Origin of the sequence: Streptomyces albireticuli (genome assembly GCF_002192455.1) — a bacterium.
GTDB lineage: Bacteria > Actinomycetota > Actinomycetes > Streptomycetales > Streptomycetaceae > Streptomyces > Streptomyces albireticuli_B.
This window is the reverse complement of record NZ_CP021744.1, coordinates 1,656,348-1,712,978: the sequence shown is the minus strand read 5'-3', so window position 1 is coordinate 1,712,978 and position 56,631 is coordinate 1,656,348. Positions and strand designations below refer to the sequence as shown.

Annotated in this window: 50 protein-coding genes (2 of these 50 running past the window's edge); 27 read left to right on the top strand and 23 right to left on the bottom strand. The window is 74.6% G+C overall.

Annotated elements, in window-relative coordinates; translation table 11 throughout:
* On the bottom strand, positions 1-529 hold the 5' portion of the coding sequence (locus SMD11_RS07455) for a DUF3000 domain-containing protein (RefSeq protein WP_087925686.1). It extends 272 nt beyond the left edge of the window; only the first 529 of its 801 coding nucleotides appear in the window; it begins with the start codon at positions 527-529; its stop codon lies beyond the left edge, outside the window.
* 91 nt (positions 530-620) lie between these two features.
* Between SMD11_RS07455 and hemE the strand changes: the two genes are divergently transcribed.
* From hemE to SMD11_RS07440, 3 genes are all read left to right on the top strand, one after another.
* On the top strand, positions 621-1,694 hold the full coding sequence (gene hemE / locus SMD11_RS07450; RefSeq protein WP_087925685.1) for a uroporphyrinogen decarboxylase: 1,074 nt from the start codon (positions 621-623) through the stop codon (positions 1,692-1,694).
* Positions 1,695-1,804: 110 nt separating this feature from the next.
* Positions 1,805-2,635, top strand: a complete 831-nt coding sequence (locus SMD11_RS07445; RefSeq protein WP_087925684.1) for a TIGR04222 domain-containing membrane protein — start codon at positions 1,805-1,807, stop codon at positions 2,633-2,635.
* A gap of 144 nt (positions 2,636-2,779) precedes the next feature.
* On the top strand, positions 2,780-4,375 hold the full coding sequence (locus tag SMD11_RS07440) for an alpha/beta hydrolase (protein ID WP_087930343.1): 1,596 nt from the start codon (positions 2,780-2,782) through the stop codon (positions 4,373-4,375).
* Positions 4,376-4,477: 102 nt separating this feature from the next.
* Here the strand turns inward: SMD11_RS07440 and hemQ are convergent, their stop codons facing one another.
* From hemQ to SMD11_RS07425, 3 genes are read right to left on the bottom strand one after another with little or no spacing between them, the layout of a single operon-like run.
* Positions 4,478-5,194, bottom strand: coding sequence for a hydrogen peroxide-dependent heme synthase (gene hemQ, locus SMD11_RS07435; protein ID WP_087925683.1), 717 nt, complete (start codon positions 5,192-5,194; stop codon positions 4,478-4,480).
* 10 nt (positions 5,195-5,204) lie between these two features.
* Positions 5,205-6,659, bottom strand: coding sequence for a protoporphyrinogen oxidase (gene hemG, locus SMD11_RS07430; protein ID WP_087925682.1), 1,455 nt, complete (start codon positions 6,657-6,659; stop codon positions 5,205-5,207).
* A gap of 42 nt (positions 6,660-6,701) precedes the next feature.
* The gene (locus tag SMD11_RS07425; RefSeq protein ID WP_234365950.1) at positions 6,702-8,489 is read right to left on the bottom strand and encodes an IclR family transcriptional regulator domain-containing protein; all 1,788 of its coding nucleotides are present in this window, start codon (positions 8,487-8,489) and stop codon (positions 6,702-6,704) included.
* 200 nt (positions 8,490-8,689) lie between these two features.
* Between SMD11_RS07425 and SMD11_RS07420 the strand changes: the two genes are divergently transcribed.
* From SMD11_RS07420 to SMD11_RS07395, 6 genes are all read left to right on the top strand, one after another.
* On the top strand, positions 8,690-9,883 hold the full coding sequence (locus SMD11_RS07420) for a thiolase family protein (RefSeq protein ID WP_087925680.1): 1,194 nt from the start codon (positions 8,690-8,692) through the stop codon (positions 9,881-9,883).
* 158 nt (positions 9,884-10,041) lie between these two features.
* A complete protein-coding gene (gene pcaH, locus SMD11_RS07415) occupies positions 10,042-10,806 on the top strand; it encodes a protocatechuate 3,4-dioxygenase subunit beta (protein ID WP_087925679.1) in 765 nt (254 codons plus the stop codon).
* Complete coding sequence (gene pcaG / locus SMD11_RS07410; RefSeq protein WP_087925678.1) at positions 10,807-11,388, top strand: protocatechuate 3,4-dioxygenase subunit alpha; 582 nt, start codon at positions 10,807-10,809, stop codon at positions 11,386-11,388.
* On the top strand, positions 11,388-12,599 hold the full coding sequence (locus SMD11_RS07405) for a 4-hydroxybenzoate 3-monooxygenase (protein WP_087925677.1): 1,212 nt from the start codon (positions 11,388-11,390) through the stop codon (positions 12,597-12,599). The genes pcaG and SMD11_RS07405 overlap by 1 nt, the downstream gene beginning before the upstream one ends.
* Before the next feature lie 34 nt (positions 12,600-12,633).
* The gene (locus tag SMD11_RS07400; RefSeq protein ID WP_087925676.1) at positions 12,634-14,016 is read left to right on the top strand and encodes an FAD-dependent oxidoreductase; all 1,383 of its coding nucleotides are present in this window, start codon (positions 12,634-12,636) and stop codon (positions 14,014-14,016) included.
* 132 nt (positions 14,017-14,148) lie between these two features.
* On the top strand, positions 14,149-14,844 hold the full coding sequence (locus tag SMD11_RS07395) for a nuclease-related domain-containing protein (RefSeq protein ID WP_087925675.1): 696 nt from the start codon (positions 14,149-14,151) through the stop codon (positions 14,842-14,844).
* A 14-nt stretch (positions 14,845-14,858) separates the two neighbouring features.
* On the opposite strand, the gene SMD11_RS07390 is transcribed toward SMD11_RS07395, so the two are convergent.
* A complete protein-coding gene (locus SMD11_RS07390) occupies positions 14,859-15,275 on the bottom strand; it encodes a BlaI/MecI/CopY family transcriptional regulator (RefSeq protein ID WP_087925674.1) in 417 nt (138 codons plus the stop codon).
* Positions 15,276-15,402: 127 nt separating this feature from the next.
* Between SMD11_RS07390 and SMD11_RS07385 the strand changes: the two genes are divergently transcribed.
* A complete protein-coding gene (locus tag SMD11_RS07385; protein ID WP_234365949.1) occupies positions 15,403-17,430 on the top strand; it encodes a transglycosylase domain-containing protein in 2,028 nt (675 codons plus the stop codon).
* A gap of 49 nt (positions 17,431-17,479) precedes the next feature.
* On the opposite strand, the gene SMD11_RS07380 is transcribed toward SMD11_RS07385, so the two are convergent.
* Both SMD11_RS07380 and SMD11_RS07375 read right to left on the bottom strand, forming a co-directional pair.
* Positions 17,480-18,772: a hypothetical protein gene (locus tag SMD11_RS07380; RefSeq protein WP_087925673.1), complete on the bottom strand. Its 1,293-nt coding sequence runs from the start codon at positions 18,770-18,772 to the stop codon at positions 17,480-17,482.
* A gap of 43 nt (positions 18,773-18,815) precedes the next feature.
* Positions 18,816-19,586, bottom strand: a complete 771-nt coding sequence (locus SMD11_RS07375; protein WP_234365948.1) for a peptidyl-tRNA hydrolase — start codon at positions 19,584-19,586, stop codon at positions 18,816-18,818.
* 57 nt (positions 19,587-19,643) lie between these two features.
* Between SMD11_RS07375 and SMD11_RS07370 the strand changes: the two genes are divergently transcribed.
* The 3 genes from SMD11_RS07370 (at position 19,644) to SMD11_RS35365 (ending at position 21,750) form a co-directional block, all read left to right on the top strand.
* Complete coding sequence (locus tag SMD11_RS07370) at positions 19,644-20,621, top strand: ABC transporter ATP-binding protein (protein ID WP_087925672.1); 978 nt, start codon at positions 19,644-19,646, stop codon at positions 20,619-20,621.
* Between the two features lie 196 nt (positions 20,622-20,817).
* On the top strand, positions 20,818-21,486 hold the full coding sequence (locus SMD11_RS07365) for an ABC transporter (protein WP_087925671.1): 669 nt from the start codon (positions 20,818-20,820) through the stop codon (positions 21,484-21,486).
* A 90-nt stretch (positions 21,487-21,576) separates the two neighbouring features.
* Positions 21,577-21,750 carry a hypothetical protein gene (locus tag SMD11_RS35365; RefSeq protein ID WP_159395254.1) on the top strand — a complete coding sequence of 58 codons (174 nt, stop codon included), beginning with the start codon at positions 21,577-21,579 and terminating at the stop codon, positions 21,748-21,750.
* A 264-nt stretch (positions 21,751-22,014) separates the two neighbouring features.
* Here the strand turns inward: SMD11_RS35365 and SMD11_RS07360 are convergent, their stop codons facing one another.
* Positions 22,015-22,899 carry a polysaccharide deacetylase family protein gene (locus SMD11_RS07360; RefSeq protein ID WP_234365947.1) on the bottom strand — a complete coding sequence of 295 codons (885 nt, stop codon included), beginning with the start codon at positions 22,897-22,899 and terminating at the stop codon, positions 22,015-22,017.
* Positions 22,900-23,081: 182 nt separating this feature from the next.
* Positions 23,082-24,200 carry a cell division protein ZapE gene (gene zapE, locus SMD11_RS07355; protein ID WP_418952417.1) on the bottom strand — a complete coding sequence of 373 codons (1,119 nt, stop codon included), beginning with the start codon at positions 24,198-24,200 and terminating at the stop codon, positions 23,082-23,084.
* A 71-nt stretch (positions 24,201-24,271) separates the two neighbouring features.
* On the opposite strand from zapE, the gene SMD11_RS07350 reads away from it, so the two are divergent.
* Positions 24,272-25,069, top strand: a complete 798-nt coding sequence (locus SMD11_RS07350) for a pyrimidine reductase family protein (protein ID WP_087925669.1) — start codon at positions 24,272-24,274, stop codon at positions 25,067-25,069.
* Positions 25,070-25,226: 157 nt separating this feature from the next.
* Positions 25,227-25,697, top strand: a complete 471-nt coding sequence (locus tag SMD11_RS07345; protein ID WP_087925668.1) for an indole-3-glycerol phosphate synthase — start codon at positions 25,227-25,229, stop codon at positions 25,695-25,697.
* Between the two features lie 153 nt (positions 25,698-25,850).
* Here SMD11_RS07345 and SMD11_RS07340 read toward each other — a convergent pair whose 3' ends face one another.
* The gene (locus SMD11_RS07340) at positions 25,851-26,597 is read right to left on the bottom strand and encodes an ABC transporter ATP-binding protein (protein ID WP_234365946.1); all 747 of its coding nucleotides are present in this window, start codon (positions 26,595-26,597) and stop codon (positions 25,851-25,853) included.
* Positions 26,594-27,658, bottom strand: coding sequence for an ABC transporter permease (locus tag SMD11_RS07335; RefSeq protein WP_087925667.1), 1,065 nt, complete (start codon positions 27,656-27,658; stop codon positions 26,594-26,596). Before SMD11_RS07335 ends, SMD11_RS07340 begins: the two co-directional genes overlap by 4 nt.
* A 286-nt stretch (positions 27,659-27,944) precedes the next feature.
* On the opposite strand from SMD11_RS07335, the gene SMD11_RS07330 reads away from it, so the two are divergent.
* The 4 genes from SMD11_RS07330 (at position 27,945) to msrB (ending at position 32,054) form a co-directional block, all read left to right on the top strand.
* Positions 27,945-29,099 (top strand): sensor histidine kinase, encoded by a 1,155-nt coding sequence (locus SMD11_RS07330; RefSeq protein ID WP_234366364.1) that lies wholly within the window; start codon positions 27,945-27,947, stop codon positions 29,097-29,099.
* Positions 29,096-29,725: a response regulator gene (locus tag SMD11_RS07325; RefSeq protein WP_087925665.1), complete on the top strand. Its 630-nt coding sequence runs from the start codon at positions 29,096-29,098 to the stop codon at positions 29,723-29,725. Before SMD11_RS07330 ends, SMD11_RS07325 begins: the two co-directional genes overlap by 4 nt.
* Positions 29,726-30,215: 490 nt before the next feature.
* On the top strand, positions 30,216-31,613 hold the full coding sequence (gene murC / locus SMD11_RS07320; RefSeq protein ID WP_087925664.1) for a UDP-N-acetylmuramate--L-alanine ligase: 1,398 nt from the start codon (positions 30,216-30,218) through the stop codon (positions 31,611-31,613).
* A 33-nt stretch (positions 31,614-31,646) separates the two neighbouring features.
* Entirely contained in the window at positions 31,647-32,054 is a 408-nt protein-coding gene (gene msrB / locus SMD11_RS07315; protein WP_087925663.1) for a peptide-methionine (R)-S-oxide reductase MsrB, read from the top strand.
* Positions 32,055-32,093: 39 nt separating this feature from the next.
* Here the strand turns inward: msrB and SMD11_RS07310 are convergent, their stop codons facing one another.
* From SMD11_RS07310 to lpdA, 3 genes are all read right to left on the bottom strand, one after another.
* Positions 32,094-32,390: a hypothetical protein gene (locus SMD11_RS07310; protein WP_087925662.1), complete on the bottom strand. Its 297-nt coding sequence runs from the start codon at positions 32,388-32,390 to the stop codon at positions 32,094-32,096.
* Between the two features lie 132 nt (positions 32,391-32,522).
* Positions 32,523-34,265: a malto-oligosyltrehalose trehalohydrolase gene (treZ, locus tag SMD11_RS07305; RefSeq protein ID WP_087930338.1), complete on the bottom strand. Its 1,743-nt coding sequence runs from the start codon at positions 34,263-34,265 to the stop codon at positions 32,523-32,525.
* 272 nt (positions 34,266-34,537) lie between these two features.
* Positions 34,538-35,971, bottom strand: coding sequence for a dihydrolipoyl dehydrogenase (gene lpdA, locus SMD11_RS07300; protein ID WP_087925661.1), 1,434 nt, complete (start codon positions 35,969-35,971; stop codon positions 34,538-34,540).
* A 119-nt stretch (positions 35,972-36,090) separates the two neighbouring features.
* Between lpdA and SMD11_RS07295 the strand changes: the two genes are divergently transcribed.
* A complete protein-coding gene (locus SMD11_RS07295) occupies positions 36,091-37,026 on the top strand; it encodes a LysR family transcriptional regulator (RefSeq protein WP_087925660.1) in 936 nt (311 codons plus the stop codon).
* On the opposite strand, the gene treY is transcribed toward SMD11_RS07295, so the two are convergent.
* Together treY and glgX are read right to left on the bottom strand one after the other, a co-directional pair.
* Positions 36,996-39,413 carry a malto-oligosyltrehalose synthase gene (gene treY, locus SMD11_RS07290; RefSeq protein ID WP_087925659.1) on the bottom strand — a complete coding sequence of 806 codons (2,418 nt, stop codon included), beginning with the start codon at positions 39,411-39,413 and terminating at the stop codon, positions 36,996-36,998. The two genes, SMD11_RS07295 and treY, sit on opposite strands and share 31 nt — an antisense overlap.
* A 42-nt stretch (positions 39,414-39,455) precedes the next feature.
* On the bottom strand, positions 39,456-41,582 hold the full coding sequence (gene glgX / locus SMD11_RS07285; RefSeq protein ID WP_087925658.1) for a glycogen debranching protein GlgX: 2,127 nt from the start codon (positions 41,580-41,582) through the stop codon (positions 39,456-39,458).
* A gap of 413 nt (positions 41,583-41,995) precedes the next feature.
* Here glgX and SMD11_RS07280 point away from each other — a divergent pair, with 413 nt between their 5' ends.
* The 4 genes from SMD11_RS07280 to SMD11_RS07260 all read left to right on the top strand — a co-directional run bounded on the left by SMD11_RS07280 (position 41,996) and on the right by SMD11_RS07260 (position 46,501).
* Positions 41,996-43,246: an SAV2148 family HEPN domain-containing protein gene (locus SMD11_RS07280; RefSeq protein WP_087925657.1), complete on the top strand. Its 1,251-nt coding sequence runs from the start codon at positions 41,996-41,998 to the stop codon at positions 43,244-43,246.
* 116 nt (positions 43,247-43,362) lie between these two features.
* Positions 43,363-44,076, top strand: a complete 714-nt coding sequence (locus SMD11_RS07275) for a 3'-5' exonuclease (RefSeq protein ID WP_087925656.1) — start codon at positions 43,363-43,365, stop codon at positions 44,074-44,076.
* An 826-nt stretch (positions 44,077-44,902) separates the two neighbouring features.
* A complete protein-coding gene (locus SMD11_RS07265) occupies positions 44,903-45,862 on the top strand; it encodes a zinc metalloprotease (RefSeq protein ID WP_234365945.1) in 960 nt (319 codons plus the stop codon).
* Positions 45,863-46,033: 171 nt separating this feature from the next.
* Entirely contained in the window at positions 46,034-46,501 is a 468-nt protein-coding gene (locus SMD11_RS07260) for a hypothetical protein (protein WP_087925654.1), read from the top strand.
* 69 nt (positions 46,502-46,570) lie between these two features.
* Here the strand turns inward: SMD11_RS07260 and SMD11_RS07255 are convergent, their stop codons facing one another.
* On the bottom strand, positions 46,571-47,464 hold the full coding sequence (locus SMD11_RS07255; RefSeq protein WP_234365944.1) for a phosphotransferase enzyme family protein: 894 nt from the start codon (positions 47,462-47,464) through the stop codon (positions 46,571-46,573).
* A 120-nt stretch (positions 47,465-47,584) separates the two neighbouring features.
* Between SMD11_RS07255 and SMD11_RS07250 the strand changes: the two genes are divergently transcribed.
* From SMD11_RS07250 to SMD11_RS07240, 3 genes are all read left to right on the top strand, one after another.
* A complete protein-coding gene (locus tag SMD11_RS07250; protein WP_234365943.1) occupies positions 47,585-48,799 on the top strand; it encodes a macrolide family glycosyltransferase in 1,215 nt (404 codons plus the stop codon).
* A gap of 285 nt (positions 48,800-49,084) precedes the next feature.
* Positions 49,085-50,317, top strand: a complete 1,233-nt coding sequence (locus SMD11_RS07245) for a S8 family peptidase (protein ID WP_087925651.1) — start codon at positions 49,085-49,087, stop codon at positions 50,315-50,317.
* 176 nt (positions 50,318-50,493) lie between these two features.
* Positions 50,494-51,150 carry a LysE family translocator gene (locus SMD11_RS07240; RefSeq protein WP_087925650.1) on the top strand — a complete coding sequence of 219 codons (657 nt, stop codon included), beginning with the start codon at positions 50,494-50,496 and terminating at the stop codon, positions 51,148-51,150.
* Positions 51,151-51,168: 18 nt separating this feature from the next.
* On the opposite strand, the gene SMD11_RS07235 is transcribed toward SMD11_RS07240, so the two are convergent.
* The 6 genes from SMD11_RS07235 to cysD all read right to left on the bottom strand — a co-directional run.
* Entirely contained in the window at positions 51,169-51,966 is a 798-nt protein-coding gene (locus tag SMD11_RS07235; protein WP_087925649.1) for a sirohydrochlorin chelatase, read from the bottom strand.
* A gap of 11 nt (positions 51,967-51,977) precedes the next feature.
* Complete coding sequence (locus SMD11_RS07230) at positions 51,978-52,883, bottom strand: ABC transporter permease (protein WP_087925648.1); 906 nt, start codon at positions 52,881-52,883, stop codon at positions 51,978-51,980.
* Entirely contained in the window at positions 52,870-53,673 is an 804-nt protein-coding gene (locus tag SMD11_RS07225; RefSeq protein ID WP_087925647.1) for an ABC transporter ATP-binding protein, read from the bottom strand. The genes SMD11_RS07230 and SMD11_RS07225 overlap by 14 nt, the downstream gene beginning before the upstream one ends.
* Before the next feature lie 38 nt (positions 53,674-53,711).
* On the bottom strand, positions 53,712-54,809 hold the full coding sequence (locus SMD11_RS07220) for an aliphatic sulfonate ABC transporter substrate-binding protein (protein ID WP_087925646.1): 1,098 nt from the start codon (positions 54,807-54,809) through the stop codon (positions 53,712-53,714).
* A gap of 123 nt (positions 54,810-54,932) precedes the next feature.
* Positions 54,933-56,243, bottom strand: coding sequence for a sulfate adenylyltransferase subunit 1 (locus SMD11_RS07215; RefSeq protein WP_087925645.1), 1,311 nt, complete (start codon positions 56,241-56,243; stop codon positions 54,933-54,935).
* Between the two features lie 2 nt (positions 56,244-56,245).
* Positions 56,246-56,631: the 3' portion of a sulfate adenylyltransferase subunit CysD gene (cysD, locus tag SMD11_RS07210; protein ID WP_087925644.1), read on the bottom strand. The gene runs 523 nt beyond the window's last position; the window shows 386 of its 909 coding nt (coding positions 524-909); its start codon lies beyond the right edge, outside the window; its stop codon occupies positions 56,246-56,248.

Sequence of the window (56,631 nt, the reverse complement as noted above, 5' to 3'; positions counted from 1 at the left end):
CGCCGACGGCGCCCGCCGGACCGCCCGGCGGCTCCATCGGCGACCACGAGGCCCGGATCTCGATCCGCGTCGACGGCTCCCGCTCCCGCAGCCCCCCGAAGTAGTGCGAACTCGCCCGGGTCACCGTGCCGCTCGGCGCCCCGTACGGCACCCGCCGGGCCTCCAGCGCGCCCGTCAGCCACGACCAGCACACCTCCGGCAGCAGCGGGTCCGCCGCCATCTCCGGCTCCAGGTCGGCGTGCACCAGCGTCACCAGGCGGAACGTACCGCCCCACGCCTCGTGCCCCGCCGGGTCGTGCAGCAGGATCAGCCGCCCGTCGGCCAGTTCCTCGTCGTCCACGACGACGGCGGCCTCCAGGGCGTACGAGAAGGGCGCCAGCCGCTGTGGCGGCGGCGTCGCGTCGAGCTCGATCTCGGGCCGCAGGCGTACCCCTTGCAGCCCGGCGACCGCCTGCCGGAAGACGGACGGGGAGTCCTCCCCATCCGCGTCGTCCGGACCGTCCGAGAGGTGTCCCTGCGCCGCAGCCATGCCCGGAAGACTAGGCGGAAGCACGCCCTGTTCCGGGTAGGGACACCCACATGGGCGGGTCACTCGTTCGGCCCGTGCGAAGATTTGGGACATGAGTGAGCGTACGGAGCCCAGCCAGCAGCAGACCGGCCGCACCGCGGCACACGATTCGGCGTTCCTGCGGGCGTGCCGGCGTGAGCCCGTGCCGCACACCCCCGTGTGGTTCATGCGCCAGGCGGGCCGCTCGCTGCCCGAGTACCGCAAGGTCCGCGAGGGCATCCCGATGCTCGAGTCCTGCATGCGTCCCGAGCTGGTCACGGAGATCACTCTCCAGCCGGTCCGCCGCCACGGCGTCGACGCCGCGATCTTCTTCAGCGACATCGTCGTCCCGCTGAAGGCCATCGGCATCGACCTCGACATCAAGCCCGGCGTGGGCCCCGTCGTCGCCCAGCCCATCCGCACCCGCGCGGACCTCGACCGGCTGCGCGCGCTGGACCCGTCCGACGTCCCGTACGTCACCGAGGCCATCGGCATGCTCACCGCCGAGCTCGGCGCCACCCCGCTCATCGGCTTCGCCGGCGCCCCCTTCACCCTCGCCAGCTACCTGGTCGAGGGCGGCCCGTCGCGCAACCACGAGCACACCAAGGCGCTCATGTACGGCGACCCCGAGCTCTGGGCCGACCTCCTGGACCGGCTCGCGGACATCACCGCCGCCTTCCTGAAGATCCAGATCGAGGCCGGCGCCTCGGCCGTCCAGCTCTTCGACTCCTGGGTCGGCGCGCTCGCCCCGGCGGACTACCGACGCTCCGTCATGCCCGCCTCCACGAAGGTCTTCGACGCCGTCGCCGGCTACGGCGTGCCGCGCATCCACTTCGGCGTGGGCACCGGCGAGCTGCTCGGCCTGATGGGCGAGGCCGGCGCGGACGTCGTCGGCGTCGACTGGCGGATCCCCATGGACGAGGCCGTCCGCCGCGTCGGCCCCGGCAAGGCGCTCCAGGGCAACCTCGACCCGGCGGTGCTCTTCGCCGGCCGCGAGGCCGTGGAGACGAAGGCCCAGGAGGTGCTGGACGCCGCCGCGGACCTGGAGGGGCACGTCTTCAACCTCGGCCACGGCGTGCTGCCCAGCACCGACCCGGACGCCCTGACCCGTCTGGTGGAGTACGTCCACGAGCACACCGCGCGCTGACGCGAGGCCCCCGCACGCCGCACCCGCGGGCCCGCCGGCCGGGCCCGCGCGGCGCGGCGATCCGCGCGCGAACCATGGCGGAGTCACCGGCCGTCGGCTAGAAAGCCGTCATGTGGGTCCTCTTCCTGGTGATCGCCTGGGGTGCGGCGATCCTCACCTGCGGGCGCCTCTGCCTCGCCGTGGCCGCGGCCGCCGAGGCCTCTGCCGGGGGCGCCGGGGCCGGTGACCGGGCGCGCCGGCTGACCCTCTACGAGACCGCGTTCCTGGCCGGCGGCCCGCACCGGGTCACCGACCTCACGCTGGTCCGGATGGGCCGGGAGCGCAGGGTGCTGCTCGCGCCCACAGGCTGGGCCACGGTCGTCGACCCGGTCGGGCGGGACGAGCTGGAGCGCTCGCTGATCACCGCCATCGGGCCGGACGGGCAGTCCCCCGTCCCCGCCGTGCGGGCCGCGCACGCCGCCGCCGAGGCCGTACGGGCGCTGGCCGACCGGCTGGTCGAGGCCGGGCTCGCGGTGCCCGGCCCGGCCCGTACGAACGTGTCGGCGGCCGTCCGCCAGGTGCGTGACGCCTGTGGGCTGGTGGTGCTGACCGGGGCGGCCGCCGTCCTGATGGTGCCGCCGGAGACCCACCGCGGGCAGGCGGCCGCGTGGTTCGCGCTGCCGCTGCTGCTGACGTCGGTCTGCCTGCTCATCGCCCGGATCGAGATCCACCCCTACACGCGCTGGGCGTCGGTCGCCGGGCAGGAGCTCCTGGGGCGCGTCGCCCCGGGCCGCCCCGTGGCCGCAGCCGACCCCGCTCCTGCCGCCGCCGCTTCCGCTTCCGGCTCGGTCCCGGACGACGCGGGCTTCCTGATCGCGCTGGCCGTGCGCGGCCGCAAGGCCCTCGCCGACCCCGAGCTGCGGGCCGCGCTCTGTGGCCGGCCGCGCGACCGCCGGTACTGACGGCCGGGGCGTGGCGGCAGCCCCCGCGAGCCCTTCCGGGCCCGATCGAGCCCTTTGCGACCGACACGAGCCTCGGTGCTTTACTTCACCAACAACCCCACCAATTATCCCTTTTGTCAGATAAGACGAGAAGGGATGGCCGGTGTGAGAGCAGCAGCCCTGTACGGAGCCCTCGGATCCCTGGTCCTCACCGCGGTCACCACGGCGCCGGCCGGGGCACTCGACGACTCCTCACCACCGGGAGGCACCCGCGCCGAGGCCCGCGGCGTCGTCACCGCCGTCCACCAGGCCGCCGCCCGGGGCATCCGCTTCGGTGCCTGCCCGGCCGCAGAAGGGCTGCCCGCGACCGTCCGGTGCGGCACCGTCTCCGTACCGCTGGACTACGCCCGGCCGCACGGCAAGCACATCGGACTCACCGTCAGCCGCGCGCGGGCCACCGGCACCCGCGCCGAACGGCAGGGCGCGCTCGTCTACAACCCCGGCGGCCCCGGTGGCTCGGGGATGTTCTTCCCGGTGCTCTCCGGCATCGGCCAGTGGCGGGCCACGGGCAGGGCGTACGACTTCGTCGGCTACGCGCCCCGCGGAGTGGGCCGCTCCGCCCCGCTGTCCTGCATGGACCCGGCACGCTTCGTCCGGGCCCCCAGCCAGGCGCCGCAGCACCCCTCCGAGGCGTACAAGGCGCGGCGCATCGCCCAGGCGAAGGCGTACGCGCGGGGGTGCGCCCGGCGGGGCGGGAGCGACCTGCGGCACTTCACGAGCCTGAACAACGCCCGCGACCTGGAGGTGCTGCGCGCCGCCCTCGGCCAGAAGCGCCTCACGTACATGGGCGCGTCCTACGGCACCTACTTCGGGGCCCTCTACGCCACGCTGTTCCCCGGGCACGTGCGCCGCATGGTCTTCGACAGCGTCGTCAACCCCTCACCCCGCAAGATCTGGTACCGCAGCAACCTCGACCAGTCCGCCGCCTTCGAGGTCCGCTGGGGCGACTGGCGCCGCTGGGTGGCCCGGCACGACTCCGTCTACCACCTGGGCCGCACGGCGGAGGCGGTCCGGCACTCCTACGACCGGGCGCGCCGGAAGCTGGCCGCCCGGCCCGTCGGCGGGAAGATCGGCCCGGGGCAGCTCCAGTCGTCCTTCCTCCAGGTCGGCTACGCGGACAGCGCCTGGGCGCGCAGCGCCAACGCGCTCTCCACGTACCTGCGCGGCGACGACAGGGCGCTGCGCGCGCTCGCCATGCCGGACCCGGCGGCGGCCCGCTCCGAGGAGAACTCCAACGCCGTCTACACGGCCGTGGAGTGCAACGACGCCTCCTGGCCGCGCTCCTGGCGGGTCTGGGACCGGGACAACACCGAGCTCGCCCGCCGGGCGCCCTTCGAGACCTGGGAGAACGCCTGGATGAACCTGCCCTGCGCCTTCTGGAAGGGGCCGCGGCAGCGGCCGGTCGAGGTGGGCGCCCCGGCCCGCGCCCTGCCCCGCACGCTCCTGCTCGCCGCCGAACGGGACGCCGCGACGCCGTACCAGGGCGCGCTGGAGCTCCACCGCAGGCTCCCCGGCTCGGCGCTGGTCACCGAGCGGGACGCGGGCACCCACGGCATCGCCTTCGGGTCCAACACCTGCGTCAACGCCCACACGGAGCGGTACCTGCTGACCGGCGTCCTCCCGGACCGCCGCGCGTCCTGCGCGGGCCGCGCGGAACCGGCACCGGCGGCGGCGGTCTCGGCCGCGGCGGTGGGAGCCTGACGGCTCCCGGACACGTCCGAGCGCCGGACGGGCTGGTCCCAGCCGTCCGGCGCTCGCTGACGTACGGAAGGGCGGGCGGGGGAAGAGCCCCCGCCGCACCCCTCAGGCCAGGCCCGCCACCAGCTCGGACACGGCCTTACGGCGGCCCGTGTAGAACGGGACCTCCTCGCGCACGTGCATCCGCGCCTCGGACGCGCGCAGGTGACGCATCAGGTCCACGATCCGGTAGAGGTCGTTCGCCTCGAACGCGAGGATCCACTCGTAGTCGCCCAGCGAGAACGAGGCCACCGTGTTGGCGCGCACGTCCGGGTAGCCGCGCGCCATCTTGCCGTGGTCGGCGAGCATCCGGCGGCGGTCCTCGTCCGGCAGCAGGTACCAGTCGTACGAGCGGACGAACGGGTACACGCTGACGTAGTCGCGCGGCGTCTCGTCGGCGAGGAACGCCGGGATGTGCGACTTGTTGAACTCCGCGGGGCGGTGCAGCGCCATGTTCGACCACACCGGCTCCAGCGCCCGGCCGAGCGCGGTGCGGCGGAACAGGTTGTACGCGTCCTGGAGGGCGTCCGAGGTCTCGGAGTGCCACCAGATCATCACGTCGGCGTCGGCCCGCAGGCCCGAGAGGTCGTACGTGCCGCGCACGGTGACGTCCTTCTCGGCGAGCCGCGCGAACAGCTCCTCGACCTCCTCGGCCCAGCCGGAGCGGTCCGCCGGGAGGACGTCGCGGAGCTTGAACACCGACCAGAGGGTGTAACGGATGACCTCGTTGAGGTCCTTGGCCTTCTTGCCGGCGTTCGGGATCTTCTCAGGGGCGTCAGTCATGTCCCTATTGTCACTCGCGCGTTCCGGCGCCCGCCGTCAGGGTCGGCAGCGCCGCCAGGATCTCGTCGGCGGCCTTGTGCGCACTGGACACACAGGCCGGGATGCCCACCCCGTCGTAGGCCGCGCCGCACAGCCGCAGGCCGGGCAGCCGGGCCAGGTCCGCGCGGATCCGGGCGACGCGCTCCAGGTGGCCGACCGGGTACTGCGGGAGCCCGTTCCGCCAGCGGGTGACGCGGCTCTCCACCGGGACCGCCGCGAGGCCCGCCGCCGCGCCGAGGTCGGTGAGCGACATCGACACCAGCTCGGCGTCCTCGCGCTCCAGGTCGGCCTCGTCGCCGAACCGCCCGATCGAGGTACGCAGGACGAAGAGGTCCGGGTCCGAGTCGGCGTTCCAGCGCCACTTGTTGCTGGAGAAGGTCGACGCCTTGATCTTCCGGCCGTCGACGGGCGGCACGAGGAAGCCGCTGCCCCGGGGCAGCCCCGCCACGTCGGAGCGGCGGAAGGCCATGGTGACGAGCGCCATCGAGGCGTACTCGACCGTGGACAGGCCGGCGACGGCGGCGGGCGCGTGCGGGCCGAGCAGCCGGGCCGCGTCGTGCGCCGGGGTCGCGACGACGACGGCGTCGGCCGTCAGCGTCTCCGCCCCGTCCCCGGTGCCGTTCCCCGCGCCCAGGACGACCCGCCAGCCGTCCGCCGCGCGCTCGACACCGGCCACCGGCGTGTGCGTACGGATCACACCGCCCCGGGCGCGCACCGCGTCCGCGACGGCGAGCGGCAGCCGTCCGACGCCGCCCTCGACGCCCATGAAGACCGGGCCGGACCGCTGCCGGGCCGCGGCACGGGCCTGGAGGTCGCGCACGGCCTCGGTCAGGGTGCGGTGCGCCCGCGCGGCCTCGAAGAGCTGGGGCACGGCCGTCCGCATGGAGATGCGGTACGCGTCGCCCGCGTACACGCCGCCCAGCAGCGGCTCCACGAGCCGGTCCACGACCTCGCGGCCCATCCGCTCGGCGACGTACGAGCCGATGGCGACGTCCTCGCCGAGCTCGGTGCGCGGTAGCTCCGCGTCCTTCGAGATCCGGGCGAGGCCCTCGGGCGAGAGCACCCCGGAGGCGGCCAGCGGCCCGAGGTCGCCGGGCACGCCCATCATGTGACCCTGGGGCAGCGGCCGGAGCTCGCCGCGCGTCCACAGCAGCGCGGTGGCGGCGGGCGCCTGGAGCCGGTCGGCGAGCCCGACCGCGCGGGCCAGGCCCACCGCCTCCGGCCTGCGGGCCAGCATGGACTCGGCGCCCAGGTCGACGGGGACGCCGGCGATCTCACCGGCGAGCAGCTTGCCGCCGACGCGCCCGGAACCCTCCAGGAGCGTGACCCGCGCGCCCCCCTCCGCCAGCCGGTGGGCCGCGGCCAGCCCGGAGATCCCGCCGCCGACGACGACCACATGGTGCCTGGGAGTGTCCGTTGCGCTCATGGGGCCACTCTCTCAAACGCCCCCGTGGCCCCTTCCGGGCGGTCAGCCGGTGCCGAGGGCGCGGTGCGCCGAGGCCGTGCGGACGTCCGCCTCGATCCGGGCGGCGGTCTCGCGCAGGGCGGGCAGGAAGTCCCGCCGGGTGTCACCGGCGCCGCCCCGCCCGGCGTGGGTGGCGACGTTGAGCGCGGCGACGACGCGGCCGCGGGCGTCCCGGACGGGCACCGCGAGCGAGCGCAGACCCTCCTCCAGCTCCTGGTCGACGAGCGCGTACCCGTCCCCGGCCACCCGGTCCAGGAGCCCGGCCAGCTCGGTGGGCGAGGTGACGGTGCGCGGGGTGGGCGCCCGCGTCACGGCCTCGCCGGCCAGCCACGCCGCACGGGCCCGCGCGTCCAGCCCGGCGAGCAGCACCCGCCCCATGGAGGTGGCGTGGGCCGGGAAGCGCGTACCGACGGTGATGTCGACGCTCATGATGCGGACGGTGGGGACCCGGGCGACGTAGCGGATGTCGGGGCCGTCGAGCACGGCCAGGGACGCCGATTCGCCGACCCGCCGTACGAGCGCGCGCAGATGGGGCACGGCGAGGCCGGCGAAGGTCAGCTCGCCGAGCGGGGCGTGGCCCAGTTCCAGGACCCGGGGCAGCGGCCGGAAACGGCCGCCGTCGGCCGCGACGTAGCCGAGGTGGGCGAGGGTGAGCAGCGCGCGGCGGGCGGTGGCCCGCGCGAGCCCGGCGGCCGCCGCGAGCTCGGAGAGCGTCGCTCCCCGGCCCGGCGCGGCGGCCACGCCGAAGCCTCGCAGGACGGCGAGGCCGCGGACGAGGGACCGGAGGGGAGGGGCGGTGGCCTCGACGGGGGAGGAGCCGGGGTCTGCCAGGGGGCCGCTCGGCACGCTGCCGGGGGCGCCTTCCGCGCCGGACGCGGCGGCCGGGCCGTCCTCCTCGCCGTACGCGGCGGCCGAGCGGGCCTTCCCGCCGTACGGGACGGGGGTCGGGACGCCGCCGTCCGCGGTGTACGAAGCGGGGGCGCTGCCCTCCGTGCCGTGCGGGGCGTGGAGCGCCGGGCCGCTTCCGGCGGTGCGTGAGGCAGGGGCCGACGTGGCGCCTTCCGCGGCGTACGAGGCGGGGGCCGCATCACTGCCCTCGGCACCGTGCCAGGCCGCGCCGTCCCCGCTCTCCCCGCTTCCCGCGTGCGCCGCCAGCGCCGCCTCCATCGCCGGGACCGCGGCCCGCAGCGCCGGCAGCGCCTCCTCCCGCAGACCGTCCGCCGAGTGCCGGCTGGTGCGGCTGGTGACCGTCACGGCGCACGCGGTCCGCCCGGCGCGGTCGCGGACCGGTACGGCCACCGCCACCAGACCGGGTTCGAGGAGCTGGTCGTCCACCGCCCAGTCCGGCGGCGCGGCCGCGAACAGCGCCCCGGGGGCGCAGCGGCCGGCGGGCAGCAGGTCACCGATGCGGAGACCGGCCCGGAAGCCCGCGGAGGCCGCCCGGGGGCGGGCGGCCTGGGCGACGATCCGGACGCCTTCCGCGTCGGGCACGGCCACCGAGACGGACGCGTCGAGCGCGGCGGCCAGCCTCTCCACGTGCGGGCCGAGCGCGGCGGGCACCCCGCTCGCCGTCAGGTAGGCGTTGCCGAGCTCCATCAGGCCGACGGCCAGGACGACTTCACGGCCGTCGGCGCGGACGTACCCGAGGTGCCCGAGCGTGGCGAGCACCCGGTCGACGACGGAACGGGCAAGTCCGGTGGTACGGGTGAGGTCGGCGGGGCGGACGCGCGCCCCGGCCTCGTGGCCGGCGAGGGCGCGCAGCACGACGAGGCCCCTCACCAGCGGGCCCACGAGCGCCGCCTCACCAGCCCCATTGACAGCGGTTGGTGGCACACCGAGACTCGTCACGGCATCGATTATGAACGAAAGTTCACTGGGCGAACAGCCGTCCAGGGGAGGAGGATTGCCGCACCACCCGGCACCACCCGGCGCCGCCGGACCGGCCGCGCCCTCACCCCCGTCCTCCTCGCCCGACCGCTCAAGGAGCAGCCATGAACGACCGCATCCGGGACGTGTACATCGTCGACGCCGTGCGCACCCCGGTCGGCAAGTACGGCGGCGCCCTCGCCTCCGTGCGCCCCGACGACCTCGCGGCGCACGTGGTGCGCGAAGTGGTCGGCAGGGCGCCCGGCCTCGACCCGGCCCGTATCGACGACGTGGTGTTCGGCAACGCCAACGGCGCCGGCGAGGAGAACCGCAACGTCGGCCGCATGGCCGTGCTGCTCGCCGGGCTGCCCGTGTCCGTACCGGGTGTGACGGTCAACCGGCTGTGCGCCTCCGGCCTGGAGGCCGTCGTGCACGCCTACCGCGCCATCGCCCTCGGCGACGCCTCGGTCGTGGTGGCGGGCGGCGTCGAGTCCATGACCCGGGCCCCCTTCGTGCTGCCCAAGTCCGACCGCGCCTTCCCCGTGGGCCACCAGGAGCTGTACTCCACCACCCTGGGCTGGCGGATGACCAACCCCGCCATGCCCGAGCAGTGGACGGTGCCGCTCGGCGAGGGCGCCGAGCTGATCGCCGACAAGTACGGCATCACCCGCGAGCAGCAGGACGCCTACGCGCTGGCCAGCCACCGCAAGGCCGCGCGGGCCTGGCAGGACGGCGCGTACGACGCCGAGGTCACGCGGCTGCCGGACGCCCCGCTCGCCCGGGACGAGACGATCCGGGACAACACCTCCCTGGAGGCCCTGGCCCGGCTGAAGCCCGCCTTCCGGAAGACCGGCGGCACGGTCACCGCCGGCAACTCCTCCTCGCTGAACGACGGCGCGGCGGCCCTGCTGCTGTGCGACGAGGAGGGGCTGCGGGAGACCGGCCGCGAGCCGCTGGCACGGGTGCGGGCCTCGGCCGTCACCGGCATCGAGCCCGACATGTACGGCCTCGGGCCGGTGGAGGCGGTGCGCCGGGTCCTCGCCAAGGCGGGACGCTCGCTCACGGACCTCACCCACGTCGAGCTCAACGAGGCCTACGCCGCGCAGGTCCTCGGGTGCCTCGCGGAGTGGCCCGACCTGGACCCCGGCATCGTCAACCCGCGCGGCGGCGCGCTCGCGATCGGCCACCCGCTCGGCTGCTCCGGCGCCCGGCTCACGGGGTCGATCGCCCATCAGCTGGCGGCGGCGGGTTCGGGGGTCGGGCTGGCGGCGCTGTGCGTCGGGGTGGGGCAGGGGCAGGCGCTGGTCCTGGAGCGGTGAGGTCGGGTGGCGGCGGGGCGTGCCCTGCGGGCGGCTTTTCCCCACCCCGCCACGCGGCGGAGTCGCACATCGGATACAGCGGGAAGGGGCGGGGTGGGGAACAAGCCCCCCGGCAGACCGGCGGGGTCACCTTCGTCACCGTGGGGTAGGTCACGGCCATGGCATCTGAATCCGTTCGGGAACAGACAGGCCGCACCGCCCCCGGCCCCCGGCGCGGCGCCCACGACAGAGCGGACGGGACCCCCGCCGCCCCCGCCGACCCCGGCACACCCCCGTACGCGGGCGACCCGCTGCGCCGCCCGCGCCGCCCCCTCGTGCCCGTCGCCCCCGGGCCCGAGGCCGTCGAGCTGACCGGCCCGGTCTTCGGCCCGGCCGACGTCGATCCGCTGGACGCCGACCTGACCCGGCAGCACACCGGCGACCCGCTGGGCGAGCGCATCGCCGTCGCCGGGCGGATCGTGGACCGCCGGGGCCGGCCCGTGCGCGGCCAGCTGGTGGAGCTCTGGCAGGCCAACGCCGCGGGCCGCTACGCCAACCGGCTCGACCAGCGCTCCACGCCCCTCGACCCGAACTTCACCGGCGCGGGCCGCTGCCTCACCGACGACGACGGCCGCTACCGCTTCACCACCATCCGCCCCGGCGCCTACCCCTGGCCCGGCCGCCACAACGTCTGGCGCCCCGCCCACCTGCACTTCTCCCTCTTCGGCACCGCCTTCACCCAGCGCCTCGTCACCCAGATGTACTTCCCCGGCGACCCGCTCCTGCCCTACGACTCGATCTGGCGCTCCGCGGGCGACGCCGCGCGCGACCGGCTGGTGGCCGCCTTCGACCCCGGCCTGAGCGTCTCCGGCTCGGCCCTCGGCTACCGCTGGGACGTCGTCCTGGACGGACCCGCCGCCACCTGGGCCGAGGAGGGCCGCTGAATGACCCGGGACATCACCCCCGCGCAGACCGTCGGCCCCTTCCACGGCCACGCCCTGCCCTTCGCCGGCGGCGGCGCCCCGGCGCCCGTAGGGCACCCGCAGACCGTCACCGTCCACGGCGTCGTCCAGGACGGCGCCGGCGAGCCCGTCCCCGACGCCCTGCTGGAGTTCTGGCAGGCGGGCCCGGACGGCTCGGCCCCCGCCGTCCCCGGCAGCCTGCGCCGCGACGGCCTCGGCTTCACCGGCTTCGCCCGCGTCACCACCGGCCGGGACGGCCACTACCTCTTACGCACCCTCCCGCCGGGCGGCGCGCCCTACCTCGCGGTGTGCCTCTTCGCCCGCGGCCTGCCCCACCACCTCTTCACCCGCCTCTACTTCACCCTGCCCGGCCACGACCCGCTGCTCGCCGCCCTGCCGGCCGACCGCCGCCTGACCCTGCTCGCCGCCCCGGACCCCGGCCACCACCGCGCCTACCGCTTCGACATCCGGCTCCAGGGCGACCGCGAGACCGTCTTCCTCGACTTCGCCGAACCCCCCTCCCGCCACGGATCCCGCCACGAAGCCACCCCCGGAGACGCCTGATGCGCACGACCGTCGGCATCGTCGGGGCCGGCCCGGCCGGCCTGCTGCTCGCCCGGCTGCTGCACCTCGCCGGCGTCGACTGCGTCGTCCTGGAGGCCCGCGACCGCGCCTACGCCGAGGCCCGGCAGCGCGCCGGGATGCTGGAGCAGAGCACCGTCGATGTCCTGCGCGCCTGCGGGGCGGGCGCCCGGCTGGACCGGGAGGGGCTCTTCCACGACGGCATCGAGATCCGCTTCGACGGCCGGTCCCACCGGATCGACCTGGCCGCGCACACGGGCGGCCGGCAGGCCACGATCTACGCCCAGACGGAGATCGTCAAGGACCTCGTCGCGCTCCAGCTGAAGGACGGACAGCCCCTGCTGTTCGAGGCGCGGGCCCTCGCCGTCGAACGGGCGGACACCGCGCGGCCCGCCGTCCGCTACGTCCACGACGGCGCCGAGCACCTGCTGGAGTGCGACTACGTGGCGGGCTGCGACGGCTCGTACGGCGTGACCCGGCGGGCCCTGCCCGCCGCCCGCACCCGCGTGTACGAGCACACGTACCCGTACTCCTGGCTCGGCGTCCTCGCCGACGTGCCGCCCACCCACGACGAGCTGGTCTACGCCGCGCACGAACGCGGCTTCGCGCTCTACAGCATGCGCACCCCCACCCTCTCCCGGCTCTACCTCCAGGTGCCCGCCGGCACCGACCCGGCCGACTGGCCGGACGAGCGGATCTGGGACGAGCTGACGGTCCGCCACACCGCCGGGGACGGCCCGCCGCTGCGCCGGGGCCCGATCCTGGCCAGGAGCCTCACCCCGATGCGCACCCGGGTGACCGAGCCGATGCGCCACGGGCGGGTGCTGCTGGCCGGGGACGCGGCGCACATCGTGCCGCCGACCGGCGCCAAGGGCCTCAACGGCGCGGTGGCGGACGCCGTGACGCTGGCCGAGGCGCTCGCGCTGTGGCACCGCACCGGCGCCGAGCGCCTCCTCGACACCTACTCGGACACCTGTCTGCACCGCGTCTGGCAGGCCGTGCGCTTCTCCTGCGACCTCACCGACCTGCTGCACACCCGGCCGGACCGGGACGAGTTCGCGCACCGGCTGCGGACGGCCCGGCTGCGCCGGCTCCTCGGCTCGCCCGGCACGGTCGCCGCCCTGGCGCACGAGTACACCGGCCTGTGGTCCGCGCGGTGTCCTGCCGCGCCCACCGGGGACGGGGGTGGCTAGCCTGGCCGTTCGACCGGCGAAAGGGACGTAGGCCATGACGGCACAGCGGCTGGTGGTCATCGGGGGCGACGCGGCGGGCATGTCCGCGGCCTCCCGGGCCCGCAGGCTCAGGAAGCCCGGCGAACTGGAGATCACCGCCTTCGAGCGGGGCCGGTTCAGCTCGTACTCCGCGTGCGGCATCCCCTACTGGGCCGGCGGCGAGGTCGACGGCCCCGGCGCGCTGATCGCCCGCACCCCCGAGGAGCACCGCGAGCGCGGCATCGACCTGCGGATGCGCACCGAGGTCACCGAGCTGGACGTGGCGGGCCAGCGGGTCCTCGCCCGCGACCTGGAGTCCGGCACGGAGCGCTGGCACGGCTACGACCACCTGGTCGTCGCCACCGGCGCCCGGCCGGTCCGGCCGTCGCTGCCCGGCATCGACGCGCGCGGGGTCCACGGGGTGCAGACCCTGGACGACGGGCAGGCGCTCATCGACGGCCTGGAGCGGTCCCGGGGCGGCCGGGCGGTGATCGTCGGCGCCGGGTACATCGGCGTGGAGATGGCCGAGGCGCTGGTCCGGCGCGGCTACGGGGTGACGGTCGTCGAGCGCGCCGCGCAGCCGATGTCGACGCTCGACCCGGACATGGGCGCGCTGGTCCGCGACGCGATGTGCGGGATGGGCATCGAGGTGGTGACGGGCGCGGAGGTGACCGAGGTCCGCACCGGCGCCGACGGCGAGGTGACCGCGGTCGTCACGGACCGGGCCGTGTACCCGGCGGACGTGGTGGTGCTCGGCCTGGGCGTGCGCCCGGAGACGACGCTGGCCCGCGCCGCCGGGCTGCCCGTGGGCGGGTCGGGCGGGCTGCTGACGGACCTGGCCATGCGGGTCCGCGGCCACGGGAACATCTGGGCGGGCGGCGACTGCGTGGAGGTCCTGGACCTCGTCTCCGGCCGCACCCGGCACATCGCCCTGGGCACGCACGCCAACAAGCACGGCCAGGTGATCGGCTCGAACATCGGCGGCGGCTACGCCACCTTCCCCGGGGTGGTCGGCACGGCCGTCAGCAAGGTCTGCGACCTGGAGATCGGCCGCACCGGCCTGCTGGAGGAGCAGGCCACGGCGGTGGGCCTGCGCTTCGTGTCGGTCACGACGGAGTCGACGAGCCGCGCCGGCTACTACCCGGGCGCCCGCCGGATGACGGTCAAGATGCTCGCCGAACGCCGTACGGGCCGCCTCCTGGGCGTCCAGATCGTCGGCGGCGAGGGCGCGGCGAAGCGGGTGGACGTGGCGGCGGTGGCCCTGACGGCCCGGATGACGGTGGAGGAGCTGACGGCCCTGGACCTCGGCTACGCGCCGCCGTTCTCCCCGGTGTGGGACCCGGTGCTGATGGCGGCCCGCCGGGCGGCCGCCGCGGTGGCCGCGGACGGGAAGGGCTGAGCCCGCCGGGCGCCCGAGCCCGGCCCTGGTGAGGCCCCGCGATCGGGGGGATGTCGCGGGGCCTCACCCGGAGAACGGGCCGCCGAACGGGTTGGTTCCCCCACTTCTGCGGCAATATGGCGGGAGGGGGTGGTGGGCGTGCGGGACCGGCCGGACGGCAAGAGGAGTGCGAACGGTAAGAGTTACGACCCGGAGAGGCTCTTCCTGCCGCCCGACGACGATCTCGCGCCCAACCGGCCGGGGGAGACGCTCCGGGCCCGGCTCGACGCCTCGGGGGCCGGCCGCTTCGGCCTCGCGGTCGCCCGGCTCCTCGGCCGGCGGCCCGTGGAGGACGTCTGGCGGCGGGCGCTGGCGGCCGAGCAGTGCGTGGGCGCCGCCCTGGAGGAGCTGACGGGCGGCGGCTGGGAGGTGGTGCACTCCGTCGTTCTGCCGGGCGACGCGGTCATCCCGCACCTGCTGATCGGGCCCGGCGGCGTCTTCGGCATCGCCGCGCTGCCCGGCCGCCGGGCGCGGGTCCACGTCGGCGAGACGCTCGTCCGGCTCTCCCGGGAGCGGCAGCCCTGGCCGCATGTCCGCCAGGTCCGGCACGACAGCGCGCGGGCCTCGCTGGTGCTGTCGCGGGGCTGCGGCTTCCTCGTCCAGGTGCGGCCGGTCCTGGTGTTCGTGGGGGCCGAGAGCGTGGAGGTGGCACCGGCACTGGAGGACGTGCGGGTGCTGCGCGACACGGAGGTGGCCGGCCTCGGCGCGACGGCGGGCGAGCTCCATCCGCAGCGCGCCGACCGCGTCCACACCGTGGCCCGCAACCGCAGGGTCTGGCTCTGGGCCTGAACGGACGGGTGTGTTCAGAGGAGCGGCTGCCGGGGCGCGGGGAAGGCGCCGACGAGCAGGGCGCGCAGCAGCTCCTCGTCCGTGGCGGGCAGCTCGGCGACGAACCGCGCCAGCACGACCTCCCGGTCGGGCACGCCGTCGAGGATCTTGCGCATCCGGCGGGCGGCCAGGCCCGCCTCGTCGGTCACCGGGGCGTAGGCGTACGCGCGGCCGCGCGGGGTGCGGGTGAGCACCTCCTTGCCGTGCAGCCGGGACAGGATCGTCACCACCGTGCTGTACGTCAGCTCGCCCGCCAGCCGGCCCTGGACCTCGCGGGGCGTGAGCGGACCCTCGGCCCGCTGGAGCGCGGCGAGCACCTCGCCCTCCAGGGCGCCGTTCGCGCGGCGACGGCCGTGGCGCGGCACGGCGGCGGTGGGGGTGGCGGTTTCCATGTCGTGCGGTGATCCTTTTGCATTTACAGGTGTGTAGAAACGTACGGTACCCGAACAGACCTCCTTATTTGGAATCCGCGGACATCTGCCGTACCCACCGGACAGGCGCAGGCCGTAGGGTCGAGCGGTGTTCGAACGCCGAAAAGGGGCGCACGCCCGGAACCACGCCGCCCCGGCCCGCCGTAGGCGCGCCGCCCCCCGCAAGCGCAGGCTGCGCCCCGCCTACCCCCGGCCGGGGCGGCAGGGCTTCCGGCGCTGGGTGCCCTCGTGGCGCCAGACGCTGGGCTCCGTCCTCACCGCCGGCGGGCTGCTGACCGCCCTGGTGACGATCATGTACGTCCGCACCGAGATACCCGCCGACCTCAACGCCTTCGCCACCCAGCAGGACAACGTCTACTACTGGGCCGACGGCACCGAGATGGCCCGCACCGGCGAGGTCAACCGCCAGGACCTCGATCTGCGCAAGGTCCCCGAGAAGGTCCGCTGGGCGGCGCTGGCCGCCGAGAACGAGACCTTCTACTCCGACAGCGGCATCTCGGTCAGCGGCATGACCCGCGCCGTCACCAGGATGGTCACCGGCGGCAGCACCCAGGGCGGCTCCACGATCACCCAGCAGTACGTGAAGAACGCCTACCTCAACCAGGACCAGACCTTCAGCCGCAAGTTCACCGAGATGTTCATCGCCATCAAGCTGGACAACCAGATGAGCAAGGACGACATCCTGGAGGGCTACCTCAACACCAGCTGGTTCGGGCGCGGCACCTACGGCATCCAGCGCGCCGCCCACGCCTACTACGGCAAGGACGTCTCGCAGCTGAACGCCAGCGAGGGCGCCTTCCTGGCCTCGCTGCTCAAGGGCGCCGGCCTCTACGACCCGGCGCTCGGCCCGAAGAACCACGAGCGCGCCGTGGAGCGCTGGAAGTGGATCCTCGACCGGATGGTCACCATCGGCAAGCTCTCCAAGGAGGAGCGGGCCGGATACACCACCTTCCCGGAGCCCCAGGCCCCGCCGAAGCCGGCCGGGCTCACCGGGCAGACCGGCTATCTGGTGGAGACCGCCCGCGCCTACGTGAGCGCCCACACCGAGGTCTCCGACCACGACTTCGACCTCGGCGGCTACCAGATCCGCACCACCTTCGAGAAGCCCCGCATGGACGCGCTGACCGAGGCCGTCGCCGAGGCGAGCGGCCGCCTGGACGCGGAGAAGCGCGACGCCGACAAGGACGTCCGCATCGGCGCCGCCTCGGTCGCCACCGACGGGCGCATCGTCGCCCTGTACGGCGGCCCGGGCTACCTCAAGCAGGGCTTCAACGACGCCAACTCCTCCGTCGTCCCCGCGGGCACGTCCTTCACGCCCTTCGTCTACGCGGCCGCCCTGCGCGAAGGTGTCCAGAAGGAGCGCGGCAAGCCCCGCACCCCGGTCTCCCCGGCGACCGTCTACAACGGGGACGACAAGATCTCGCTGCTCACCCCGGAGGGCCCGTACTGGGACCGCTCCGGCAAGATCGTCAAGGCGCTCAACGACGGCGGGAAGTCCTGGGGCAAGGTCACCCTGAAGGAAGCGGTCGCCCAGTCCGTCAACACCCCGATGATGCAGCTCGGCATGGACGCCGGCCTGGACCAGGTGGGCGAGACCGCCGTGGCCGCGGGCCTGCTGAAGAACAGCCTCGGCCAGAAGCTGCCCGGCTTCTCGCTGGGCACCGCGACCCCCAGCGCCATCCGCATGGCCGGGGCGTACGGCACCTTCGCCGCCGGCGGCCTGCACAGCGAGCCGTACTCCGTGGACAAGCTCAGCCGCAACGGCAACCCCGTCCCGGTGGAGAAGCCCGAGGCCGAGCGGGTGCTGCCCGCGAAGGTCGCGGGCGCGGTGGACGACGCCCTGCGCGAGGCCGTGCTGCGCGGCAGCGCGACCACGGCGCGGGCGGCCGGGGCCGGCGCCGCGGGCAAGACGGGGACGGCGCAGGACAACAAGTCGGCGTGGTTCGCGGGCTACCGGGACAAGGTGTCGACCGCCGTCTCGCTCTCCCGCATCGACCCGAAGTCGCAGGAGCTCCAGCCCCTGGACGGCCTGGCCGGGGCCGCCAAGGGCACCCTGGGCAGCACCATCCCGATCGACATCTGGACGAAGTACATGACCGCCGCCCCGAAGCGCTGACCGGGACGGGCGGCGCCGGGCCCGGCCCGGCGCCGCCCGTCCCGCTCCGCTACTTCTTCTTGACGAAGCCGGACCAGTCCGGGGACTGGGCCGGGTCCAGGCCGCGCAGCTTCGTCAGCACCTTCGGATCCTGCTCGTCCAGCCAGTCCGCGAGCTGCTTGAAGGACACGCAGCGCACGCCGTCGCGCTTGCACACCGACTTCATGACGTCCTCGATGGCCTTCATATAGATGCCACCGTTCCAGTCCTCGAAGTGGTTGCCGATGAACAGCGGAGCCCGGCTGCCGTTGTAGACGCGCTCGAAGCCGTTCAGATAGCCGTCCCGCGTCAGCTTCCGCCACTCCGCGTACTTCTTCGGGTCGCCCTTGGTGTCGTCGCCGGACTGGTTGTAGAGGAAGTTGAAGTCCATCGAGAGGACCTGCTTCTCGCTCTTCGGGTACGGCAGCAGCTGGAGCGGGAAATTCCAGACGCCGTTGATCTGGGACGGCCAGATCTGGAAGTCACCGGGCGAGCTCGCGTCGTACCGCCAGCCGAAGGACTTCGCCACCGGTATGAGGTTCTTCTGCCCCTCCAGGCACGGGGCGCGCCCGCCGGCCAGCTCCTTCTTGTAGTCGAAGGGCAGCGGCGGCAGGTCCGTGTAACCGGTGTTCGTCTTCCAGTTCTGCACGAAGGAATAGGACTGCTCGATCTCGCTCTTCCACTCCGCCGTGCTCCAGTCGCCGCCGCCCTTGGCGCCGCAGAAGTGGCCGTTGAAGTGGGTGCCGATCTCGTTGCCGTCCAGCCAGGCGCCGCGCACCTGCTGGAGGGTGTCCCTGATGTGCGGGTCCGTCGCGTAGGAGATCGCCGACTCGCCGGGCTTGTGCTGCGGCGGCTTGTACAGCGACGCCTTCGACTTCGGCAGCAGATAGGTGCCGGTGAGGAAGAACGTCATCTGGGCGTCGTTCTGCTTGGCGACCTGGCGGAAATGCGAGAAGAGGTGGTCGTCACCCTCCAGCGCGCCGTCCCAGGAGAAGACCACGAACTGCGGCGGCTTCTCGCCGGGCTTCAGCCTCTCCGCCTTCGGCTGCTTGGGCTGCGGCCCGGTGTAGGAGGTCGAGCCGTCGCCGAGCACCCGGACCTTGCCGTCCCACTTCTCCTCGGGCTTCCTGCTCGGCCCCGGCTCCTCGTCGGGCTCGGCCTCGGGGGCGTTCTTCGCCTTGCCCTTCGGCTGCGCGGACGCCGAGGACCCGCCCTTGGCGTCGCCCTCCTTGCCGCTGCCGCAGGCGGACAGCCCGAGCCCGAGGGCGGCCACGGCGCCCACGGTGACCAGAGCCGTCGCGCCGCGTACGGTCTTTTTCGACAACTTCTTACCCCCTGGCGCCAAAACAGATGTTCTGGCGCCAGTATCACAGGTCGTACTGCCCGACCCGTAGCGCCGGGTGGTCCGCGACCACCGTGCACGATCCCGGGGCGATCTCGGTGAAGCCCGCGTCCCGCACCACCGGCAGCCCGCTCGTGGTCAGCCCGGCCCAGCGCTCCGGGTCGGCCGTCCGCACCGTCAGCGCGAAACCGGACTCCCGCCAGGCCCGCCGGGCCGCCTCGTCCAGCCCCCACCACGCGAGCTGTGCGCCGTGCCCCGCCTGGGCCATGGTCTTGCCGGCCGACATCTCCAGCTCCGGGTTGAGCCACAGCACCGGGCCCGCGGGGCCGGTGAGCGGGGCCGGGGGCTCCGGGTCGTCCAGGTCCGTGCCCGACACCTGGAGCTTCACCAGCTCCTTGGGCCAGCCGTCGAGCGGCACGGGCGGGAAGACCCGCACCTCGGCCCGCTCGCCCGTGACCGTGATGCCCGGCAGCGCCGACGCCTTGCGCCACTCGGCGCCCCGCGCCCGCCGCACGACCTTCCGGATCCGGGCGTCCTGCCAGTCCCGCACGGCCCGCGCCCACTCGCCGTCCACCCCGTCGGCGCCGGTGGCCGCGCGCGCGTCGGACAGCAGCGTCAGCACCGCGCGCGCCGCCGTCTCCAGGGCGTCCGTACGGGCCGGGGGCGCGTCCTTCTCCATGCGGACCACGAGCGGCAGCACGAACTGCGGCGCCTCGTCGCGGGGGTCCTCCGGGCGGGCGGCACCGTCGGCGGCGGTCCCGGGGCTGGCATCGGGGCGGGTGTCAGGGCTGGTCACGCCCCCAGTCTGCCAGCCGTCAGATGAGCGGACCGCCCCGGCCGTTACTGTGGGCGCATGAGACTCAGGGGGGTCGGACGCCGGTACGGGCTGCGCGGGCCGTGGGTGCTGCGCGACATCGATCTCGACCTGCCGCGGGGCGCCCTGCTCCGCGTCGAGGGCGCCAACGGCAGCGGCAAGTCGACCCTGCTGCGCCTGCTCGCCGGCATCGACACCCCCACGGCCGGCCGGATCACCGGCCGCCCGCGCACCGCGTACGTCCCCGAGCGCTTCCCGGCCGCCCTGCCGTTCACGGCCGGCGGCTACCTCACCCACCTCGGCCGCGTCCACGGCCTCGGCCGGGCGGCCGCCGCGCGCGGCGCCGAGGAATGGCTGGAGCGCTTCGGCGCCGGCCGGCACGCCCGGACACCCCTGTCCGAGCTGTCCAAGGGCACCAGCCAGAAGGTCGCCGTCGCCCAGGCCCTCCTCGCCGACCCGGAGCTCCTCGTCCTGGACGAGGCGTGGACCGGCCTGGACCAGGCCTCGCGCGCCCTCCTCGACGAGGCGGTCACCGGCCGCGTCGCCGCCGGGGGCACGGTCGTCTTCGTCGACCACGACCCGCGCCGGCTCGCCGCACCGGTCCGGGGCGCGGCCGACGCCGTGCACCGGGTGGCGGGGGGCCGCCTGACGACGGAGCGGGGGGCGGGCGCGGTTGCCGTCTCCGGCCAGGACGGGCCGGGTGCTTCCGGCGATGCCGGGCCGTGTGTGCTCGCTGATGCCGAGCCGCGTGCCACGGGTGATGCCGACCCGCGCGTCCTCGTCGAGGCCGAGGGACCGGCCGGGGCTCCGCTGCCCCGGGACCTGCCGGGCGACCCGGCTCCGGTGCCCGTGGGTCCCCCCGCCCCGCCCGGCACCGTGCGGCTGACCGTCGCCGCCGCCCACTCGGACGCCCTGCTGCGCGCCCTCCTCGCGGCCCGGCCCGCCTGGCACATCCGCGCGGTGACACCTGCCGGGCCGCGGCCCTCCGCGCCGCCTGCCGACCCACGTCCCTCGTGATGCCCGCCGTTCCACCGTCCCGGCGTGAGTCGGCTCGCGGTCCTCGTGGCGCCTGCCGAGCCACCGGCCCGGTGGCGCCGCCCCGCGCCCGCGTCATGCCCGCCGAGTCACGTCCCCGTGACGCCCACCGGCTTCCCGGACCCGCCGTGTCCACCCGCTTCCCGCCCGCCGACCGACGCCGAGAAGAGCCGCACCGATGACCGCACTCCTGCGCTACCAGGCCGCCCTGCTGTGGCGCTCGCACCGCTGGCTGCCGCCGCTGATGCTCTACGGCATCCTCATGGTCATCGGGGTCCAGCACGGCGAGCCGGTCCTGGACTCCTTCGGCTACGCCGCCGGGGTGCTGCTGCCCGTCGCCGCCTGGCTCGTCCGGGTGTGCGTCACCAACGAGCCGCCCGCCGCCCGTGACTGCGCCGCCGCCGCGGCCGGGCCCGGCCGGGTGCACCTCGCCGGGATCCTCACCGCGCTGGGCGCCTCCACCGTGCTCGCCGCCGCCGGGACCGGCGTCGTCGCCGCCATCGGCGACCCGCGCAGCGCCGACCACCAGGTGTCCGTGGACCTCTGGCCCGCCACCGCGGCCGGTCTGGCGGCGGCCTTCGCCTGCGCCCTGCTCGGCACGGCCGTCGGCGCCCTGTGCAACCGGCCGGTGCTGCGCAGCACCGCCTGGGCGGTGCCGTCGACCGGGTTCGCCGCGATCCTGGTCCTCTTCGCCGGCGGCTCGCCCGCGCGCGCCGCCGTGACCGGGCTCGTCACCGGCTCCCGCAGCGGCACGGTGCCGTTCTCGCCGCTGCCCCTGGCCGGAGCCCTGGCGCTGACGGCGGCGGCGGTCGCCGTGGCGTGCGCGCTGGCCGGACGACGGGCGTGACCCGGCCGTGAGGAGCGCCCCGGGGTGGGCGACCATGGAGGGACGCGCGGATGAACACCCGGACGGGCGCGCGGACCGACGGAGGAAGACATGGAACGCACGGACGGGCGCCCCGCCACCGCGGTGACCCCCGCCGCCCCCGCCGCCTTCGCGGACTGCGTGCACTGCGGCGAGCCCACGGAGCACCCGGCGGAGCGGCCGGGCATCACGCTCTGCCCCGTCTGCGAGTGGCAGGAGGCCCAGCGCACGGCCTGCTCGGGCTGACGGGGCGGGAGTCCGACGGGCCGGGGCGGTCTCCGGCCGCCCTGGACCGATGCCGCCCGCGTGTTCCCGCTACGGGATCTGAACGGGCGGCCCCGGCCGACCTGGACTGCCCCGGCGGACCTGGAGCGTCCAGTTCCGGGATCTGAACGGTCCGTCCAGGCCGCCCCGGCCTTCCCGGCCGTCCCCGACCGCCCGTTCCGGGCTCGCCGGCCCCCGAGCTGCCACGGGCCGGCGGTGATCCGTCCCCGCCCCGTCCCTCCGGCCTCAGCTCCCGGAGCTCCCGGAGCCCCCTGCGATCAGGTCCGAGACCCGTACGAACTCGTAGCCCCGCGCCCTCAGCTCGGGCACGATCCGCCGCACCGCCTCTTCCGTGGTGGGCGCCGCGCTGCGCGTGCAGTGCATCACCACGACCGAGCCGGGCTTCACCTGCGCCAGCACCTGGTCCGCCACCGGCCCCGCCTTCTTGGCGAAGGCGTCACCGCTGACCACGTCCCACTGCACGGCCGTCACCTTCGCGGGCGCGACGGCGCGCAGCGCGGCGTCGTCGTAACACCCGCCGGGGAAGCGGAAGTACGGGACCATGTTCCGCACCCCCGCCGTGCGGAAGGCGTCGAACGCGCGCTCCACATCGGCCCGGGCGCCGCCGCGCGGGACGGTCGGCAGCCCGTAGCAGGGGGTGGCGAAGGCGTGGTGGCTGTACGAGTGGTCGGCGACCTCGAAGAGGGAGTCGCCGCCGATGGACCGGGCCTGGTTCGGGTACTGCTCGGCCCACCGGCCGGTCATGAAGACCGTGGCGGGCACCTTGAGCCTGCGCAGCGTCGTGATCAGCTCGGGGTTGTCGAACCGCTCACCGCGCGCGGCGCGCGGGCCCTGGTCCGAGGTCATGTCGGCGTCGAAGGTCAGCGCGACGCGCTTGGCGCCGCCGCGCTTCCCGTGGAAGAACACCGGAGCCCGGCCGTCGGACCCCACGGGGAGGGTGGGCGCGGCGGACGCCGCGGGGGAGGCGGCGGGGGTGGGACGCGCGGCGGCCGAGGAGGATGGGGCGGCCGGGGCGGCCGAGGACTTCCCGGAGCCACCGCCGCAGGCGGCGAGACCCCCGCAGAGGGCGAGGGCGGCGAACGATCGGACGATACGAGTCGGCGAGTGCACCGCAGCACCCTATGTCCGGCGGACGGCACGGACTTCCCCCGCTGCCGCCGGGGGCGCCCCCGGACGGCCCGTGCGGAATCCGGTCCGCCCGGCGTCCGGGGACACCGTGCGGTGGCGAGGCGGGGGCCCGGGGCGGAGCCCCGGTCCGGGAAGGGGCGGGTAGGGGAAGACCCGCCGTCCCCCTACTCCGCGACCAGCGACTTCGCGTCGCGCGCCAGCGCCGTCAACCGCGAGATCGCCCGGAAGTACTTCTTCCGGTAGCCCCCGTTCAGCATCTCCTCGCTGAACAGCTCGTCGAACGGCCGCCCCGAGGCCAGCACCGGCACCTCCCGGTCGTACAGCCGGTCCGCGAGGACCACCAGGCGCAGCGCCGTGGACTGGTCGCCGACCGGCTCCACGCCCGTCAGGCACACGGCGCGCACGGAGTCGCACATGGCGCCGTAGCGGCTCGGGTGGACCTTGGAGAGGTGGCCGAGGAGGGACGGGAAGTCGTCCAGGGAGGCGCCGGCGGTCGCGTACGCCGTACGGGTGACGGTGTCGTCGTCGAACGGCACCGGGGCCTGCGGCAGGCCCCGGTGGCGGTAGTCCTCGCCGTCGATGCGCAGCGGCCGGAAGTGCGCGGACAGGCCCTGGATCTCGCGCAGGAAGTCGGCCGCCGCGAAGCGGCCCTCGCCGAGCTTGCCCGGCAGCGTGTTGGAGGTGGCGGCCAGGGCCACGCCCGACTCGACGAGCTTGCTCAGCAGCGACGAGACGAGCACGGTGTCGCCCGGGTCGTCCAGCTCGAACTCGTCGATGCACAGCAGGCGGTGGCCGCCGAGGGTCCGGACGGTCTGCTGGAAGCCCAGCGCGCCGACCAGGTTCGTCAGCTCCACGAAGGTGCCGAAGGCCTTCTGCTCGGGCGCGGCCGGGGTGGCGTGCCAGAGGGAGGCCAGCAGGTGGGTCTTGCCGACGCCGTAGCCGCCGTCGAGGTAGACGCCGCGCGGGCCGGCCGCGGGCTTCGCCTCGCGCCGGAACCAGCGCTTGCGGCCGGTGCCGCTCACGTCGCCGAGGCCGGCCGCGAAGCCGCCGAGCACCTGGACGGCCTCGGCCTGGCTGGGCTGCTTGGCGTCCGGTATGTAGTTGTCGAAGCGCACCGAGTCGAAGCGCGGCGGCGGCACCATCTCGGCGACCAGACGGTCGGCCGGTACGTGCGGGGCGCGCGAGGTGAGCGCGATGGGGGAGCCGGTGACCGGCCCGGCTATCGGGTCGGTGGCGCCGGTGGAACCCGGGGCGCTGGAGGCTGCTGCGGTGGAGGACGACACAGCTCTCCAGCCTAGTCGCTGTCCGCAGGGCTCAGGGCCCGGGAACAGCGAGGCATGTCACACTGCGGCCTATGCGACGCCTGTTCCCCCACCCTCTCACCCCGTCCGACATCGAAGACCGCACCTGGGACCTGGCCGAACTGGCCGAGGCCTACGCGTACCCCGACGCGCCCGGCACTCCGGGGGCGGCCGGTGGAGGGGCCCCCTCCGCGTGGCTGCGGGCCAACATGGTCTCCTCGCTCGACGGCGCCGCCCATCACGAGGGGCGCTCCCAGCCGCTGTCCTCCGACGCCGACATGCGGATCTTCGGCACTCTGCGGGGCCTCGCGGACGCCGTGGTGGTGGGCGCCGAGACCGTACGGCGGGAGGGGTACCGGCCCGCGCGGGCACGCGAGGCCTTCGCGGCGCGGCGGGCGGCGCTCGGGCAGGGCCCCGCGCCGGCGATCGCGGTCGTGAGCGCGGGTCTCGATCTGGACTTCTCGCTTCCGCTGTTCACCGCGCCGCTGGTGCCGACGCTCGTCCTCACCGGCGCGGAAGCGCCCGCGGACCGGGTCCGGGCGGCGCGCAAGGCCGGTGCCGAGGTGGTCGTCGTGGGCGAGGGGCGGCGGGTCGACGCCGCGCGGGTGCCCGGCGCGCTGGCCGAGCGGGGGCTGACGCGGCTGCTGACGGAGGGCGGGCCGAAGCTCCTCGGCCAGTTCGTGGCGGCGGGCGTGCTGGACGAGCTGTGTCTGTCGCTGGCCCCGGTGGCGGTCTCCGGTACGGCGGCCCGGATCGTGAACGGCCCGCCCATCGCGGTGCCGGAACGATTCACCCTGGCCGCGGTCATAGAAGAATCGGGTTTCCTCTTCACCCGGTACCACCAGATCTGACAATCGGCGGAATTTCCTCTTCCGGTTACCTGTCGATGGGCAGAATTGAGTCGGACGCGCCCCGAGGGGCACGTGATCAAAACAGGCGGGCCCAGGGGGGCACGCGCAGGATGGTTTCTGTTGGGCCGGTGGCCCACGAAGGAGAAGGGCTTCCACCGTGTTCACGAGCGTATTGATGATCGAGCAACCTCTGTCCGCCGCGGACGTCGACTTCGTCACCACCCTTCACGACGACACGATGTCCTTCATCGTCCTCATGCAGCCGAGAGGTGCCGAGGACCGGCTGCTGCGCGCCATCGACGACGTCGCCCTCGGCGAGCTGGAACAGGCGGTCCACGAGGCCGACGAGCCCGAGGGCGAGCAGGCCCGCCGCCCGGCGGCCCTCGCGCTGGAGCACTCGCTGCGCTCCCTGCGGGACGCCGGCTGCGAGGCCGTCGGCCAGCTCATCGAGGGGCACCCGCTCGACCTGCTGCGGTCGGTCGTGGACCAGACCCACGCCGACGAGGTGATCGTGCTGACCGCCCCGCACCTGGTCGAGGAGTTCTTCCACCGCGACTGGGCCTCCCGGGCGCGGCACAAGGTCGGCGTGCCGGTGCTGAAGCTCTACGCCCACAACGACGAGGAGTGACCCCGGCGGGTGGTGCCGGGGTCCGGGCCGGGTGACGCCGGGGGCGGGCCGGGTGGTGAGGGGGCCCGCCGGGCGGCACCTGTGCCCTGCCGGGTGGTGAGGCGGCTCTGTCGGGTGCCGCCTGGGCCCCGCCGGGCGGCGGCCAGGGCGGGGCTAGGCCTCCGCCAGCCGGCCGTCCCGCATCACCAGCACCCGGTCGGCCCGGCCGAGCAGCGCCCGGTCGTGCGTGACCAGCACCGTCGCGGTGCGGTGCCGGCGCGTCACCTCGGCCAGCAGCTCCACCACCCGCTCGCCGCGCTCGTGATCCAGCGCCGAGGTCGGCTCGTCCACCAGGAGGACGGACGGACCGCCGAACAGCGCGCGGGCGATGTTCACGCGCTGCCGCTCGCCACCGGACAACCGGTGCGGGCGGCGGCGCCGCTTCGCCGCGTCCAGGCCCACCGACTCCAGCAGCTCGCCCGCCCGGCCGCGGGCCTCCCGCACCCGCCCGCCCCGCAGGTGCGTGACCGCCAGCAGCTGCTCCTCGGCGGTCAGCGACGGCAGCAGGTTGGCCTGCTGGAACACGATGCCGATCCGCTCGCGGCGCAGCGCCGTACGGTCCCGGTCGCTCATCCGTGCCGTGTCCCGGCCCGCGACGGTGACGCGGCCCGTGTCGGGGCGCAGCAGCGTCGCCGCGACCGCGAGGAGGCTCGACTTCCCGGAGCCGGACGGCCCGGCGACGGCCACCAGCTCGCCCGGGGCCACGGCCAGGGACACCGCGTCCAGGGCCGTCAGCCGGCGGTCGCCGTCCGGATAGGTGAGCGTCACGCCTGCCAGGGACAGGGCGGGGGCACCGGTGCGGGGCAGCGGCTCCCGAGGGGAGGGAGCGGGCGGGGAACCGGGCATGTCAGGGGCGGTCATCGGTTGGCTCCCAACGCGGTCAGCGGGTCCACGGACGTGATGCGGCGCACGGCCAGCGCGGAGCCGGCCAGCCCCAGCAGCACCATCGCCGCCACGGGCACGGCCACCGTGGCCGCCCCCAGTTCGAAGGGCACCGCCGCCGAGGCCAGCGCCCCGCCGGCCGCTCCCGCCGCGGCGCCCAGCCCGGCCCCGGCGACCAGGACCACCGCGGCCTGCCCCAGCGCGTCCCGCACCAGATAGCCGCCGCTCGCGCCCACCGCCTTGAGCACCGCCACCTCCGGGCGCCGCTGCACCGTCCACACCGTGAAGAAGGCGCCCACCACCAGCGCGCTCACCACGAACAGGAAGCCCTGTACGAGCTGGAGGGTGCCGTGCTCGGCCGCGTAGCCGTCGATCCCGTCGAGCGCCTCGGCGACCGGCACCGCCCGCGTCGTCCGCGCGGCGTCCCCCGAGGGGCCGCCGGAGCCCGTGACCGCGAGCGTCGTCGGCCCGGCCTGGTGGCCGACGCGCTGCCAGGTGGCGAGCGTCGTCCACACGCTCGGCGCGTGCCCGTGGCTCCGGTCGGCGGTGATCCCGGAGACGGTCAGCTCCTCGGCGCCGAGCGTGACCCGGTCGCCCACCCGGATCCCGGCCTCGCGGGCGACCCGCTCGCCGACCGCCAGGCCGCCGTCACCAGGTGCCTCACCCGCCACGAGCGCCGGCCGCAGCCGCGCGGACGTGCCGAACGCGCTGACCGACTCCGCCTTGCCGTGCGCCGTCAGCCGCGTCATCGCCACCCCCAGCGGCTCGGCCCCGCGGACCCCGGGCGCCGCGCGCCAGGCCCGTACCTGTCCGTCGTCGAGGGCGCTGTTCGAGAACGACACCTCCGGTGCGGCCCCGGCGGGCGCGCCGAAGACCACGCGGTCGGCGGGCAGGCCCGCGACGGCCGACGTGGCCTCGCGGGCCAGCCCGCCCGTCAGGCCGTAGAGGAAGACGACCAGGGTGGTGATGAGCGCGACGACCGTGGCCATGAGGGCGAACCGCCCCCGGGCGAAACGGATGTCACGGAGCGCGACGAACAAGGACCCCTCCCGGGTTCTGATCAGGACCCCTCCACCGTGCCGCGCGCGGGCCGCCCCGCCATCAGGGCAAGGGCTGGTCCGCACCCGGTCCGTCCGGTGCACCCGAAAATCAATCGAACGGTTGAGGGTCGTCCGGAGGGCCCCGCCGAGGGGGAGCCGTACGCTCGATGGGGTGACCCCCACCCCCGCTCCCCACGCGACGGCACCGCGCGCCCGCGCGCACGCTCTCCTCGCGCGCTCCCGCCCGCGGCGACGCGCCGGTGCGGCCGTCGCCGAGGCGCCGTCGCTGCGGCTGGTCCGCCTCGCGCTGCACGGGGCGTTCTACGCCCTGCTCGCCGTCGCCCTCGGCCCGTCCCTCCTCGGGCAGGAGCCCCCGGCCGTCCCGGCCCTCGGCCTGCTGCTCGCCGCCGCCTACGGCGCGGGCGTCGTACGCCGCACCGCACGGCCCGGCCTGTGGCTGACCGGCGTCACCGCGCTGTGGCTCGCGCTCCTCGCCCTGGACCACGGCTTCAGCTACGTCGCCTTCCCGCTGTTCTTCCACTTCCTGCACGCCCTGCCGGTGCGCTGGTCGCTGCCCGCCGTCGCCGCCAGCACCGCCGCCGTCGTGGCCGCCCAGGCCACCGCCCCCGGCGGGCTCACCGCCGCCAAGGTCATCGGCCCGGTCGCCGGTGCCGTCGTCGCCGTCCTGACCGCCTACGGCTACGCCGCCCTCTACCGCGAGAGCGCCCGCCGCCAGAGCCTCATCGACGACCTCGTCCGCACCCGGGACGAGCTCGCCGCCGCCCAGCGGGAGGCCGGCCGGCTCGCCGAACGGCAGCGCCTCGCCCGCGAGATCCACGACACCCTCGCCCAGGGCCTCTCCAGCATCGTCCTGCTCGCCCGCGCCGCCGAGACCGCCGACCCCGAGACGTCCCGCGCCCATGTGCGCGAGGTCGGCCGGACCGCCGCCGACAACCTCGCCGAGGCCCGCCGCTTCGTCCGGGCCCTCACCCCGCCCGCCCTGGAGGACACCCCGCTGCCCGAGGCGCTGCGCCGCGTCACCGCCCGTACCGCCCCCACGGCCGCCTTCCGCCTCGACGGCGAGCCCCGCGCCCTGCCCGTCGAGACCGAGGTGGCCCTGCTCCGCCTCACCCAGGAGGCGCTCGCCAACGTCACCCGGCACGCCCGCGCCGAGCACGCCGCCGTGACCCTCTCCTACCTCGACGGAGAGGTCACCCTCGACATCTACGACGACGGCGTCGGCTTCACCCCGGGCCGGGGCCCCGCCGACGGCCGCCGCACGTTCGGCCTGCACGGCATGCGCGAGCGCATCGCCGAGCTCGGCGGCACCCTGACCGTCGAGTCAGCCCCCGGCGAGGGCACCGCGGTCGCCGCCACCGTGCCCGTACGCCCCGCCGCCCCGGCCGGAGCTCCGGAGCCCGGCGCCCTGGAGGCCGCGTGATCCGGGTCCTGCTCGTCGACGACCACCCCGTCGTCCGGCGCGGGCTGCGCGCCATGGTCGATGACCTGCCCGACGTGGAGGCCGTCGGCGAGGCCGCGGACGGCGCCGAGGCGCTGCGCCTCCTCCAGGACGGCGCGCGGCCCGACGTGGTCCTGATGGACCTCCAGATGGGCGCCGGCATGCACGGCGTCGAGGCCACCCGCCGGATCACCGCCCTGCCCGACCCGCCCGCCGTGCTGATCCTCACCACCTACAGCACCGACGCCGACATCCTCGCCGCGGTCGAGGCCGGTGCCACGGGCTACCTCCTCAAGGACGCGCCGCCCGAGGACGTCGCCACGGCCGTCCAGGCGGCGGCCCGCGGCGAGACGGTGCTGGCCCCGCCCGTGGCCGCCCGCCTGCTGGGCCGGGTGCGGGCCGGCCGCCCGACGCTGTCGCCCCGCGAGGCCGAGATCCTGGGCCTGCTCGCCGAGGGCCTGGCGAACAGGCAGATCTCCCGCAGGCTGTTCATCAGCGAGGCGACCGTGAAGACCCACCTCGTGCACCTCTACGGCAAGCTCGGCGTCGACAGCCGCACGGCGGCCGTCGCGGCGGGGCTGGCGGCGGGGCTGATCCGGGCGGTGTGAGACGGCGGGGCGGAGCCCCTGCGGGGTCCGGGAGACCGTTGACCGTCCCCGCGCCGACGGAGCCGGCCCGGCCGCCCCGGAGGGAGAACACGGGGGACCGGAGCGTCCCCTGTCCGCCCCTTCCCACGGGGTGCGGGGCTCCGCCGACACCCTGTCCCGCGCCCGCCGTCGGCCGGACGGGCTCACCCTCGACGGTTGCCGGCCGGTCCCGGCCGCGGGGCGGGGCCCTTTCCGGGGTCCGGGAGGCCGTTGACCGTCCCCCTTCCCACCGGGTGCGGGGCTCCGCCCGGGCCCCCGCCGACGTGCTGTCCCGCGCCCGCCGTCCGCCGGACGGGCTCGCCCCCGACGGTCGCCGGCCGGTCCCGGCCGCGGGGCCGAAACGCCCGTACGAGGCGATACCGGGCGCCCGTGGATCAGGGCGGCGGCGACGGGTGCAACAATCGGGGCGCTAAGACGTATCCACCTTTGCCGACCCCAGGGAGCACCGCACATGGCACCGGCCGTCCCCACGACGATGGACCGACCGCACTTCATCGGCATCGGCGGAGCCGGCATGTCGGGCATCGCGAAGATCCTCGCGCAGCGCGGCGCGGCCGTCGCCGGCAGCGACGCCAAGGACTCCGCGACCGCCGAGGCCCTGCGCGCCCTGGGCGCCACCGTCCACATCGGCCACGCCGCCGAGCACCTGGCCGAGGACGCCACCTGCGTCGTCGTCTCCAGCGCCATCCGCGCCGACAACCCCGAGCTCGCGGCCGCCGCCGAGCGCGGCATCCCCGTCGTGCACCGCTCGGACGCCCTCGCCCGCCTGATGGACGGCCTGCGCCCGATCGCCGTCGCCGGCACCCACGGCAAGACGACCACGACCTCCATGCTCGCGGTCTCCCTCGACGCCCTCGGCCTCGCCCCCTCGTACGCCATCGGCGGCGACCTGGACGCCCCCGGCTCCAACGCCCTGCACGGCAGCGGCGAGATCTTCGTCGCCGAGGCGGACGAGAGCGACCGCAGCTTCCACAAGTACGCGCCCGAGGTCGCGATCATCCTCAACGTGGAGCTGGACCACCACGCGAACTACGCGTCGATGGACGAGATCTACGAGTCCTTCGACACCTTCGTCGGCCGGATCCGCCCCGGCGGCACGCTCGTCGTCTCCGCCGACCAGGCGGGCGCCCGCGAGCTGACCCGGCGGGTCTCGGGCCGCTACGACATCGAGGTCGTCACCTACGGCACCGCCGAGGACGCCGACGTCCGCGTCCTCAAGGTCAACCCGCGCGGCCTGACCAGCGAGGTCACCGTCCTGCTCGGCGGCAAGATGCTGACCTTCACCGTCTCCGTGCCCGGCAGCCACTACGCGCACAACGCCGTCGCGGCCCTCGCCGCGGGCGTCGCGCTCGGCATCCCCGTGCACAACCTCGCCTCGGCGCTCGCCAAGTACACCGGCGTCAAGCGCCGCCTCCAGCTCAAGGGCGAGGCGAACGGCGTGCAGGTCATCGACTCCTACGCGCACCACCCCACCGAGATGACCGCCGACCTGGAGGCCATCCGCGGCGCGGTCGACGCCGGATCGCGCATCCTCGTCGTCTTCCAGCCGCACCTCTTCAGCCGCACCCAGGAGCTGGGCACCGAGATGGGCCAGGCCCTCGCGCTGGCCGACGCCTCCGTGGTCCTGGACATCTACCCGGCCCGCGAGGACCCCATCCAGGGCATCACCAGCGAGCTGATCATCGACGCCGCGCGGACCGCCGGCGCCGATGTGCGGCCCGAGCACGACATGGCCGCGATCCCGGACGTCGTCGCGGGAATGGCCCGCCCCGGCGATCTCGTTCTGACCATGGGCGCGGGTGACGTCACGGACCTCGGTCCGAAGATCCTGGCCCGCCTGGAGAGCTGACACCGGCAGGACGAAAAGTAAGGGGCGCGCGACATGGCGTACGAGGTCGAGAAGTCGGACGAGCAGTGGCGCGCGGAGCTGTCCCCGGCGGAGTACCAGGTGCTCCGCCGGGCGGGCACCGAGCCCGCCTTCCGCGGTGAGTACACCGACACCACCACGGCGGGCGTCTACTCCTGCCGTGCCTGCGGCGCGGAGCTGTTCCGGTCCACGGAGAAGTTCGCGAGCCACTGCGGCTGGCCGAGCTTCTACGACCCGAAGGACTCCTCCGCCGTCGAGCTGATCGAGGACCGCACGCACGGCATGGTCCGCACCGAGGTCCGCTGCGCCCGCTGCGGCTCGCACCTCGGGCACGTCTTCGAGGGCGAGGGCTATCCCACGCCCACCGACCAGCGCTACTGCATCAACTCCGTCTCGCTGCGCCTGGAGCCCACGGAAGGCTGATCCCCTGGGCTCTCCGGCCGGTCCGCCACGGGCCGGGGGTCAGCCCCTGGACAGGCCGCTCAGGCCCTTCTTCAGGTCGTCGTAGTTCATCACCGGGTGCATCTCGACCTCGGCCTCCATGTCGATGAAGAGCTTCTCCGCGACGGCGGGCATCTGCGAGGACTCCTCCATGTCGAAGACGAGGAGGCAGGTGCGCCCGCCGTCCAGGGCGGTGAAGTAGGCGGCCTCGGGCTTGAGCTGGTCCATCAGTTCCTGGATGAGCCCGGGCATCGAGCCGCTCTTGATCGCCTCGTTCCCCGCGCGGGTGTCCATCCGGGCTCTGAGCAGTGTGCGCATGGCGTCTCACTCCTCCGGTGCGACGCACCGCACCCGGCGCTCCGGCTCCGCGCACACTCAGGCGCGGATACGCCCTTCTCCAGGGTCTCCCCGACGCTTCCCGGCCGCAACGCGGGCCGTCCGGGGCCGGTCTCAGCCGCCGCGCAGCACGGCCGCCGACTCCGCCGGGAGCCGCAGCGATCGCGCGCCGCCTCCGGTGGACAGCTCCACCGGGCGCCACGCGGCCAGCACCTCCGCCGGGCCGTCGAGCGGGACCGCGGCCGGGCCGCCCGCCGGGTTGACGGCGACGCACAGGCCGCCCCGGCGCACCACCGTCACCAGGTCCCCGGTGACGGTGACGGCCGTGTCCGAGAGCGGCCCGGCCGTGAGCCCCGGCGTGGCGCGGCGCAGGGCGATCAGCGTCCGGTGCCAGTCCAGGAGCGCGCGGTGCGGCTCCCGCCCCGGCTCCGTCCAGTCCAGGCAGGAGCGCTCCCGGGTGGCCGGGTCCTGCGGGTCGGGGACGTCCTCGGCGGCCCAGCCGTGCGCCGCGAACTCCCGGCGCCGGCCGGTCCGTACGGCCTCGGCCAGGTCCGGGTCCGGGTGGTCGGTGAAGTACTGCCAGGGGGTACGGGCGCCCCACTCCTCGCCCATGAACAGCATCGGCGTGAACGGCCCGCACAGGACGAGCGCGGCGGCGCAGGCCAGCAGGCCGGGGGAGAGGCGGGCCGACAGCCGGTCGCCGACGGCACGGTTGCCGACCTGGTCGTGGGTCTGGGCGTACCCGAGCAGGCGGTGCGCGGGGGAGGCCGGGTCGAGCGGGCGGCCGTGGCGGCGGCCGCGGAACGAGGAGACGCCGCCGTCGTGGAAGAAGCCCCCCGTCAGCGTCTTGGCCAGGGCGTGCGCGGGATCGGCGGCGAAGTCGGCGTAGTAGCCCTGGGACTCGCCCGTGAGCGCGGTGTGCAGCGCGTGGTGGAAGTCGTCGTTCCACTGGGCGTGCAGACCCTGGCCGCCGGCCTCGCGCGGCGCCGTCGTCGCCGGGTCGTCGAGGTCGGACTCGGCGACGAGGAACAGCGGCCGGCCCAGCCGCGCGGCCAGCGCGTCGACGGCCCCCGACAGCTCGGCCAGGAAGTGCTTCGGCCGGGTGTCGGCCAGCGCGTGCACCGCGTCCAGGCGCAGCCCGTCGAGGCGGTAGTCCCGCAGCCACGCCAGGGCGCTGCCGGTCAGGTACGCCCGGACCTCGTCCGAGCCCGGCGCGTCCAGGTTGACCGCGGCCCCCCACGGCGTGTGGTGGGTGTCCGTGAAGTACGGGCCGAACGCGGGCAGGTGGTTGCCCGACGGGCCGAGGTGGTTGTGCACCACGTCGAGGACCACGCCCAGGCCCGCCGCGTGCGCCGCGTCCACGAACCGGGCCAGCCCCGCCGGGCCGCCGTACGGCTCGTGCACGGCCCACGGCGCCACCCCGTCGTAACCCCAGCCGTGCCTGCCCGGGAACGGGCACACCGGCATCAGCTCCACATGAGTGACCCCCAGCCCGGCCAGGTGCGGCAGCCGGGCGGCCGCCGCGTCGAAGGTGCCCTCGCGGGTGAACGTGCCGACGTGCAGCTCGTACAGGACCGCCCCCGCCAGCGGAGCCCCGGGCCAGTCGGCCTGCCAGGGGAAGAGGTCCGGGTCGACGACGGCGGACAGGCCGTCCGGCCCGTCGGGCAGCCGGCGCGAGCGCGGGTCCGGCAGCACCGGCCCGCCGTCCAGGGCGAAGCCGTAGCGCGCGCCGTCCGCGGCGGGGGCGGCGCGGCGCCACCAGCCGGTGCGGGCGGGGTCGGGCTCCATGGGGTGCGTGTGGCCTTCGAGGGCCAGTGCGACGTGTTCGGCTTCCGGCGCCCACACCTCGAACAGCACGGGGTGGCCCCTTTCGACGGTGACGACGGTGGTGCCCATGGTGCCGTGCGGGGGCCGCTGCGCGGGGCTTTTCCCCACCCCGCCCCTTCCCGAACCGGGGCTCCGCCCCGGACCCCGGTCCTCAATCGCCGGACGGGCTGAAATCAGCCCGTCCGGCGATTGAGGACACCGCGCGTCAGCGCGGAAAAGGGGGTCTGGGGGCGAAGCCCCCGGTTCGGGAAGGGGCGGGGTGGGGAAAGGCCCGCCGCAGGCGCACCCCGCCCCCACACCCGTCACCCCCGCTGATGCAACCCCCGCCCCGCCAGCGACAAGAACACCTCCCCCACCGCCTCCGACAACGTCGGATGCGGATGGACATGCTGCGCCACATCCGACGCCTCCGCGTCCCAGCCCACCACCAGCTGACTCTCCGCGATCATCTCCGACACGTGCGGCCCCACCAGATGAACACCCAGCACCCGCCCCCCACCCCGCTCCGCGACGACCTTCACCACACCGCCCCGGCCGTGCACCATGCCCTTCGCCACGGCCGTCAGCGGCATCGAGTTCACGTCGACCTCGTGCCCCCGCTCGCGGGCCTCGGCCTCGGTGAGGCCGACGGACGCGGTCTGGGGGCTGGAGTAGGTGACGCGCGGCACGGCGGCGTAGTCCACCGGCCGGGGCGAGCCGCCCGCCAGTGTCTCGGCGACCAGCAGTCCCTCGGCGAAGGAGGCGTGGGCCAGCCCCAGGGACGGCGGCGGCAGCAGGTCGCCCACCACGTGGACGCCCGGTACGGACGTCTCCAGGCGCGACCAGTCGGCCGGGGCGACGAAGCCCCGGGCGTCCGTGGCCAGGCCGGCGGCCGCCAGGCCCAGCCCGTCGGTGACCGGCACCCGCCCCACGGCGACCAGCAGCCGCTCGGCCACCACGGTACGGAGCTCCCCGCGGGCGTCGCGGACGCTCGCCCGTACGCCGTCCGCCACCACCTCGGCGCCCTCCAGCCGGGCGCCCACCCGCACGTCGATCCCGCGCTTCTTCAGACCGCGCGTCAGATGGCGGCCGACGTCGGCGTCCTCCAGCGGCAGCAGCCGGCCGGCCGCCTCCACCAGCGTCACCTCGGCTCCCATGGACCGGTGCAGCGAGGCGTACTCGACCCCGATCGCCCCGCCGCCCAGCACCAGCACCGAGCCCGGCAGCCCCGGCGCGAACAGGGCGTCGTCGCTGGTCACGATCCGCGAGCCGTCGGGCTCCAGACCGGGCAGCGTGCGCGGCCGCGAGCCCGTGGCCAGCACCACGCCGCGCCGGGCCGTCCACACGGCGCCCGCCTCGGCGCCGGAGTCGATCCGCACCGTCCGGGGCCCCGTCAGCGACGCCGAACCCCGCACCACCCGCACGCCGGCGTGCGCGAGGTGCCCCTCCACACCGAGGTGGTTGCGGGAGACGATGTCGTCGCGGGTCGCGGTGAGCGCGGACCAGTCGACGGAGTCCAGCGTCGCCTTGACCCCCCAGCGCTCGCGCGCCTCCGCGATGCCGTCGACCAGCTCCGCCGCGTGCAGCATCGCCTTGCTCGGGACGCAGCCCCGGTGCAGACAGGTCCCGCCGACCAGGTCGCGCTCCGCGAGGACGACGTCGAGTCCCAGGGCGGCGGCCCGCAGAGCGGTGCTGTAGCCCCCGGTGCCGCCGCCGATGACGAGGACATCTGTCGCGTACTCACGTGTTTCAGCCATGGCTCCACCCTGCGCCGTCAGGGATTATGAGTCCAACGCAATGTTTCGATCGGTTCGATGAGATCCCTTCATGAGATCCCTTCGTGAGGTCTCTTCATAAAGCCCGTCAGGGAGCACGCATGAGCCTGCGGCAGATGGAATACCTCGTCGCGGTGGTCGAGGAGGAGTCCTTCACCCGCGCCGCCGAGACGCTCAACGTCACCCAGTCCGCCCTCTCCCACCAGATCAAGGCCCTGGAGCGGGAGGTCGGCGGCCCGCTCCTGGAGCGGCGCCCCCGGGGCATCGGCCTCACCCCGATGGGCCGCGCCTACCTGCCGCACGCCGAACTCGCGGTGCGCAGCGCCGAACAGGCCCGGCGCGCCGCCAAGGCCGCCGCCGGCGCGGCCGGCGGCGAGCTGCACATCGCCTCGCTGCACGCGCTCGCCGTCGGCGTCATGCCGCCGCTCTTCGCCCGCTGGCGCGCCGCCCACCCGGCCGTCCGGCTCCACCTCCACGAGTACGCGACCACCGAGGAGCTGCGTGACCACATGGAGCGCGGCGTCGCCGACCTCGCGATCGGCCCACGCCCCGACGACTGGCCCGGCCCCGTCGTCCCCCTCGGCACGGAGCGGATCGCCCTGATCACCCACGCCGGCGACCCCCTCGCCGCACGGCCGGGGCCCGTGTCGGTGGCCTCCCTCGCCGACCGCGCGTGGGTCCGCTGCGCCCTGGAACCGGTGATCCAGGGGCGGCGCTGGCTCGACTGGGTCTGCGCCCAGGGCGGCTTCGCGCCCCGCACGGCCGTGTGGACCGAGCACTCCTCCACGGCCGTGCGGATGGCCGTCGCCGGACTGGGCCTCGTCGCCGCCCCCGTGCACATGGCGCGCGACGTGCCCGGCGCCGTCGTCCTCCCCACGGACCCGCCGTGGCGCCGCGAGCAGACGGCCTTCTCCCGCGTCGAGCTCACCGGCACCACGGCCGCCTTCGCCGGTCTCTGCCAGGAGCTGGCCTTCCCGGAACCGGAGCCGGAACCGGAGCCGGCCGGTCAGCCGCGCACCAGCAGCGCCACCGGATAGACGTCCAGCAGCTCCGCCAGTTCCACCCGCCCCGCCACGGCGCGGTCCGTCAGCAGCTCCCGCCAGCGGCCGCCGCCCGGCAGCTCCAGGGCCGTCCCCCGCCAGCCGCCCGCCTCCTCGAGCCGCCCGCGCAGCCGTGTCGCGACGGAGACGGCCGCGCCGGACCGGACGAAGGCCACGCAGTGCCCGGCGGCCGGGCCGAGGGCGGCCAGCGGGGTGTACGAGCCGTCGGCGCCGAACCACTCGGGGTGCGCCCGGCGCAGCCGCAGCGCGACCCCCGTGAGCCGCAGCTTCTCGGCGGACAGGCCGGTCGGCTCGGCGCCGGGGAAGTCCGGCACCCTCCGGTTGTCGGGGTCCACCAGGGCGGTGCGCAGGCGCTCGGTGCCCATGTACACCTCCGGCACGCCCGGCATGGTCAGGTGCAGCAGCGCCGCGCCCAGCGTGTTGGCCCGTACCGCCGGGGCCAGGGCCTCCTCCAGCGGCCCGAGCTCCGCGTGCGCCGGACCGCACGGCCCCGCCGCCGCGTACGCCTCCACCGCCGCCTCGTACGCGGCGTCCGGCTCCGTCCACGTGGTGCGCAGCCCGGCCTCCCGGACGCTCTTCAGCAGCGCCGGGGCCAGCCGCTCCGGATCGGCGGAGCCGAGCCCGAAGACGCTCTGCCAGGCCAGCCACGCCACGTGCGGGTCCGGCGCGGCGGCCTCGTACGCCCCGCCGCCGGACGGTCCCGCCACCCGGTCCATGAGCTCGCCCCACCGGTGCGGGAATTCGCTCAGGGCGGCGATCCGGGCCCTCAGGTCCGCGCTGCGCTTGGTGTCGTGGGTGGACAGGACCGTGCCGGTGGCCGGCCAGTCGCGCTGGATCCGGGCGCAGTAGGCGTGGAAGTCGGCGGGCGGCACCGCGGGCCGGTCCGGGACGCCGCCGACCTCCGTGGCCGACAGCAGGGGAGCGTGCCGGTAGAAGGCGGTGTCCTCCACGGACTTCGCGCGCAGCGCGGACGCGGTCTGGGCGAACCGGGCGCAGAAGTCCCGGTGCTCCGGCCCGGCCCCCAGGCGGCCCAGGGCGGCGTCCCGGACCGTCTCGACCACCAGGGCCTCCTCCGGCACGGCGAAGGCCGTACGCGCCCCCTGGGCGGCCTGGTCCAGCAGCGTGGCGTCCACGGGGGCGACCGGCTTCCCGGGGACGGCGTAGGGCCGGTAGACGGGCAGCCGGACGAGGATCTCGCGCAGCGCGGTGCGCAGCGCCCAGGGGGCGTGGTCGCGCAGCGGCAGCGAGATCTCGCAGAGCCGCCCGGCGCCGCGCACCAGCCGTTCGACCTCGGCGGCGAGCTCATGGGTGATCACCTTGTACGCGGCGCGGCGCTGCGTCGCGGGCCAGTCGCCGCCCCGGTCGGGCGGCAGGCCGGTGAAGGCGCGGTAGCGGGCGCCCAGCTCGGCGGCGCCCTCCGGGTCGACGAACAGGCCGTCGAGGTGGCGCAGGGCGTCGTAGCCGGTCGTCCCGGCCACCTGCCAGCCCGCGGGCAGCCGCTCGTCCCCGCTGAGGATCTTCTCCACCACCGTCCAGCGGCCCCCGGTGGCGCCGGCGAGCCGGCGCAGGTAGCCGGCCGGGTCGGCGAGCCCGTCGGGGTGGTCGACGCGCAGCCCGTCGAGCACGCCCTCGCGCAGCAGCTGGACCACCTTCGCGTGGGTGGCGTCGAAGACCTCGGGGTCCTCCACGCGGACCGCGATCAGCTGGGAGACGGTGAAGAAGCGCCGGTAGTTCAGCTCCGTCCGGGCCAGCCGCCACCACGCCGGCCGGTACCACTGGGCGTCCAGCAGCTCGGGCAGCGGCAGCCGCTCGGAGCCGGGCCGCAGCGGCAGGACATGGTCGCGGTAGCGCAGGACGCCGCTGCCGTCCGCGCCGCCCGGGGAGGCGGCGCCCGGTTCCACCCGGAAGTGCGCGAGCTCGTCGCCCAGCCGCCCGGCCAGCACCGGCAGCAGCACCTTCCCGCCGTGCTCCGACCAGTCGATGTCGAACCAGCGGGCGTACGGGGAGGCCGGCCCGTCGCGCAGCACCCGCCACAGCGGGCCGTTGAGCCGCAGGCAGGCGGGGACCGCCATGTGGTTCGGGACGATGTCGAGGATCAGCCCGAGCCCGTGCGCCCGGGCGGTCCGGGACAGCGCCCGCAGGCCCTCCTCGCCGCCCAGCTCCGCCCTTACGGCCGAGTGGTCGGTCACGTCGTAGCCGTGGCTGGAGCCCGGCACGGCCTCCAGGACGGGGGACAGGTGCAGGTGCGACACCCCGAGGGCGGCGAGGTGGGGCACTGCCCGCTCGGCTGCCCGGAAGGGGAAGCCGGGCTGGAGCTGGAGCCGGTAGGTGGCGGTCGGCGGCGCGGCGGTGTCGGGCGTCATGGGAACGTACGTACCCACAACGGGCGCCGTTGTCGCGGCGGACTACGCCGGGCGCTGCAACACCGTCAGGCTGCGGTCCGTCAGCGTCAGCCGGTCACCGGCCTGGACCTTGGGCCCGTCGGTCTCCACGCCGTGCGGGCGGGCGGTGTCCACCACGACCTGCCACTGCCGGCCGTGGTCCACGGGCACCACGAAGTCCAGCGGGGCGTCGTGCGCGTTGAACATCAGCAGGAACGAGTCGTCGACGATCGGCTCGCCGCGCGGGCCCGGCTCGGAGATCGCGCCGCCGTTGAGGAAGACCGTCAGCGATTTGGCGTGCGAGGCGTGCCAGTCGCGCTCGCGCATCTCGTCCCCCTCATGGGTGAACCACGCGATGTCCGAGAGCTCGTCGTGCGTGCCCTGCACCGGGCGGCCGTGGAAGAAGCGCCGGCGCCGGAAGACGGGGTGGTCCCGGCGGAGCCAGACCATGGCCCGGGTGAACTCCAGCATCCGGCGCGCGCGGGCGGTGGAGCCGTCGGAGGGGTGCGGCCAGCGCACCCAGGAGATCTCGTTGTCCTGACAGTAGGCGTTGTTGTTGCCGAGCTGGGTGCGCGCGAACTCGTCGCCGTGGCTGAGCATCGGCACGCCCTGAGACACCATCAGGGTGGCGATGAAGTTGCGCATCTGACGTTCCCGCAGGTCGAGCACCCCGGCGTCGTCGGTCTCGCCCTCCGCCCCGCAGTTCCAGGAGCGGTTGTGGCTCTCGCCGTCACGGTTCTGCTCGCCGTTGGCGGCGTTGCGCTTGTCGTTGTACGAGACCAGGTCGTGCAGGGTGAAGCCGTCGTGGCAGGTGACGAAGTTGATGGAGGCCAGGGGGCGCCTGCCGTCGCCCTGGTAGAGGTCGGAGGAGCCGGTCAGCCGGGACCCGAACTCGGCCAGGGTCGCGGGCTCGCCGCGCCAGAGGTCCCGGGACGTGTCCCGAAATTTGCCGTTCCATTCGGCCCACAACGGCGGAAAATTCCCCACCTGGTAGCCGCCCTCGCCGACGTCCCACGGCTCGGCGATCAGCTTCACCTGGCTGACGACCGGGTCCTGCTGCACCAGGTCGAAGAACGACGACAGCCGGTCCACCTCGTGGAACTGCCGGGCCAGCGTCGCCGCCAGATCGAAGCGGAAGCCGTCCACCCGCATCTCGGTCACCCAGTAGCGCAGCGAGTCCATGATCAGCTGGAGCACGTGCGGGCTGCGCATCAGCAGGGAATTGCCGGTGCCGGTCGTGTCCATGTAATAGCGCGGGTCCTCCGCGAGCCGGTAGTACGAGGCGTTGTCCAGACCCCGGAAGGAGAGCGTCGGCCCCAGATGGCTGCCCTCCGCCGTGTGGTTGTAGACCACATCCAGAATGACCTCGATGCCCGCCGCGTGCAGCGCCCGCACGGCCGACTTGAACTCCAGCACCTGCTGGCCGCGGTCGCCCCAGGAGGCGTAGGCGTTGTGCGGGGCGAAGAACCCGATGGTGTTGTAGCCCCAGTAGTTGGCCATCCCCGCGTCCACCAGCCGGTGGTCGTGCACGAACTGATGGACCGGCATCAGCTCGATCGCCGTCACGCCCAGCTCGGTCAGGTGCTCGATGACCGCCGGGTGCGCCAGGGCCGCGTACGTCCCCCGGATCTCCTCCGGCAGCGCCGGGTGGCGCATCGTCAGGCCCTTCACATGGGCCTCGTAGATGACCGTCCGGTGGTAGTCCGTACGCGGCGGCCGGTCGTCGCCCCAGTCGAAGTACGGATTGACCACCACCGACGTCATCATGTGCGGTGCCGAGTCCATGTCATTGCGCTTCTCCGGCCGCCCGAAGTGGTAGCCGTAGACCGCCTCGCCCCAGTCGACCTCCCCGCTCACCGCCCGCGCGTACGGATCGAGCAGCAGCTTGGCGGAGTTGCAGCGGTGCCCGCGCTCCGGCTCGTACGGGCCGTGCGCCCGGAAGCCGTAGCGCTGACCGGGCATGATGCCCGGCAGATAGGCGTGCCGCACGAACGCGTCGCTCTCGCGGAGCTCCACCGCCGTCTCCGAGCCGTCGTCGTGCAGCAGGCACAGCTCGATCCGCTCGGCGGCCTCGGAGAAGACCGCGAAGTTGGTGCCGGCGCCGTCGTAGGTGGCGCCGAGGGGGTACGCCTGTCCCGGCCAGACCTGCATGAGTCGACTCTTCCCGTTCGTCGTAGGGGATGCTCGGGACCGAACCGGCATCCTTGCCCAACCGAAGCCCTCGAGCCGCCCTTTCGGCAGATCTTCCCCAAAAGGAGCGCACCCACGGCTCCCTTCGGCTAGTCCGACCGGGTGACTGGCCCGTACCGGCCGCTGACCGGCCGGTTCCGCCCCACCCCGCTCGGCAGGCCCTCGCGCCCCGCCGACCGCCCGTCAGCGACCCGCCCGGGGAACCGTCGTGGACCTGCCGCTATGAAACGGCTCACTCCCGTCGCACGGGCCCGGGACAACACCTACGAAGGACGGGAGAGTTGGTGGAGGACCCGTCGCGTCCGGGTGCAGGGTCCGCCGCCCGCGCAGTAGTCTGCCTTGATCGTTGGACGGGGGCGGAAGGCGGTGCACTGGTGAGCTCGGGCGGGCTGGAGCTGCCCTCTGGAGACAGTTGTCCCGGGGGAGACGGTTCGGCCGACGCACCACCCGGCGCGGTCTCCGTGGCGCGGCCGATGGAGATCGGCGCGGCACTGGACTGGGACGCCGAGGCGTGGGGAGAGGTACGCACCCGCGCGCGGCGGGCCGGGCGTGCCTACATCTGGCTGAATCTCGTCGAACAACGGCTGCGGGCGGTCGTCGCCGCCGTGCTGCGGCCGGTCTACGAACCGGTCCACGGCGAGGACGAATGGGTGGTCGCCGCGGCCGGGCCGGCCGGCCAGGAATGGGTGCAGCGGGCCGTCGCCGTCCGGGAGGTCAGCCGCCGCAAGGGCTATCTGCTCGACCCGGCCGACGACAACGTCCTCAGCTTCCTCACCCTGCCGCAGCTGCGCGAGCTGCTCGTCCAGCACTGGCCGTGCTTCGAGCCGTACCTGGACGACCGGCGCGAGCTGGAGCTGGCGCTGGACGAGCTGGAGGTCACCCGCAACGTCGTCTCCCGCAACCGCGCGCTGTCCGAGACGGTCCTCGCGCAGGCCGAGCGCGCCTCGGCCCGGCTGCTCAACATCCTCGGCGGCGGCACGGGCGCGGGCGCGCCCTCGGCCGACCGGCTGCCCATCGACGCCGTCGAGGACCTCGTGGGCGACCGCTACGCCGATGTGGTGGGCGTCCACCCCGACCGGGTGCGCCTCCAGCGGCAGCTGCCCGTGGAGGACCTCTTCGGCAGCGCCCGCCGCCTCGACGCGGTGGGCATAGGCCTGAACCTCCTCGTGCAGAACTACTCGGGCCGGCGGCTCGTCCGCCTCGCCGAGTCCGGCTGCCGGGCCCGGCTGCTCTTCCTCAACCCCGCCAGCAGCGCCGTGCGGCGGCGCGAGCGGGAACTGGGGATCAAGAAGGGCGAGATGAGCCGGTCCGTCGAGATGAACATCATGCACATGCGGCGGGTGCGGGACCGGCTGCGGGACACCGCGGCCTTCGAGATCCGCGTCTTCGACGAGACGCCGCGCTTCACCGCCTACCTGGTCAACGGCGACGGCTCGGACGGCCTGGCGGTCGTCCAGTCCTACCTGCGCAAGGCCCGGGGCATGGAGGCCCCCGTGCTGGTGCTCCGGGGCGGCGGCAACGTCCTGCGGGACAACCGGAACCCCGATGACGGCACGCACGGGCTCTTCGAGACCTACCGCGAGGAGTTCGAGAGCGTCTGGGTGGACTCGCGGCCGGTCTCCTGAGGCGGCCGGCCGGGACTCCCGCGACGGCCGGTGCGCCTGACGGGCCATGGGACGTTGTCAGTGGGGCATGCGACGCTGAGGACCAGTCGGGGGAAGCACCACGAAGGGGGAGCGCCATGGGGTGGCATCAGGAGCTGCTGATCGGATTCGACCTGGAGACGACGGGCACGGACCCCACCGAGGCGCGCGTCGTCACGGCCGCCGTCGTCGAGACCAAGGCCGGAGAGGTCATCGGCCGCCGGGAGTGGCTGGCCGACCCGGGCGTCCCCGTCCCGGCCGAGGCCGCCGCCGTCCATGGCGTCACCACCGAGCGCGCGGCGCTGGGCAGGCCGGCCCGCGAGGTGGTCGAGGAGATAGCGGCCACCCTCACCGCGCACTGGGCCACGGGCGCGCCCGTCGTCGCGTACAACGCCTGCTTCGACCTGTCGCTGCTGGCGGCGGAGCTGCGGCGGCACGGCCTGCCGTCCCTGGGGGAGCGGCTGGCGGAGTCCGGCGCGGCGGGCGGGGAGACGGGCCCGGTCGTCGATCCGTACACGATCGACCGCGCCGTCGACCGCTACCGCAAGGGCAAGCGCACCCTGGAAGCGGTCTGCGGGGTGTACGGCGTGGCGCTGGAAGACGCCCACGAGGCGGGCGCGGACGCCCTCGCGGCGGTCCGGGTCGCCCTCGCGGTCGCCGAGCGGTACCCGGAGGTGGCCGGCCGGGATCTGTGGGAGCTGCACCGGGATCAGGAGCGGTGGTACGGGGAGTGGGCGGCGTCGTTCCAGGGGTGGTTGCGGCGCAAGGGGGATGTGGGGGCGGTGATCGATCCTCGGTGGCCGCTGCGGTGACGGTGTGGCCGCTGCGCGGGGCCTTTCCCCAGCCCCGCCCCTTCCCGAAACCGGGGAGGTCCCCGGGCCCCCGTTCCGCGCTCCGCGCGGTGGCCTCAAACGCCGGCCGGGCTGGATTGCCCGGTTCCGGGCAACGACTCAGCCTGTCTGGGGGCACCTCCCAGCGGTAGCTGGGGGAGTTCGAGGACCGGGGTCCGGGGCGGAGCCCCGCACGCGGCGGAGCCGCACATCGGATGCAGCGGGAAGGGGCGGGGTGGGGAAAGGCCCCGCGCAGCGGTACCCCCCGCACCCCACGCCGCCCCCACCGCCGTCACCCCACCCCCACCCGCAACACCTTCCCGTCACACGCCAAAATCTCCAGCTCCCGCCCGACCCCCCGCCCCACCCCCGGAAACCACACCACGACCCGCCGCCCACCACCCCCCATCCGCCAGCACCCCCGCACGGAATCCACCCCGTCACCCCGGCCGATCGGGTGGTCCACAAACACACCCCCCGCCAAGAACTCCATCCCCTTCCGCCCCCGCGCCGGCGGGAACGGGAAGTCGTCCGGGCGGTAGACCGTGACACCGGGTGAGTCCTCCTCGAAGGAGTGCACCCAGTACTGGAGGAGACCGGTGGGGGGCTCGGTCCCGAGTGGCTTGGTCATGCCTCATCCGCCTCTGCCGTCGCCGGGGACACCAGAAAGCGGAATAGCCTCTGGCACTTGCCCCCGGATTGTGTGATGCCCATCACTTCTCCGGACGAATGGGAGTTACGGTAATCGGTATCGGGCCCGACTTCCCCCACCACAGCCGCGCCGTGCGGCCATGCGAGGAGGTCCGGTGTGACCGAGAACCAGGAGACCGGGCGTGCGGGCAGGTCCCCCGAGAGTCTGCTCTGCGGGACCATGGAGGTCCACCGCCGGCTGCTCGACGAACGGCCCGAATACGCCACCGCCCGCGTGGAGGTGGAGAACCGCGCCTTCGCCTACGAGCGGGGCGACGAGGCCACCGCCCGCGCCGGGGTGACCCGGATCCCCGTCGTCGTCCACGTCGTCCACCGCACCGACGCGGAGAACATCGGCGACGCGCAGATCCGCAGCCAGATCGACGTCCTCAACCGCGACTACCGCAAGCGCAACCCGGACGTCGCCGGGACCCCGGCCGTGTGGCAGCCGCTCACCGCCGACAGCAGGATCGAGTTCGCCCTCGCCACCCGAGACCCCGCCGGGCGTCCCACCACCGGCATCACCCGGACCCGTACCGCGACGGCGGGCTTCGGCACCGACGACGCCGTGAAGTTCACGGCCCGGGGCGGCCACGACGCCTGGCCCGCCGACCGCTACCTGAACATGTGGACGTGTGTGCTGCGCCGTGGCCTCCTGGGCTACGCCCAGTTCCCCGGCGGCCCGCCCGCCACGGACGGGGTGGTCATGCTGCACTCGGCGTTCGGCACGACGGGCACCGCCACCGCCCCCTATGACCTCGGGCGCACCGCCACCCACGAGGTCGGCCACTGGCTGAACCTCTTCCACATCTGGGGCGACGACGGCACCGGATGCAGCGGCACCGACCATGTGGCCGACACCCCCAACCAGGGCGGCCCCAACTTCGGAACCCCCGTCTTCCCGGTCGTCAGCTGCGGCAACGCCCCCGACGGCGACATGTTCATGAATTTCATGGACTACACCGAGGACGCGGCGATGTTCATGTTCACCCAGGGCCAGGCCGCCCGGATGGACGCCACCCTCGACGGCCCGCGCTCCTCCTTCACGAGCGCCCCCGAGCCGGAGGGTCCCGCCTGATCCCGGCCGGAACCCGGAAGCCGGCGCCCGCAATATCAGGTCAAACAGTGATGCGAACGCGTCACCGAGACGGAAGTGGCTCCTTCGGTCCCGCCCCCGGATGCCAGAGTCCGGGTGCGGTGCCCGACCCGGGCGCCGGTGAGTGAACTACCTGACCCAAGGAGTTCTCCCGTGCGCAAGAGAACCACCACGCTTCTCGCGACCGCCACGCTCGCCGTCATGACGCTCGCGGGACAGGCGAGCGCCGCGCCCTCGGACCACGCTCCCTCCGCCGCACCGGGCACGGCGGCGGTGCGGCCCGGGACCACCGAGAGCCAGACGCTCTACGCGCCGTTCGCCCTCCACCACAACGAGTCGGTCAGCTCCAACACGGCCAGGCTCGTCATGCAGTCCGACGGCAACCTCGTCGTCTACGACGAGTTCAACAGGGCCCGCTGGGCGTCCAGGACGGTCGGCCAGGGCTGGTCGGCCCAGTTCCAGACGGACGGCAACTTCGTCGTCTACACCCGCAACGGCCGCGCGGTCTGGGACTCCAGGACCGCCGGGCACCCGGGATCGCGGCTGGCCGTCCAGGACGACGGCAACGTCGTCATCTACGACGGCAGCCAGGCCATCTGGTCGACGCGCACCGCTCACTGACCGCGGGAGCGGGGCTCCCGGCCGGGCCCGGTGAGGGCCCGGTCCACCGGCGTGGGGGACGCCCTCCGCTCAGAACGCGTGCCAGCGGACCGCCGGGTCGCCCTCGCGCAGGGACGCGACCCGGCGGCCGAACTCGGCGAGGGCCGCGGGGTTGCCCGGGGCGTGCTGGGCGACCCACGCGCAGCTCGCCGTCTCCCGGGCCCCGCGCAGGACCGCGCAGCCGTCCCACTCCCGGACGTCCCACCCGTAGGCCGCGACGAAGTCGTCGTACGCCCGCGGGTCCAGGCCGTACCGGTCGCGGCTGAGGGCGAGCACCACCAGGTCGTGCTCGCGCAGGTCGCCGGAGAAGGTCTCCAGGTCGACCAGGACCGGGCCGTCCGGGCCGACGTGGACGTTGCGCGGCGAGGCGTCGCCATGGATCGGACCCGGGGTCAGGTGCGGGGTCAGCGCGGCGGCCGCCGCCGCGAAGCCGTCGCGCCGCTCGCGCAGATACGCGGCGTCGGCGGGGTCGACGGCGTCGCCCGCCAGCCGCAGCCACCGCTCGACGCCGCCGAGCAGCTCGCGCCGGGGCAGCGCGAAGTCCGGCCGGGGCAGTCCGTGGACCAGCCGCAGCACCGCGGCGAGGTCCCGGGTGCCGGCCGGGCGGACGGATCCGGGGAGCCGGTGCCAGAGCGTCACCGGGTGCCCGCCGGTCTCCCGGACCACGGGCTCGGCCGCCCGTACGGCCGGGACGTCCAGCTCCGCCAGCCAGCCCGCGACGCGCAGTTCATGGGCGGCGCGCTCCCGCAGGGAGGCGTCCCGGCCCACCTTCGCCACCAGGCCGCCGGCGGCGAAGACGGCGTTCTCGCCGAGGGCGAGGAGCGTCGCGTCCGCCGCGGGGACCTCGGGGGCCGCCGCGGCGAGGAGTTCGCGCGCCCGGCGCTCGGTGAAGGCCGTGTCCTTCGCGTCCGCTGCGTCCACCACGTCATACCTCACTTGCCTCGAACCGGTCGCCCCCAGTCTCCCCTCCCACCGCGCGGGGCCGGTCGCCGGGCCCGCGAAATAGATTGCACGATACGTATCGTCTCGCATAATGTCGGGGGCATGAACCACCCGCAGCCTGCCCATATCGCCATGTTCAGCATCGCCGCCCCCGGGCACGTGAACCCCAGCCTGGAGGTGATCCGGGAGCTCGTCGCCCGGGGCCACCGCGTCACCTACGCCATCCCCGAGTCCTTCGCGGGGCTCGTCGCCGGCACCGGCGCCGAGCCGGTGATCTACACCTCGACCCTGCCGACCGAAGCGGACCCGGACGCCTGGGGCAGCGAGCTCATCGACCACTTCGAGCTGTTCCTCGACGACGCGATCCAGGTGCTGCCGCAGCTCGCCGCGGCGTACGAGGGCGACGAGCCGGACATGGTGCTCTACGACATCACGGCTTACCCGGCGCGGGTGCTGGCCCACCTCTGGGACGTGCCGATCGTCCAGCTCTGCCCGAACCTGGTCGCCTGGAACGGGTACGAGGAGGAGGTCGGGAACGCCCTGCTCGACCCGATCAAGCGGAGCCCGCGCGGTATCGCCTACTACGAGCGCTTCACCGGCTGGCTCGCCGAGCACGGCATGGACATCCACCCCGACCTCTTCATAGGCCTCCCCGACCGCTGTCTGGCCCTCATCCCGCGCGCCATGCAGCCGCACGCGGACCGCGTCGACGAGGTCCGCACCACCTTCACCGGGCCCTGCCGCGGCGACCGTTCGCACCAGGGCGCCTGGGAGCGGCCCGCCGGCGCGGAGCGGGTCCTGCTGGTCTCGCTGGGCTCCACGTACACCAAGCAGCCCGCGTTCTACCGCGAGTGCCTCGCCGCCTTCGGTGACCTGCCCGGCTGGCACGTCGTCCTCCAGATCGGCAAGCACGTCGACCCGGCCGAACTCGGAACGGTGCCCGCCAACGTCGAGATCCACCGGTGGGTGCCGCAGGTGTCCGTCCTGGAGCAGGCGGACGCCTTCATCACCCACGCGGGCATGGGCGGTTCGCAGGAGGGCCTCGCCTGCGGCGTGCCGATGGTCGCCGTGCCGCAGGCGGTCGACCAGTTCGGCAACGCCGCGCTCCTGGAGGAGCTGGGGGTCGGCCGGCACGTCCCGGCGGAGCGGGCCGACGCCCGGACCCTGCGGGAGGCCGTGCTCTCGCTGGTGGACGACCCCGAGGTGGCCCGCCGGTCGGCCCGGCTCAAGGCGGAGCTGGCGGCCGAGGGCGGCACGCCGCGCGCGGCGGACCTCGTCGAGGCGGAGCTGGAGCGCGCGGTGTCCGTGTGTAGCTGATATTGCATCAGCAATGAAACAGCCCACGCGCAAAGGAAGTTAGTCATGTGTCTTTCAAGTAAAACGTGACAGCCTCCGTCAAGAGGGCTGTCCAATTTGCCGTCGTTCAAAGGGGTTTGAAGATACGCAATGACGTTGCGTATGTCACACCTGCGTGCGGATGTTGAATTGAGCGCGTCAACCCTGACAGGGTTTCGAACACCCGGAGCAAGAGCTTCCGTTGCTCCGGATGCGTTGCGAAACGCGCAATTCCCCCCCCACATCCGCACGAGGAGGAACCTCGTCATGGCATCACACAAGCGCGCCGGAAAGCGACGGCTCGTACTGGCGATATCCGCCGCGGCGGCCGTCACGGCAGGGGCCACCCTGCTCGCCCTGCCGGCCGGCGCCGCTCCCGCCGAGGGAACCGTCTACGGCACGGACGCCAAGGGCGCGATCGACGGCAGCTACATCGTCCTGCTGAAGGACGGCGCGAGTGCCAAGGGCGCCCACGCCATCGCTTCCTCGCAGGACAAGAAGGACCTCGCCGCCCGCTACGGCGGCAAGCTCAACCGCAGCTACGACTCGGCCGTCCACGGCTTCTCGGCCAGCGGCCTCGACTCCACCGAGGCCAAGCGGCTCGCCGCCGACCCGTCCGTCGCCAAGGTCGTGCAGAACCACACCTTCAGCATCAACGCCACCCAGGAGGCCCCACCCTCCTGGGGGCTGGACCGGATCGACCAGGCCGACACCAAGGGTGACGGCAAGTACGACTACCCGGACGGCGCCGGTGAGGGCGTGACCGCGTACGTCATCGACACCGGCGTCCGCGTCAGCCACAAGGACTTCGGCGGCCGCGCCACCTCGGGCTTCGACGCGGTCGACGGCGACGACAACGCCGACGACGGCAACGGCCACGGCACCCACGTGGCCGGCACCATCGCCGGAACCGCGCACGGCGTCGCCAAGAAGGCGAAGATCGTGGGCGTCCGGGTGCTCGACGCCAACGGATCCGGCTCCACCGAGCAGGTCGTCGCGGGCATCGACTGGGTCACCAAGAACCACAAGGGCCCCTCCGTCGCCAATATGAGCCTCGGCGGCGGCGCGGACGAGGCGCTCGACGCGGCCGTCCAGAAGGCCATCGCCTCCGGCGTCACCTTCGCCGTCGCGGCGGGCAACGAGTCCGCCGACGCCGGCAAGGGCTCCCCGGCCCGGGTGAAGGAGGCCATCACCGTCGCCTCCAGCACCGAGAGCGACCAGCAGTCCGACTTCTCCAACTTCGGCGCCTCGGTCGACATCTACGCCCCCGGCTCGGAGATCACCTCCGACTGGAACGACAGCGACACCGGCACCAAGACCATCTCCGGTACCTCCATGGCCACCCCGCACGTCGTGGGCGCCGCCGCGGTCTACCTGAGCGGTCACAAGGACGCGACCCCCGACCAGGTCGCGGCCGCCCTCGTCCAGGGCGCCACCCCGGACAAGATCTCCAACCCCAGCGCGGGCACGCCCAACAAGCTGCTGAAGGTCGTCAAGTAGCGGAGCCACCGGCTCCGGAGCACCCCTCGCATCCCGACTGACACGGCCGGAAGGGCCGTACGGCCGGTCGTCGCGCCCCACCCCCACGGGGCGCGACGGCCGGCCTCGCCGCGTTCCGCTCCGGCTACAGTCGCCCTGGTCAGCCCCTTTCGTATTCCGTATGACAGGAGTTCACCGTGACGGCCGCGATACTCGGCTTCGCCCTCTTCTCCCTCCTGGTGGCCATGGCGCCCGGCCCCGACACCCTGCTCGTCCTGCGCAACTGCCTGCGCGGCGGGCGCCGTACGGGCACGGCCACGGCCCTCGGCGCGGCGGTCGGCTCCCTCGCCTGGGGCGTCGCGGCGGCCTTCGGCCTGGCGGCGGCGCTCCAGCGCTGGGACACGGCCTTCACCGTCGTACGGCTCGTGGGCGCCGCGTACCTGGTCCTCCTCGGCGCCCAGGCCCTGTGGGCCCACCGGCCGCGGCGCGGCGGCGCGACCGCCGGCGTGGCAGCGGCGGAGGAGCCGGCGTTCGCGCGGGCCGGCCGGGCGCCCGGCGTGGCCGAGGCGTTCCGGCAGGGCCTGCTGAGCTGCCTGCTCAACCCCAAGGTGGGTGTCTTCTTCGTCGCGGTCGTCCCGCAGTTCCTGCCGGAGGGCGGCTCGCCGTTCGGTACGACGCTGCTGTTCGGGGTCGTCGACGCGGTCGTGGCGGCGGCGTGGATGGTGCTGGTCGCGGTGTGCGCGGCCCGGATGGTCTCCTGGCTGCGCCGCCCGAGGGTGAACCGGAACCTGGAGCGGGCCACCGGCGGGGTACTGGTCGCGCTGGGCCTCGGGGCGGCGGCGGAGTCGGTCTGAGGCTCCGCCGCCGCGCGCTCAGACGCCGGAAGGGCCCGCGGACCCGGCCCGTCCGGCGGGCGAGGACAGCTCGGGAAGGAGCGGGGCGGTGAGCGGGCCCTCCGCCCCCACCTCGTCGTACCGGCGCACCACGAGCCGACCCACCTCCGGCGCCGCCCCCAGTACCCCCGCCAGCACATCCGCCTCCGCCGCCCCGTGCGCGATGCGGTCCGGGAGCCGCCCCGGCGCCAGGACGTACGGCGCCACCACCACCCGCCGCACCCCCTCCGCCCGCAGCGCCCGCACGGCGTCCTCCGTACGGGGCAGCCGGGCCGAGGCGAACGCGGGGCGGACGGCGCGCCAGCCGCCCGTGTGCCGCCACTCCCGGGCGAGCGCGGCGAACTCCTCGGCCGCCGCCGGGTCGGAGGAGCCCGCCGCGGCCAGGACGACCCCGGTCGAGCCCCGGTCGGCGGCGCCCACCCCGGCCTCGCGCAGCCGCCGTTCGAGCGCGGCCGTCAGCAGGGGCGACGGCCCCAGCACCGCCGCCTGCCGGATCCGCAGCCCGGGCAGCCGGGCCGCCGCCCCGCGCAGCACGGCCGGGAGGTCCACCTTGGCGTGGAACGCCCGGCCCAGCAGCAGCGGCAGCGCCACCACCTCCGTCACCCCGTCCGCGGCCAGCCGCTCCAGGGCCCGCGGCACGCCCGGCGCGCAGAGGTCCAGATAGGCCACCTCGGTACGGAGCCCCGGCCGCAGCACCGTCACCACCGCGCGGAGCGCCTCCACCGTCGCCGCGTGACGGGCGTCCCGGCTGCCGTGCGCGACGAGCAGGAGAGCCACGGCCGCGCCCCTTACCGGCCGCCCGCCGCCGCCAGCCCGCGGACGCGCAGCACACGGCGCTCCAGCGGGCTGAAGACGATCAGGTCGATGGCGATTCCGACGAACAGGATGAGGATGATGCCGAGCAGCACCCCCGGCATGTCGGAGTCGGTGCGCGAGTTCTCCAGGAACTGCCCCAGCCCCAGCCCCAGGTCGGGGGAGGAGGCGATGAGCTCGGCGGCCATCAGCGACCGCCAGGAGAACGCCCAGCCCTGCTTGAGCCCCGCGATGTAGCCGGGCAGGGCGGCCGGCAGCAGGACGTGCCAGGCGCCGCGCGCCCCGGTGGCGCCCATGGTGCGCCCGGCCCGCAGGTAGAGCGGCGGCACCTGGTCGATGCCGGACACCAGGCCGTTGGCGATCGACGGCACCGCGCCCAGCAGGATCACCGCGTACATCGCCGAGTCCGTGATGCCCAGCCAGATCACCGCGGCGGGCACCCAGGCGACGGACGGCAGCGACTGGAGGCCCGAGAGGATCGGGCCCAGGGCCGCCCGGACGAACCGCACCCGGGCGACCAGCAGGCCGAGCGGCGTGCCGATCGCGAGCGCGGCGAGGAACCCGAGCAGGCCGCGCGAGACGCTGGTCCAGACGATGTCCAGCAGGGTGCCCTGGAGCCACAGTCCGGTGAGGCTGTCCCAGACCGCCGACGGGTCGGGCAGCTTGTAGTCGTCCGTGACCCCGGCCAGGACCAGGAGCTTCCAGACGGCGACCACGAGGAGCACCGCCAGCACCGGCGGCAGCACCTTGTGCAGCAGGACCTCGGTGAACGACGTGCGCTTGACCTGTACGGACTCCAGGGCGTCGAGCCCGGCCTCCAGACCGGCCAGGTCCTGGGGCTCCGCGGGCGGGCGGGGCGCGGGGGCCTCAGTGCTGGCCATGGCGGCGGATCTCCTTGCGCAGTTCCTCGGTGATCTCCACGGACAGGTCCGCGACGGCCGCGTCCTCGATGCGACGCGGCTGCGGTATGTCCACCGCCCACTCGCGGGCCACCCGGCCCGGCCGGGAGGACAGCAGCACCACCCGTTCGGCGAGCCGCACCGCCTCCCGGACGTTGTGGGTGACGAACAGCACCGACAGCCGGGTCTCGGACCAGATCCGGGTCAGCTCGTGGTGCAGCACGTCCCGGGTGATGGCGTCGAGCGCGGCGAACGGCTCGTCCATCAGCAGCAGCCGGCTGTCCTGCGCCAGCGCGCGGGCCAGCGCGACCCGCTGCCGCATCCCGCCCGACAGCTCGTGCACCCGCTTGCCGTACGCGCCGCCGAGCCGTACGAGCTCCAGCAGCCGCTCCGCCTCCGGGCGGCGGGCGGCCCGCGGCACCCCGCGCAGCCGCAGGGCCAGTTCGATGTTGCGGCCCGCGGTCAGCCACGGGAACAGGGCGTGCTCCTGGAACATCAGGGCCGGGCGCCCGCCGGGCACCTCGATGGTGCCGGCGGTCGGCCGGTCCAGGCCGGCGACCAGGTTCAGCAGCGTCGACTTGCCGCAGCCGGAGGCGCCGAGCAGGCAGACGAACTCGCCGGGGCGGACGGAGAGGGTGATGTCGTCGAGGACGGGCTGGGCCGAACCGGGACGGCCGAAGCTCTTGTGGACGTGGTCGATCCGTACGGCGGCGGGCGCGTCGTCCGCCACCTCGGCCGGGCCGGGCTTGTCGGTGGTCAGGGCCGGGGACATCCGGTCACCTCCTGGTTCCGTTCGCGAGGCGTCACTGATCACTGCTTGCCGAGACCGGCGGCGTCGGCCGGCTTCCCGCCCTCGGCCTTGAGAACCTTGTTGAGCGTGGTGAGGTGGTAGATGCCCGACAGGTCCGGCTTCTCCAGGAGCCCCGCCTCGACGGCGTGGGCGGCCTCCTCGTCCAGGGTCTTCGCCAGCGGGTCGTCGGTGACCTCGATGCTCTTCCAGGCGGGGTCGAGGATGCCCGCGGGCAGCTCCTTGCCGGAGAGCTTCTTCAGCGCGGCGTTGGCGGACGCCTTGGCCTTGTCCGGGTTGCCCTTGATCCAGGCGTTGGTGCGCACGGAGCCGCGCAGCACGGCCTCGACCACGTCCGGGTGCTTGTCGAGGAACTTCTGCGACACGATCACATTGGTGATCACGAACTTCTTGTCCGGCCACAGGGTGGCCTCGTCCAGCAGGACCTTCCCGCCCTGGGAGACCAGCTTGGACGCGGTCGGCTCGGGCACCCACGCGCCGTCGACCGAGCCCGCCTTGAAGGCGTCGGGCGTCACCTTGTTGTCCGTACGGACGACCGAGACGTCGCCCTTGCCGCTCTGCGGGTCGACCTTCCAGCCCTTGGTGGCGATCCAGTGGAGGAACGCCACGTCCTGGGTGTTGCCCTTCTGCGGGGTGGCGATCCGCTTGCCCTTGACGTCGTCGAGGGAGGAGATCTTCTTGGGGTCGACGACCAGCTTCACGCCGCCGGAGGCCGAACCGGAGATGATCCGCAGGCTCTTGCCCTTGGACTTCACATAGCCGTTGATGGCGGGCGACGGGCCGATCCAGCCGATGTCGATCGAGCCCGCGTTGAGCGCCTCGATCTCGGACGGGCCCGCGTTGAAGGTCGTCGACCGGAGCTTGGTGCCGCCCAGCTCCTTCTGGATCAGCCCTTCCTGCTCGCCGACCAGCGGGGTGGCATGGGTGATGTTGGGGAAGTAGCCGATCCGGACGGTGTCGGCGGAGAGCTTGGCGCCCTTCGCCCCGGCGTTCTCCGCCCGGTCCTCCTTCTTCTCCGAGCCGTAGCCGCAGGCGCCGAGGGCGCCGAGCAGCAGGGGGAGGGCGGCGGCCGCCAGGGCACGACGAACTGCGACAGACACGAGGGGGGTTCCTCTCGAACGATCCGGGCGGTGCGTGCGCGCACGGCGGCCCGGCGGCGGAGCGGGGACTTGAGGGACGGACGGCGAGGCGGCGCGGTCAGCGACAACAACACGTCATGATCATCAGAAGTCCCAGCCTTCGTCGTCGGCCACGGCGGCCACGGGGGCGAACGCCGCCTGGGCGTCGCCCGCCATGCCCGCCGTCAGGGTGGTCCCGTCGGCCGGGTCGATGAGGAGGAAGGCGCCCGTCCGGCGTGAGCGGTGGTACGGGTCGAGCGCGAGCGGCTCGGCCGTGCGGAGGGTGACCCGGCCGATGTCGTTGGCGGCCAGCTCACCGGGGTGCGGGTGGTGGGAGAGGTCCCCGAGGGTGAGCCGGGAGGGGATGTCCTTGACGATCGCCTTGACCGTGCGGGTGGTGTGCTTGAGCAGGACCCGGTCGCCGGGGCGCAGCGGCCGGTCGGCGACGTGGCAGACCGTGGCCGCCACGTCCTGGGTGGGTACGGGCGCGGTGGCGGCCGGGGCGATCAGGTCGCCGCGCGAGACGTCCAGGTCGTCCGCGAGCCGCAGGGTCACCGACTGGGGCGCGAAGGCGGTGTCGACGCCGGTGCCCAGGGCGTCGATCGCGCTGACGGTGCTGGTGCGGCCGGAGGGCAGGACGGTGACCCGGTCGCCCACCCGGAAGGTGCCGGAGGCGATCTGGCCGGCGTAGCCGCGGTAGTCACGGTGGGCGGGCGTCTGGGGGCGGATCACGTACTGGACGGGGAAGCGGGCGTCCTCGGCGTCCGGGTCGGTGACGACGGGCACCGTCTCCAGGTGTTCGAGGACGGTGGGGCCGCCGTACCAGTCCATGTGCGCGGACGGGGTGACGACGTTGTCGCCGGCCAGTGCCGAGATCGGGATGGCGGTGACCTCGGGGATGCCGAGGGAGGCGGCGTAGGCGGTGAATTCGTCGGCTATGGCGGCGAAGGCGGGTTCGGCGTAGCCGGCGAGGTCCATCTTGTTGACGGCGAGTACGAGGTGGGGGACGCGCAGCAGGGCGGCGACGGCGGCGTGGCGGCGGGTCTGTTCGACGACGCCGTTGCGGGCGTCGACGAGGACGATGGCGAGCTGGGCGGTGGAGGCGCCGGTGACCATGTTGCGGGTGTACTGCACGTGGCCGGGTGTGTCGGCGAGGATGAAGCGGCGGCGTGGGGTGGCGAAGTAGCGGTAGGCGACGTCGATGGTGATGCCCTGTTCGCGCTCCGCCCGCAGGCCGTCCGTGAGGAGTGCGAGGTCGGGTGCTTCCTGGCCGCGGTTGCGGGAGGCGTGGGCGACGGCTTCGAGCTGGTCGGCCAGGACGGACTTCGAGTCGTGCAGGAGACGTCCGACCAGCGTGGACTTCCCGTCGTCGACGGAGCCGGCGGTGGCGAAACGCAGGAGAGACGTGGTGGTCATGGTTAGAAGTACCCCTCGCGCTTGCGGTCTTCCATCGCCGCTTCCGACAGCTTGTCGTCGGCGCGGGTGGCGCCGCGCTCGGTCAGGCGGGAAGCGGCGATCTCGGCGATGACGGCCTCGATGGTCAGCGCGTCGGAGTCGACGGCGCCGGTGCAGGACATGTCGCCGACGGTGCGGTAGCGCACCAGCCGTCTCTCCACCCGCTCGCCCTCCTTGGGCCCGCCCCACTCGCCGGGGGCCAGCCACATCCCGGCCCGGGCGAAGACCTCGCGCTCGTGCGCGTAGTAGATGGAGGGCAGTTCGATCTTCTCGCGGGCGATGTACTGCCACACGTCGAGCTCGGTGAAGTTCGACAGGGGGAAGACGCGGACGTGTTCGCCGGGGGCGT

What these genes read in the sequence shown, in the direction of transcription:
- SMD11_RS07390 (WP_087925674.1), bottom strand. Translation starts at nt 15,275, where the DNA reads ATGGAAACCGCCACCCCCACCGCCGCCGTGCCGCGCCACGGCCGTCGC.
- hemE (WP_087925685.1), top strand. Translation starts at nt 621, where the DNA reads ATGAGTGAGCGTACGGAGCCCAGCCAGCAGCAGACCGGCCGCACCGCG.
- msrB (WP_087925663.1), top strand. Translation starts at nt 31,647, where the DNA reads ATGGCGTACGAGGTCGAGAAGTCGGACGAGCAGTGGCGCGCGGAGCTG.
- SMD11_RS07225 (WP_087925647.1), bottom strand. Translation starts at nt 53,673, where the DNA reads ATGTCCCCGGCCCTGACCACCGACAAGCCCGGCCCGGCCGAGGTGGCG.
- SMD11_RS07350 (WP_087925669.1), top strand. Translation starts at nt 24,272, where the DNA reads ATGCGACGCCTGTTCCCCCACCCTCTCACCCCGTCCGACATCGAAGAC.
- SMD11_RS07245 (WP_087925651.1), top strand. Translation starts at nt 49,085, where the DNA reads ATGGCATCACACAAGCGCGCCGGAAAGCGACGGCTCGTACTGGCGATA.
- hemG (WP_087925682.1), bottom strand. Translation starts at nt 6,659, where the DNA reads ATGAGCGCAACGGACACTCCCAGGCACCATGTGGTCGTCGTCGGCGGC.
- murC (WP_087925664.1), top strand. Translation starts at nt 30,216, where the DNA reads ATGGCACCGGCCGTCCCCACGACGATGGACCGACCGCACTTCATCGGC.
- SMD11_RS07230 (WP_087925648.1), bottom strand. Translation starts at nt 52,883, where the DNA reads ATGGCCAGCACTGAGGCCCCCGCGCCCCGCCCGCCCGCGGAGCCCCAG.
- SMD11_RS07445 (WP_087925684.1), top strand. Translation starts at nt 1,805, where the DNA reads ATGTGGGTCCTCTTCCTGGTGATCGCCTGGGGTGCGGCGATCCTCACC.
- SMD11_RS35365 (WP_159395254.1), top strand. Translation starts at nt 21,577, where the DNA reads ATGGAACGCACGGACGGGCGCCCCGCCACCGCGGTGACCCCCGCCGCC.
- SMD11_RS07340 (WP_234365946.1), bottom strand. Translation starts at nt 26,597, where the DNA reads ATGACCGCCCCTGACATGCCCGGTTCCCCGCCCGCTCCCTCCCCTCGG.
- SMD11_RS07365 (WP_087925671.1), top strand. Translation starts at nt 20,818, where the DNA reads ATGACCGCACTCCTGCGCTACCAGGCCGCCCTGCTGTGGCGCTCGCAC.
- SMD11_RS07275 (WP_087925656.1), top strand. Translation starts at nt 43,363, where the DNA reads ATGGGGTGGCATCAGGAGCTGCTGATCGGATTCGACCTGGAGACGACG.
- SMD11_RS07310 (WP_087925662.1), bottom strand. Translation starts at nt 32,390, where the DNA reads ATGCGCACACTGCTCAGAGCCCGGATGGACACCCGCGCGGGGAACGAG.
- SMD11_RS07295 (WP_087925660.1), top strand. Translation starts at nt 36,091, where the DNA reads ATGAGCCTGCGGCAGATGGAATACCTCGTCGCGGTGGTCGAGGAGGAG.
- pcaG (WP_087925678.1), top strand. Translation starts at nt 10,807, where the DNA reads ATGACCCGGGACATCACCCCCGCGCAGACCGTCGGCCCCTTCCACGGC.
- SMD11_RS07405 (WP_087925677.1), top strand. Translation starts at nt 11,388, where the DNA reads ATGCGCACGACCGTCGGCATCGTCGGGGCCGGCCCGGCCGGCCTGCTG.
- SMD11_RS07370 (WP_087925672.1), top strand. Translation starts at nt 19,644, where the DNA reads ATGAGACTCAGGGGGGTCGGACGCCGGTACGGGCTGCGCGGGCCGTGG.
- SMD11_RS07400 (WP_087925676.1), top strand. Translation starts at nt 12,634, where the DNA reads ATGACGGCACAGCGGCTGGTGGTCATCGGGGGCGACGCGGCGGGCATG.
- glgX (WP_087925658.1), bottom strand. Translation starts at nt 41,582, where the DNA reads ATGCAGGTCTGGCCGGGACAGGCGTACCCCCTCGGCGCCACCTACGAC.
- SMD11_RS07420 (WP_087925680.1), top strand. Translation starts at nt 8,690, where the DNA reads ATGAACGACCGCATCCGGGACGTGTACATCGTCGACGCCGTGCGCACC.
- hemQ (WP_087925683.1), bottom strand. Translation starts at nt 5,194, where the DNA reads ATGACTGACGCCCCTGAGAAGATCCCGAACGCCGGCAAGAAGGCCAAG.
- pcaH (WP_087925679.1), top strand. Translation starts at nt 10,042, where the DNA reads ATGGCATCTGAATCCGTTCGGGAACAGACAGGCCGCACCGCCCCCGGC.
- lpdA (WP_087925661.1), bottom strand. Translation starts at nt 35,971, where the DNA reads ATGGCTGAAACACGTGAGTACGCGACAGATGTCCTCGTCATCGGCGGC.
- SMD11_RS07250 (WP_234365943.1), top strand. Translation starts at nt 47,585, where the DNA reads ATGAACCACCCGCAGCCTGCCCATATCGCCATGTTCAGCATCGCCGCC.
- SMD11_RS07215 (WP_087925645.1), bottom strand. Translation starts at nt 56,243, where the DNA reads ATGACCACCACGTCTCTCCTGCGTTTCGCCACCGCCGGCTCCGTCGAC.
- treY (WP_087925659.1), bottom strand. Translation starts at nt 39,413, where the DNA reads ATGACGCCCGACACCGCCGCGCCGCCGACCGCCACCTACCGGCTCCAG.